Below are 55,580 nucleotides of genomic sequence, written 5' to 3' on the forward strand. Positions count from 1 at the left end.
GACGCCTTCCCCACCGCCGCCGCCATCGCCGCCGTCCTCATCGACAACGCCATCCCCGCCACAGCCGGCGACGACCAGCGACGGGAGAAAGTGTCAAGCTAACTTGACACTCCGCGGCCGGGCTGGACGCGCTGCCGGTCGCACGGCTGCACCCGCTGGTACGCGACACCAGCCGCCCGGCACCTGGCCCGGACCTGCCGGCATTTACGGAACTGGCCGCCCGCCTGCTGAAGGCCGCGGCAGAAGCAGCCGGGGAGACCGGCGACTCCCGAGGATCCGCCGACGTGGTCGGCCTGGCAGCTGCTGGCGCTCGACACCCAGACCGACGCGCTCAAGGCGGCCGTGATCATGGGCCACCGTCATGCGGATGCTCCGCGACCACAATGACAAGGCACCGGAAGCTTCTGATTACGGATAGCTACTTTGCCCCGGCCGTGGCTTCAGGAGTTCGAGGCCGACGCGCACGCAGTTCGTGAGCAATGAGGTCCGGATCGGGTATCAGTGCTTGTGTTCCAGCGCCGCCAGCCGTTCGGCGACTTTGTCGCCGATGGTGACGAGCATCGCCATCTCTGTCGCGGTGAGATGATCGATGAGCACGTCGCGGACGTCGGCCACGTGCTGCGGAGCCGCGATCTTGATCAGGTCGCTGCCCTGGGGAGTGATGGCGACTACCGCCCCCCGTTGGTCGGCGAGGCACCGCTCGCGGGACACCAGGCCGCGATTTTGCATCCGGCCCAGGTGCTGCGACAGGCGGCTCTTCTCCCAGCGCAACAGCCGGCCGAGTTCGAGCGACCTCAGCCGCCCTTCGGGCGCCTCAGAGAGATGGGCCAGGACCTGGTAGTCAGCGCCGGACAGCCCGCACCGGTTGCGCAGCTGCCGCTCGATGAACTCCGACAGCCCGTCCTGCATCTTCATCAAGCTGCGCCAGGCCTGCTGTTCTCGCTCGTCCAACCAGCGCGGCTCGGTCATGCACGTCACTTTACCGTCTGGTTGACATGGTAACCAAGTGCCACGTACATTCTGGTTAACACGTTAACCAAATGGAGGGGTGTCGACGACACAGCCGTTGACAACGACGGGTGGGACTGGCGTCCTATCCAGCTCCAGAAAGCAGGCACTCCAATGAGCAGCGTCAGCATTATCGGCCTGGGGAACATGGCCAGCGCCCTGGCCGGCCGGGCGCTCGCCGGCGGCAACGCCGTCGAGATCATCGGCCGCGACCCGGCCAAAGCCAAGGAGCTGGCCGCCGCGCTCGGCGGCGCCACTGCCGGGACGGCCGGCGCCGCCCCGGCCGGCGACATCGTTATCCTCGCCGTGCCGTACGCCGGTGCGGCGGCGGTGGTCAGCGAGTACGGGGACGCACTACACGGCAAAATCATCATCGACATCACCAACCCCGTCTCCCCCGATTCCCAGGGCCTTGTCACCCCAGACGGCAGTTCCGGCGCGCAGGAGATCGCCAAGGTCGCCCCCGCCGGCGCGCACGTCGTGAAGGCGTTCAACACCGTCTTCGGTCACATGCTGGCGCAGGGCAACCCGCTGGACGTGCTCATCGCCGGCGACGACGCCCAGGCCAAGGCGACTGTGTCGGCGTTCATCAAGAGCCTCGGGCTGCGGCCGATGGACACCGGCCCCCTGGGAATGGCGCGCTGGCTGGAGGGAACGGGCCTGGTGATGATCGGCCTGGGCCGCTATGGCGCGGGGAGCTTCAACTTCACCCTCGGCGTCAACACTTCTGCCTGAGCGCGCCCGCACCACCACTTCTCTCGCCACATCAATCACAAGGACCAGTAGCATGCGCGTTTTCGTCACTGGCGGGACCGGCCATTCCGGTTCGTACATCATCCCCGAGCTCATCGCCGCCGGGCACGAGGTCACCGGCCTGGCCCGGTCGGACACTGCCGCGGCGGCGCTGTCCGCGCTCGGCGCGAAGGTGCGTCGCGGCGACCTCCAAGATCTCGACGGGCTCAAGGAGGCGGCCGCGGACTCCGACGGCGTCATCCACGTCGCGCACCGGCAAGACCTGCTTCCGTCGGGCGGGATCCACGCCGTGGCCGCCGCCGAGCTCCCGATCATGCTCGCCTACGGCGAGGCACTGGCGGGAACCGGAAAGCCGCTGGTCGCGGCGGGGAGCATCGGCTCGCCCGGGCAGGGATTCCTGGGCCGGACGGCCACCGAGGAGGACCCGGCCCTTCCCAGTGGCGATGAGCACAAAGGCACCCTGCGGGCTCGTAACGTCGTGGAAACCACCGTAATCGGCCTCGCCGAGCAGGGCGTGCGGTCTTCGGTCGTGCGGATCGCCAACATCGCGCACAGCACGACCGATCGCGCCGGATTCCTCCCGACACTGATCGCGCTCGCGAAGGAGAAGGGCTTCATCGGCTACCCCGGAGACGGCGCGAACCTCTGGAACGCCGTGCACATCCGCGATGTCGCCTCCTTGTTCCGCCTGGCGCTGGAAAAGGGCCCGGCCGGCAAATACTGGCACGCGGTCGACGACGGGGGCATCCCGTTCCGCGAGATCGCCGAGGCCATCGGCAGCCGTCTGGGCCTGCCCGCCGTGAGCGTTCCCGTGGACGAACTGGTGCTGCCGGGATACTTCGGGTTCCTCGCGAACATCGTCACGCAGAGCTACCCGGCGTCCAACCTCGTCACCCGCCGGACCCTCGGCTGGGAACCCGCTCAGCCCCGCCTGCTTGCCGATCTGGACAACGGCCACTACTTCCCCGCCAGCTGACGGCAAGGACCCGAGTCTCAACGAGTCCGGCACATGACAAGGAGGGCGGCTCCTCCGGAGGGACGCCGAGAATATGACGACCGTGGGATTCATCGGACGCGGACACATCGGCAGCACCATCGCGCGGCCGCGGCCGGTGACATCGTCGCGGTCACGGTGCCGGTCAAGGCGTTCCCCAGCTTGCCCGCCGCGCCACTGGCCGGGAAGACGGTCATCGACACCTGCAACTACGGCCCCGAACATGGTCGGCGTGCCCATCGACCGCTGTTGGGGTTCAGGCATCGGATCGAGGGGCTGACGGCGCAGAAGGACGGTGGGCGCGGAAGAACTCGATGATGTCGTGGGCCAGCAGGCCGGGTTCTTCGTGGGCGGCGAAGTGTCCACCGCGGGGCATGTGCGTGTAGCGCGTGATGTTGTAGGTGCGCTCGGCCCAGCTCCGCGGGGGCCGGCTCAGGTCGGCGGGGAACAGGGCGACCGCTGTGGGCACGCTCACCCGCTCCACGCGCCTGGTCAGGCCGTGGGCGTACTCGTAGTAGGGCCTGAACGAGGTGGAGATCGTGCCCGTGAACCAGTAGAGGGACGTCTGCGTGAGGATGAAGTCGTCGCTGAAGCGCGAGGACAGGTCGCCTCCACAGTCGGACCAGGCACGGTACTTCTCGACGATCCAGGCGAGCAGCCCGGCGGGCGAGTCGGCCAGGCCAGGGGCCAGGGTGAAGGGACGGGTGCTCTGCTGGTGCTGGTAGCCGCCTTCCTCCGCCTGCCAGGCCGCCACGGAGGCGAGGTGGTCCTGCTCCTGCGGGGCGAGGCCGTCCGGGTCGTAGCCGGCCGGGGGTGCCACGGCCAGCAGGTGGATGCCGGCCAGTGCCTCAGGGTGGGCCTCGGCGAGCCGTGAGGTGACGCCGGCGCCCAGGTCTCCGCCGTGTGCCGCGTACCGCTCGAAGCCGAGTTCGTCGCGCATCAGCCGGTGCCAGAGGTCGTGCGTCTGCTCCGCGCCGGTGAGTGCGGGCCGCTGGGGCGAGAAGGCGAATCCGGGCAGTGAGGGGACGATCACGGTGAAGGCGTCCTCTGCTGCCCCGCCGTACCGGGAGGGGGTGGCCAGCCGGTTGGCGAGGTGGACGAGTTCGAGGAAGGAGCTGGGCCAGCCGTGCGTGAGGATGATCGGCAACGCGTCCGGGTGCTCGCCATCGAAGCGGAGATAGTGCACCGGCGTTCCGTCGAGGTCCGCGAAATGTGACGGGAGGGCGTTGATGGCGGCCTCGTGGGCTCGCCAGTCGTAGCCGGAGGCCCAGTAGGTGACGAGGCGGCGGAGCTCCACGGCGTCGGTACCGGCCTCCCAGCCGTTCACCGGCCAGGGCCGGGGCCATCGCGTAGACGTCAACCGAGCGCGGAGCTCGTTCAGTTCCGCGTCACCGACCGCGATCACGGGTGTGTTACTCGGCATGAGTTCTCCTTGCTGTGCTGCGTGCCGGCCTACGTGGTCCGCACCTCAGCCGCGGTCTCGCGCTGCCGCGGATCACCTGCGGCAACCGCGTTCACGTGGCCCGTCTGGTGAGCGACAGAAGCGGGCGTCTTTCGCCGGCGCCGGCCCATGGCCATCCTCAGGCGCCTTTCGGGCGCGGCCAGGCGCGTACGTGGGGGCGTTCCCCCTGGGGCCCGAACAGGATGAGCAATTCGACCGGTGGGCCCGGCGTTGCCCGGGCAGTGCGGGACATGCGTGTCGAACTCGGCCACCTCACCAGGCGCGAGGACCAGCTCCTGGTCGCCGAGCACGAACCGTAGCGTGCCGTTGAGCACGTACAGCCACTCGTAGCCTTCGTGGCGCTGTGGATGGGGCTCGGCGGGGCCTGTCGCCCTGGGGATGATCAGCTTGTACGCCTGGGGGCCGCGATGGCGGCGCATCCGCCGAAGCCTCGGCCCCAGGGCCGTCAGCGCGGCGTCGAGATCGTCGTCCACAGTGGCCACCCTTGCCGGCTCGGCAACGAGGAGTACAAGCGCCGGACACGGCGCCGATGTCCGGCTTGGACGTCAACCGTCTACACGTGCGCTGGCATTCCCGCGGGGCGGTCTCTTGCTGAGCCGGCAATTTTCTGTGTGCCCGAGTCCGGAGGTGCCGCAGACTCCCTGCCGTGCGGCGCCGGCCAGGCGCCGAACACATGTCAGAGTCGGCCGCAGTCAAAAAGGACGCTCACGGTGAGCACCCAATTGCATCCGCCCAGGTCATGGCTCTGTGAGGGCTTCGCGTAGCGTACGCGAGCTCCGGTCACCCGGGAGACGGAAGCGCGTACGGCAGGATGATCCGCCTGCTCCTTCGCCTGGCCTATCTGACCGTCACGAACGCGTTCGCCGACGCTGCGGTTGCTCCCCGTGGGCGATCGGGACAAGGACGTGGAGATTCTCGTCCTGCGTCACCAGATCGCCGTCCTTGAACGCCAACTCGGCGCTGACAAATACTCACATGCCGCTTGACCTGCATGGATGGAATTATCGGCAGGCGCAGAGCTGACGGGTTCGGGGAGTGCGAGCACGTACGTGAGCTGACGCGCCTGTGCGATGTCGGTGCTCCGACATGTGCCTAGGACGGCGAGTCCGCCGCTGTCAATGGGAAGTCTTCGACTGCCTGCCAGACCGTGCCGTCGTACGCCACCAGTTGGACCGCCTCCACCCGCGCCGTGACCGGCAGCCCTCGCTCGATCGCCGTCCCCGCCTCGTCGAGGGCGGCGCCGTCGCTCTCGTACCCGATCGAGAGGTGCGGCGTTACCGTTTCGTACTTGCCCCCGTATGGTCGGGCCTCGGGCCAGCGTGCGGTCACCGCGTGTGTGAGCCGGACGAACGGCTCACTTGGCACCGGCTCCAGATACAGCAACCCGGACAGCCGCGCGCACCTGGCGAACTCCACCTCGAAAGGCGCATGCCCGGCGAAGAGCCCGGCCAGCGCCGCCCGGTCGACGGCGTCGAGCGGGAGGAAGGGATACATCACCGTCACGTGCGCCGGTACCCCGTACGCCGCGGACGGGTCGAGCACGGTCCGCCAACGGCCCACGACCGGCTCGGCCTCCGGGACCGGCACCACCAGCGCCGTGAGCCCGGCCGGATAACGGTCCATCCCCTGAGCGCGACTCATACGAGCTTGGCGAAGCGGGTGGCCACCTCGCGCCAGATCGGTGTCGACACCGGCTCGTCCGCCACCGCCTGCGCGTAGACCTCGTCCGGGTCGAAGCCGTCGACCCGCCACTCGCGGATGCGCGCCGGCAGCACCTCCGGATGGAACTGCACCCCCCACGCCTGCTCCCCGACCCGGAACGCCTGGTACGGGCAGGCCGTGGTCTGCGCCAGCCAGACCGCCCCCGGCGGCAAAGCGGTGACCGCGTCGACGTGGTGCTCGATGGCGGGCACCACCTCGGGCAAGCTGTGGAAGAGCGTGTCGTCGGCGGCTTCGGGCCGCAGCGTCAGGGGGAGGCTGCCGTTCTCCGGCGCGCCCGCGTCGGGGGTCACCTCGCCGCCGGCGACCTCGGCCAGCATCTGACCGCCCAGGCAGACGCCGAACAGTGGCACGCCCTCCTCCAGCGCCTGCGCGAACAGGGTCCTGGCCGTGGCCAGCCACGGCGCACGGTCGTCGTCGCTCGGCAGGAAGCCGCCGCCCAGCATGATCATGGCGTCGTGCGACAGTCTGGCAGGGAGTGGGGCGCCGTCGTAGGCGGGTACGACGTCCAGCCTCAGCCCGGCCTCCTCCAGCCAGTCGCCGAGGCGGCCCGGACCGCCGCTCCTGCTGTTCTGCACGATCAGCACGTCACGCATCGACACCCTCCAGCGTCGCTATCTCGGTCGTCTGGTACGTCACGCGTCGCTTCCGCTTGTCCGCGTGCTCACATCAGGCCCGCCGACTGCGCGGTGTGCCGCAGCAGGAGGGCGGTCGTCACCGGGCCGACGCCGCCCGGGACCGGTGTCAGCGCCCCGGCCCGGTCCACGACCGCGGCGGAGTCCACGTCGCCGGCCAGCCCGCCGTCCTCGGTCGGGTTGGTGCCGACGTCGATGACGACCGCGCCCGGCGCCACGTGCTCCGTACCGATCAGCCCGGCCCGGCCCACGGCCGCGACCAGCACCTCGGCCGTGGACGTGACGGCCGGCAGGTCGCGGGTGCGCGAGTGGCAGACGGTCACCGTCGCGTTCCGGTCGAGCAGCAGGTGCGCCAGAGGCTTGCCGACCACCGTCGAACGGCCGACGACCACGGCCCGGCGGCCCGCCAGCTCGACTCCGTAGTGGTCGAGGAGGGCCAGCACGGCGGCCGCCGTGGCCGGGGCGAACGCGGGCAGCCCGGCCGCCAGGCGACCCAGGGACAGCGGGTTCGCGCCGTCCACGTCCTTGGCCGGGTCGATGGCGGCGGCCAGCTCCTGCGCCGACGCGCCCGGGGGGAGCGGAGTCTGCAGCATGACGCCGTGCACGTCCGGGTCGGCGCTGAGTCGTTCGAGCGTCTCGCGGATACCGGTGGCCGTGGCTTCGGGGCCGAGGTCGGCGAGCTCGAAGGCGATGCCCACGCCTGCGGCGGCCTTGGCGATCGAGCGTACATACCACAGGCTCGCCTCGTCGGCGGTCGCGACCACGACGGCCAGTTTCGGCTGCGGACCGGCCGCCACCCGCGCCGCCGTCTCCGCCCTGATGGCGGCGGCCAGTTCCTTACCCGTCAGCGTCTGCGTCTTCACACGTAGATCCTCTCGTACAGCTCGCCGACCACGTGACCATCCCCCGGCACAGCACGGCTCGCCGACCCGGTCACGTGGTGGTGAGGCCCTCGCGGACCCTGGCCGTCACCCACTCCGCTCTGGCGACCGTGGCGTCCACGTCGGCCAGCCGGGCCCGGAACCGGTGGAGGGCCTGCTCGTCCTTGATGCCGCCCAAGTTGACCTCGACGTTCACCCGTGCGGTCGTGAGCGCGGCGCGGGCCGCCTCGGCCGCCGCCGCCACGTCCGTCACCACGTTGGGGTTGCCGATCGGCAGGAGCTGCTCGCAGAGGTCGACCAGTCGCGTGGCCGTCTCGACGACCCTGGCGGGCGGCTCGGCCGCGCCGACGAGGGCCGCGGCGATCGCCGCGCTGCGCTCCGGGCCCTTCGGCAGCCGGTAGGCGTCCGTCACGGCGGTGAAGGCCGCCGCATCCTCCTCCAGCAGGCGCAGCGCCCGCGCGCGCATCGTGTCGGTCTCGGCGATCATCGCGACGATGGTATCGGCGTGGCCGGTGTATTTCTCCCCGGTGGTGTAGCGGGCGACCATGCCGAGCAGCGCGGCGGCCTGCGCCGCGTGCAGGGCCGCCGTGGCGCCCCCTCCCGGCGCGGGCACGTGTGCGGCGAGCTGGGCGAGGAAGTCACTGATCCTGGAGTCGCGCATGGCGGCATTCTGCCAGGCCACGACCCCGTACCGCTCACCCGCGGTGGATCGGCCGCGTCGCGTCCTCCGGTCCCCGGTACGGCGGGATCACGCCGTACGCGGGCCCAGCAGGAAGGGGGCGCGGCGTCGACCGCCAGCGCGAGGGGAAGGCCGAGCCCACCAGCAGCAGCACGCCGATCATCAGCAGTACCCCGGAGTAGGTCAGGGTCAGGAACCCGTTCCAGAGGACCGCGGAGAAAATCCGCTCGGGCATCAGGTGGAGGCCGACGGTGTCCAGAATCGGCAGGAGCCCGAACGCGGTGAACTCCAGCCCGCCCACCAGCGAGGCGACGGGCGACAGCCGCGAGGCGAGCAGCGGCGCGAGCAGGATCCCCGAGACGACGATCGCGCCGAGCCCGGCCCAGGAGATGACGAACTGCTGGTAGTTGAGGCTGAACTCACCGACGCCGTAGAACAGTCCGAGGGCGATCAGCGGAGGGAGGAGCAGTCCCGCGACCACCCCGAGCACATGACGGGCACCATTTGGCATGATCAACCCCGTTTGTCGGTTTTGCGGGACAACCTACCGCGTGGACTCCCTGACGACGAGATCCGGTTGGAACATGATCTGCTGGTGCGCGTGCGTCCCCGGGTTGTCGCACTCGTCGAGCAGCAGCTCGGTGGCCACCCGGCCGAGCTGGTACGTGGGCTGCCGGACCGAGGTCAGCGACACCGTGGAGGCCGAGGCGAAGTCGATGTCGTCGTAGCCGATCAGCGACACGTCCTGAGGCACCCGTACACCCGCCTGGAGCAGGCCGCGCAGCATGCCGAGCGCGAGCAGGTCGTTGGCGCAGAACAGCGCGTCCGGAAGCGTCCCCTCGGCGATCAGGTTCTCGGCCGCCTGCTGACCCGCCTTCGCCGTCATCGCGGGCATCGTGACCTCGAGCAGCTCGCGCGGGTCGCGGCCGGCCGCGGCCATCGCCTGCTCGGCGCCGCGCTTGCGGTCCTGGCACTGCCGGATCACGGGGGGCCCGGTGACGTAGCCGAGGCTGCCCGCGCCGCCCTCCAGCAGGTGGGCGACGGCCATCGAGCCGCCGGTCACGTCGTTCACGGCGACGGCGCACTGGTCGGAGCGCTCGGCCGGATGGTCGACGAGCACCACGCAGATGCCGCGGCCCCGCAGCAGGTCGAGCCGGCCCGGGTCCTCGTCCGACGGCGTGATGAGCACCCCGCGCACCCGCTGCTCGGCGAACACCAGCAGGTTGCGCTCCTCCTTCATCCGGCTGCCCGAGGAGTTGCCGAGGATGACGGCGTAGCCGCGCTCGCTCGCCACGTCCTCCACCCCGGCGGCCACGTCGGTGAAGAACGGGTTGCCGATGTCGATCACGGACAGGCCGACCGTACGGCTGTGGCCGGCCCGCAGCGTGGAGGCGGAGCCGTGCCTGACGAAGCCGAGCTCCCTGATGGTCGACTCGACCCGGATCCGGGTGGAGTCGGCCACCTTCTCCGGACGGTTGAGCACGTTGGACACCGTGCCGGGCGACACGCCCGCGCGGGCCGCGACGTCCTTGATGCTCACCGTGGTCACGAGCCCTCCTCCGACCGTCTCATGAGATGACCTCGGCAAGCTCGGTCATGGGTGCCCCCGTGGCTCGTAGGTGCGCAGGCTCTCGCTTCGTCGTACCAGAGCCCGCATGTCGGCCAGGTCGCCGACCAGGCCGCGCGCCCGCGCCTGGACCAGCGCGTTCCCCAGGGCGGCCGCCTCGACGGGCCCCGCGACCACCGGCAGGCCGGTGGCGTCGGCGGTGAGCTGGCACAGCAACGCGTTGCGCGATCCGCCGCCCACCAGGTGGACGACCTCGACCGGCCGCCCGCTCAGCCGGACGGCGTCGGCGACGGCCCGCTGGTAGGCGAGGGCGAGGCTCTGCAGGATGCATCGTACGGCCTGCGCCCGATCCTCCGGAGCCGCCTGCCCGGTACGCGCGCAGTAGTCAGCGATCCGGGCGGGCATGTCGCCCGGCGGCAGGAACGACGGATCATCCGGATCGATGACCGCCTCGGTCCTGGCCTCGGCGGCGGCGGCGAGCAACGGCTCCAGCGCGGGGTCGCCCCACACGCGCAGGCATTCCTGCAAAATCCACAGGCCCATGACGTTGCGCAGGTAGCGGGTGGTGCCGTCGATGCCGGCCTCGTTGGTGAAGTTGGCCAGGCGGCTCTCTTCGGTGAGCACCGGGCCGGGCAGCTCGACGCCGACCAGGGACCAGGTGCCGCAGGAGATGTAGGCGAAGCGGTCGCCGGTGGCGGGCACGCCGACCACGGCCGAGGCGGTGTCGTGCGAGCCCACCCGGGCCAGGGAAGTGGTGTAGCCGATCTCGACGGCCACGTCGGGCCGCAGCTCCGCGACGCCGCCATCCGAAATTTCGGGAAATATCCGGCTTGGGAGGCCGAGGCGGTCGATCAGGTCCCAGGCCCAGTCCCGCTTGGTGACGTCGTACAGGCCGGTCGTCGAGGCGTTGGTGCGCTCGGCGCCGCGTTCGCCGGTCAGCCAGTAGCCCAGGAGGTCGGGGATCAGCAGCATCGTCTCGGCCCGGTCCAGCCGGTCGCAGGCCAGCTGGTTGATCGTGTTGAACCGGAGGAACTGCAGCCCGGTCACCTCGTACGGGTCGATCCGCTCGGTCACCTTCTCGGTGCGCCCGTCGCGGTAGTGCACCGGGTTGCCGATCAGCGCTCCGTCACGGTCGAGCAGGCCGTAGTCGATGGCCCACGCGTCGATGCCGACCGACTCGGCGGGCCCGGCCCTGCGCAGCCCGTCGAGCACCCCCTGGTAGAGGGAGAGGATGTCCCAGTGCAGCGTCCCGGCCACGCGTACGGGCCGGTTGGCGAACCGGTGTTCCTCTACGAGCCGCACGCTGTCGGCCGAGACGTCGGCACTCATGACCCGCCCGCTGGAGGCGCCAAGGTCCACTGCAGTGAATCGCACCCCCCGATTAAAACGTAACAATCACAAAGACGCCAGAAGACGCGTGAAGGCATTGACGACTGCTGGTCCAGCGCCTAGATTCCGGGTTCGTCGCGATTAAAACGTTTGTTGTCCGGAGGATGCATGAGTGGTGCCCCCACCCTCGCGCTCGCGAACGTCAGCAAGTCGTTCGGAGCCGTCAGAGCGCTGCGCGACGTCTCACTCGAACTGTTCGCCGGCGAAGCGCACGCGCTCGCGGGCGAGAACGGCGCGGGCAAGTCCACCCTGGTCAAGACGCTCGCGGGCGTCCACCGGCCCGACACCGGCCAGGTCCTGCTGAACGGCGAGCCGGTCGTCTTCGCCGGACCGGCCGACGCCCAGCAGGCCGGCGTGGCGGTCATCTACCAGGAGCCCACGCTCTTCCCCGACCTGTCCGTGGCCGAGAACATCTTCATGGGCCGCCAACCCCGCCGCACCCTGGGCCGCATCGACCGCAAGGCGATGCACGGCCAGGCGCGGCGGCTGTTCGAGCGGCTCGGCGTCGCCCTCGACCCCGAGCAGCCCTCGCGCGGCCTGTCCATCGCCGACCAGCAGCTCATCGAGATCGCCAAGGCCCTGTCCCGCGAGGCCCGCGTCCTGGTGATGGACGAGCCGACCGCCGCGCTGTCCGGCAACGAGGTGGCGCGGCTGTTCTCGGTGGTCGAGGCGCTGCGCGAGCACGGCTGCGCGATCCTGTTCATCTCGCACCGGCTGGAGGAGATCTTCTCGCTCTGCCAGCGGGTCACGACGCTGCGCGACGGCGCGTGGATCGCCAGCGAGCCGGTCGCCGGGCTCACCCACGACGACCTGGTCCGGCGCATGGTGGGCCGCGAACTCGGCACGCTCTACCCCAAGGAGGCGGCCGCCCTCGGCGAGGTCGCCCTCCAGGTGGACCGGCTGACCCGCGAAGGCGTCTTCACCGACGTCTCCTTCCAGGTACGGCGGGGCGAGATCGTCGCGCTGGCCGGCCTGGTGGGCGCCGGGCGCAGCGAGGTGGCCAGGGCGGTGTTCGGGGTGGACCGCTGGGACGCGGGCTCCGTCTCGGTGGACGGCCGGGCGCTGCCCACTGGGAGTCCCACGGCGGCGATGGGCGCGGGCCTGGCCCTGGTGCCGGAGGACCGCCGCCAGCAGGGGCTGGTCATGGAGCTGTCGATCGAACGCAACATCGGCCTGACCGGGCTGGGCTCGCTGCGCAGGGGAGTGACGATCTCCCGTACGGCCGAGCGCGACCGGGCCAAGGACTGGGCGGTGCGGCTGCGACTGAAGTTCGCCCGGCTGAGCGACGGGGTGGGCGTGCTGTCCGGCGGCAACCAGCAGAAGGTCGTGCTGGCCAAGTGGCTGGCCACCAAGCCGTCCGTACTGATCGTGGACGAGCCGACCCGCGGCATCGACGTCGGCACCAAGGCGGAGGTGCACCGGCTGCTGTCGGAGCTGGCCGGGCAGGGCATCGCGGTGCTCATGATCTCCTCCGACCTGCCGGAGGTGCTGGGCATGGCCGACCGCGTGCTGGTCATGCACGAGGGGCGGCTGACCGCCGAGCTCTCCCGCGCCGACGCGACAGAAGAGAGCGTGATGAGCGCAGCCACCGGGAGGGCCGCATGACTGGGGGAGCGGCATGACGACCGCCACCGCGCCACCCGAGCAGACGGCGCCCGCGCGCAGCGCCCGCGGCCTGGTCGACCTGGTGTTCCGCGCCCGCGAGCTGAGCCTGGTCATCGCGCTGGCCGCGCTCGTCGGCGTCACGGCCAGCGTCAACGGCAACTTCCTGTCCGGGCAGGGCATCGAGGACATTCTGCTCAACACCGCCACCCTCGCGCTGCTGGCCGTCGGCCAGTCCATGGTGGTGATCACCCGCAACCTCGACCTGTCCGTCGGCTCGGTGGTGGGGCTGGTCGCCTTCGTTACCGGCGACCTACTGGCGAGCGGCTGGGGCATCCTGCCCGCCGTGCTGCTCGGGGTGGCGATCGGCGCGGCCTGCGGGCTGATCAACGGCCTGCTGGTCAGCTTCTGCCGGGTCCCCGCCCTGGTGGTGACGCTCGGCACCCTCTACGTGATCCAGGGGGTCGACCACTACATCGCCCACGGACGCCAGATCAACGCGGTCAACCTGCCGCCGGGGCTGCTGTCGCTGGGCAACGGCTCGGTGCTCGGGGTGCCGTACCTGCCGCTCATCACGCTGGTGATCATGGTGGTGATCGGCTACTACCTGCGGTCCTACCCGAGCGGCCGGGAGTTCTACGCGATCGGCTCCAGCCCGGAGGCCGCCCGGCTCGCCGGCGTGCCCGTCAGGCGGCGGATCCTGCTCGCCTACCTGGTCAGCGGCTGCCTCGCGGGGCTGGCGGGGGTGCTCTGGCTGGCCAGGTTCGGCACGGTCATCGCCGACTCCGCGCACGGCTGGGAGCTGCTCGTGGTCAGCGCGGTGGTGGTCGGCGGCGTCGCGATCACCGGCGGCGTCGGCAGCGTGTACGGCGCGGCGCTCGGCGCGCTCCTGCTCACCACGATCGGCAGCGCGCTGGTCGTGCTCCGGGTCAACCCGTTCTGGCAGCAGGCCATCACCGGCGCGCTGCTCCTGCTGGCGATCAGTGTCGACCGGGTGCTCGCCCTCAGACTGGCCCGCCTGCTCAGGAACAGGAGCCGTCATGGCTAAGGTCTTGCGCTGGGACGTGCTGGTCGGCGCCCTGCTGATCGCCGTGTTCGCGGCCGGCTCGCTCACCTCGCCCGGCTTCGCGAGCGTCGACAACCTGTCGTTCGCGCTCGGCGACCTGGGCGAGATCGCGCTCATCGCGCTGGCCATGACCATGCTGGTGGTGGCCGCCGAGGTGGACCTGTCGGTCGCCTCCGTGCTCGGGCTCTCCAGCGCGCTGGTCGGCTCGCTCTGGGACGGCGGCATGGCCATCGAGGCGATCATCCCGATCGCCGTACTGACCGGGGCCGTGTGCGGGCTGGTCAACGGCCTGCTGGTGACCCGGCTCGGGCTGCCCTCGCTGGCCGTCACGATCGGCACGCTCGCCCTCTACCGCGGCCTCGCCTACGTCGTGCTCGGTGACCGGGCGGTCGCCCAGTTCCCGCCGGACTACACCGCGCTCGCCGTCAACGACGTGCCCGGGACGCCCATCCCTTATCCGATAGCGGTGTTCGTCCTGCTCGCCGCCATCGTGGGCGTGGTCCTGCACGCCACCGGCTTCGGCCGGGCCCTGTACGCGATCGGCGCGCAGGAGCAGGCCGCGTTCTTCGCCGGAATCCGGGTCAAGCGCATCAAACTGCTGCTCTTCGTGATCTCCGGCACGGTCGCCGCCTTCGCCGGTGTCGTCTTCACGCTCCGGTACGGCTCCGCCCGCGCCGACAACGGCGTGGGCATCGAACTCGCCGTCATCGCCGCCGTTCTCCTGGGCGGCGTCGACTTCGACGGCGGCAAGGGCACGCTCGGCGGCGTCATCGCCGGCGTGCTGCTCATCGGGTTGCTGCGCAATCTGCTCATGCTCGGCGACGTCTCGACCGAGATCCAGTCGATCGTCACTGGACTGCTCCTCATCGTCTCGGTGCTCACCCCCCGTCTCGTCTCGCTCGTCAGGCCAGCTCTGAAAGGATCCCCATGACCCCGATGCGCCTGACCGCTGTGACCGCGCTGCTCGCTCTCGGCGTGGCGGCATGCAGCGGTACGACCAAGTCGAACGTGACCTCGGCGCCCGCGCCGGCGCCCGCCTCCTCATCCGCCGCCGCCAAGGCCGACCCGAACGCCCCGATCAAGCAGGGGCTGAAGCTCGCCTTCCTGCCCAAGGCGATCAACAACCCCTACGAGACGATCGTCGACAACGCGGGCATCGAGGCGGCCAAGGAGTATCAGGGCGAGGCCAAGGAGGTCGGTCCGTCCGACGCGTCCGCCTCGTCGCAGATCTCCTACATCAACACGCTCACCCAGCAGGGCCACGACGCGATCCTCATCGCCGCCAACGACGCCAACGCCGTCTGCGGGCCGCTCCAACAGGCCCGCGCCAAGGGCATCAAGATCGTCGCGTACGACTCGGACGCCGCCCCGGAGTGCCGCGACCTGTTCATCAACCAGGCCAGCTCGGAGGAGGTCGGCCGCAGCCAGGTCAAGCTGCTCGCCGGGATGATCGGCAACAAGGGCGACATCGCCATCCTGTCGGCCACCGCGAACGCCACCAACCAGAACACCTGGATCACGTTCATGAAGGACGAGCTCGGCAAGCCCGAGTACAAGGACGTGAAGCTGGTCAAGGTGGCCTACGGCGACGACGACGACCAGAAGTCGTTCACCCAGACGCAGGGCCTGCTGCAGGCCTACCCGAACCTGAAGGGGATCATCTCCCCGACCACGGTCGGCATCTCGGCGGCGGCCCGGTACATCTCCGGCTCCAAGTACAAGGGCAAGGTCGTGCTCACGGGGCTCGGGACGCCGAACCAGATGCGGCAGTTCGTCAAGGACAAGACAGTGGAGAAGTTCGCGCTGTGGAACCCGAAGGACCTCGGCTACCTGGCCTCCTATGCCGCCGCGGCGCTGGTGTCGGGGCAGATCACGGGAGCCGAGGGGGAGACGTTCAAGGCGGGCAAGCTGGGCGAGCGCACGATCGGCAAGCAGGGTGAGGTCATCCTGGGCCCGCCGTTCACCTTCGACGCGGCGAACATCGACCAGTTCGACTACTGACGGTTTTGATTCCCAGCAGGCCCGGCGCCGTTCTGGGCGCCGGGCCCCCCGGCGCCGCGAGGGTCCGTGCGGGGTGGATATGAGAGGAGGTTGGTTATGGAGCGGGTGTGTTTTGTGTTGAAGGTCCGGCCCGAGCGGCTCGACGAATACGCCGAGCGGCACCAGGCCGTCTGGCCCGAGATGCTCGAAGCGCTGACGAAGGCCGGGTGGCGTAACTACTCGTTGTTCCTGAGCGACGACGGACTGCTGGTGGGCTACCTGGAGACCGACGACTTCAAGGCGGCTCAGCAGGCGATGGCCGAGACCGGTGTCAACGCGCGCTGGCAGGCGGAGATGGCTCCCTTCTTCGAGGCCGGACGGCCCGACGAGGGGCTGCTCACGCTGGCCGAAGTTTTCCACCTGGCTTGAAATCTTGCTCGAAATCTGGGGAAAGAAATGATCAAGGATCAGCTGCGGCAGCAGCGCATTGAGACGCCGTCCTGGGCGTACGGCAACTCCGGTACGAGGTTCAAGGTGTTCGCCCAGCAGGGCGTGCCGCGCGACCCCTACGAGAAGCTGGCCGACGCGGCGCAGGTGCACCGCTACACCGGCGTCGCGCCGACCGTGGCGCTGCACATCCCGTGGGACAAGGTCGACGACTACGCCGACCTCGCGCGGCACGCGACCGAGCAGGGGGTGACCATCGGGGCCATCAACTCCAACGTCTTCCAGGACGACGACTACAAACTCGGCAGCGTCACCCACCCCGATCCAGAGGTGCGGCGCAAGGCGCTGCGGCACCTGCTCGACTGCGTCGACATCATGGACGCCACCGGGTCCGACACGCTCAAGCTGTGGTTCTCCGACGGCACCAACTACCCGGGCCAGGACGACATCAGGGCCCGCCAGGACCGGCTCGCCGAAGCACTCGCCGCGGTCTACGAGCGGCTCGGCGAGGAGCAGCGGTTCCTGCTGGAGTACAAGCTGTTCGAGCCCGCCTTCTACATGACCGACCTGCCCGACTGGGGCACCGCCTACGCGCACTGCCTCAAGCTCGGCGACAAGGCGCAGGTCGTGGTCGACACCGGGCACCACGCGCCCGGCACCAACATCGAGTTCATCGTGGCGTTCCTGCTGCGTGAGGGCAAGCTCGGCGGCTTCGACTTCAACTCGCGCTTCTACGCCGACGACGACCTGATGGTGGGGGCGGCCGACCCGTTCCAGCTGTTCCGCATCATGTTCGAAGTCATCGGCGGCGGCGGTTACACCAACGAGACCGCCTTCATGCTCGACCAGTGCCACAACATCGAGCCCAAGATTCCCGGCCAGATCCGCTCGGTGATGAACGTCCAGGAGGCCACCGCCAAGGCGCTGCTCGTCGACCGCGACGCGCTGGCGGCCGCCCAGCGGGAAGGTGACGTACTGGGCGCCAACGCCGTGCTCATGGACGCCTACAACACCGATGTCCGCCCGCTGCTCGGTGAGCTGCGGGAGGAGATGGGGCTCGCGCCCGACCCGATGGCCGCCTACGCCAAGTCCGGATACTTCGAGAAGATCGCCGCCGACCGTGTCGGTGGTAACCAAGCAGGCTGGGGGGCCTGATGTCGAACGCCAAGAACGAACTGCTCGAAAGAGCGCACACGCTCGGCTCCGATCCGCGCAACACCAACTTCGCCGGCGGCAACGCCTCCGCCAAGGGCACCGCGAACGACCCGGTCACGGGCCAGGACGTGGAGCTGCTCTGGGTGAAGGGCTCCGGCGGCGACCTGGGCACGCTCACCGCCGGCGGCCTGGCCGTCCTGCGCCTGGACCGGTTCAGGGCGCTGAGCGGCGTCTACCCGGGTGAGGAGCGCGAGGACGAGATGGTGGCGGCGTTCGACTTCTGCCTGCACGGCAAGGGCGGCGCCGCACCGTCGATCGACACCGCCATGCACGCCCTGGTCGACTCCGCCCACGTCGACCACCTCCACCCCGACTCCGGCATCGCGATCGCCACCGCCGCCGACGGCCCCGAGCTGACCGCGCGGGTCTTCGGTGAGCGGGTCGTCTGGGTGCCGTGGCGGCGGCCCGGCTTCCAGCTCGGTCTCGACATCTCCGCGATCAAGGCCGCCAACCCGCAGGCCATCGGCTGCATCCTGGGCGGCCACGGCATCACCGCCTGGGGCGAGACGAGCGCCGAGTGCCAGGCGAACTCCCTGGAGATCATCCGTACCGCCGAGCAGTACATCGCCGACCACGGCCGCCCGGACCCGTTCGGCCCCGTCGTCCACGAACCCCTGCCGGAGGAGGCCAGGCACCGGCGCGCGGCCGAGCTCTTCCCCGCGATCCGCGGCCTGGCGAGCACCGACGCCCGCCAGGTCGGTCACTACACCGACTCGCCCGAGGTGCTCGACTTCCTGGCCCGCGCCGAGCACCCCAGGCTCGCCGCGCTCGGCACCTCCTGCCCCGACCACTTCCTGCGCACCAAGGTCGCCCCCCTCGTCGTGGACCTGCCGCCGGACGCGCCGATCGCGGACGTCCTGACCCGGCTGGGCGAGCTGCACACCCAGTACCGCGCGGACTACGCCGCCTACTACCAGCGCAACGCGGCCCCCGACTCGCCCCCGATGCGCGGCGCCGACCCGGCGATCGTGCTGGTGCCCGGGGTCGGCATGTTCAGCTTCGGCAAGGACAAGCAGACCGCCCGGGTCGCCGGGGAGTTCTACGTCAACGCGATCAACGTGATGCGCGGCGCCGAGGCGCTGTCCAGCTATCAGCCGATCGAGGAGTCGGAGAAGTTCCGCATCGAGTACTGGGAGCTGGAGGAGGCCAAGCTGCGCCGCCTGCCCAAGCCCAAGGCGCTGGCCGGGCGCGTGGCGTTCGTGACCGGCGGCGGCTCCGGCATCGGCGCCGCCACCGCCAGGCGGCTGGCGGCCGAGGGCGCGTGCGTGGTGGTCGCCGACCGCGACCTGGGCGCCGCGGACAAGGTGGCCGCCGAACTCGGCGGCGCCGCCTACCGGCCGCAGGACGTCGCGATCGCCGTGGGCGTGGACGTGACGTCCGAGGAGCAGATCGCCGAGGCGGTACGCCAGGCGGTCCTCGCCTTCGGCGGCGTCGACCTGGTGGTCAACAACGCGGGCCTGTCCTTGTCGCGCTCGCTGCTGGAGACCACGCTCGACGACTGGAACCTGCAGCACGACGTGATGGCCCGCGGCTCGTTCCTGGTCTCCAGGGAGGCCGCGCGAGTCCTGCTGAGCCAGGCCATGGGCGGCGACATCGTCTACATCTCCTCCAAGAACGCCGTCTTCGCCGGTCCGAACAACGTCGCCTACGGCGCGGCCAAGGCCGACCAGGCCCACCAGGTACGCCTCCTCGCGGCCGAGCTGGGCCCGCACGGCATCCGGGTCAACGGCGTCAACCCCGACGGCGTCGTACGCGGCTCGGGGATCTTCGCCTCCGGCTGGGGCGCCAACCGGGCGGCCGTCTACGGGGTGGAGGAGGAGCGCCTGGGCGAGTTCTACGCCCAGCGCACGCTGCTCAAGCAGGAGGTGCTGCCGGAGCACGTGGCCGCGGCGGTGTTCGCGCTCACGGGCGGGGAACTGTCGCTGACGACCGGGCTGCACATCCCCGTCGACGCGGGAGTGGCCGCCGCCTTCCTGCGCTGACGCTGATTCGTACGCCGAGAGACGCGCCTCCTCTGCTCTGGAGGCGCGTTCTTGCCGAAGCCCCAACCTGTAACGGCGGGATACCGCACCCGCGACCGGAAGAGGAGACCAAGAAGACATGACGCTCGAACGGATCCCCGCGCGGCCCACCAAGGTCGGACTCGTGGCGGGCGGGCTCGGCGCGTACTGGCCGCAGTTCCCCGACCTGCTGCCCCAACTGGAGCGCTCGTCCGCGCGCGTCTCCGAGCGCATGGGCACACTCGGCTGCGAAGTGGTCGACGTCGGCTTCATCTCCGACGCCCAGCAGGGCGCGGCCGCGGCGGAACGGCTGCGCGAGGCGGGCTGCGACCTGATCGTCGGCTTCCTCACCACCTACATGACCGCCACCATGCTGCTGCCGATCGCCCAGCGCAGCGGCGCACCGGTGCTGCTGATCAACCTGCAGCCGTCGGAGTCGATGGACCACGAGACCTTCGACACCGGGCAGTGGCTGGCCTACTGCGGCGCGTGCCCGCTGCCGGAGATGGCCAACACGTTCACCAGGGCCGGGATCCCGTTCCGTTCGGTCTCCGGCTACCTGGAGGACGAGCGGGCCTGGGCGCGGATCGAGCGGTGGGTGAAGGCGGCGGGCGTACGGGCCACGCTGCGCGACGGGCGGCACGGGCTGATGGGCCACCTCTACCCGGGCATGCTCGACGTCGCCACCGACCTGACGCTGGTGCCGGTCAATCTGGGCGGCCACGTGGAGGTGCTGGAGTTCGACGACCTGCGGGTACGCGTCGAGAAGGTCACCGACACCCAGGTCAAGGAGCGGATGGAGCTCGCGCGGGAGGTGTTCGAGCTGGCCGACACGGTCGTGCCCGAGGACTTCGAGTGGGCAGCCCGCGTATCGGCCGGGCTGGACCAGCTGGTGGCCGACTTCGAGCTGGACAGCCTCGCCTACTACCACCGCGGGCTCGACGGCGAGATCCACGAACGGCTCGGCGCGGGCATGATCCTCGGCTCGTCCCTGCTCACCGCGCGGGGCGTCCCGGCGGCGGGGGAGTACGAGCTGCGGACCTCCCTGGCCATGCTGATCATGGATCGGCTGGGCGGCGGCGGCTCGTTCACCGAGCTGCAGGCGCTCGACTTCCTGCGCGGACATGTCGAGATGGGCCACGACGGGCCCGCCCACCTGGCCATCAGCTCGCGCAAGCCGCTGCTGCGCGGTCTGGGCGTCTTCCATGGCAAGCGCGGGTGGGGGGTGTCGGTCGAGTTCGACGTGGCGCACGGGCCGGTGACGGCGTTCGGGCTGCTTCAGCGGCGTGACGGGCGGTTCGGCTTCGCCGTGTCGGAGGGCGAGACCGTGGACGGCCCGCACCTCAAGATCGGCAACACCACGTCGCGCGTCGACTTCGGCCGCGATCCGGGGGAGTGGACGGACGACTGGAGCGCGACCGGCATCTCCCATCACTGGTCCCTCGGCACCGGCCACCGCGCCGCCGAACTGCGCGCCCTGGCCGACCTCATGGGAGTAGAAGTAGTCGAAGTCTGATATTTCGCATTATTTCCTCAGAAATAGCTGTGAACCGGCTCCTTGGGCCTTTGCCGGGCTGGGGCGCAGGGGCATCGTGGGCCGCATGAGATCAGCGATCCTCACGACCGCGCTCTGCGCCCTTTTCGTCACCTTGCCCGGCGCGCCCGCGTCGGCGGCCACGCCGCCCGGCACGATGGCGCAGACGGCCACACAGTCCGACACGATGACGCTGCCTGACACTGTGACGCTGCCTGCCACGATCGCGCTCCCCAACGGCTTCCGGCCGGAGGGGATAGCGATCGGCAGCCGGCCGGTGGCCTACCTCGGCTCCCTGGCGAACGGCGACATCTACCGCGCCGACCTGCGCACCGGCCAGGGCGCCGTCGTCAGCAAGGGCCCCGGCACCCCTTCGGTCGGGCTCAAGCTCGACTCGCGGAACCGTCTGTTCGTCTCCGGTGGCGCCGCTGGGAACGCCCGGGTGATCGACGCCCGTACCGGAGCGGTGCTCAAGTCGTACACGCTCGCCACCGGGGCGTCGTTCGTCAACGACGTCGTGCTCACGCGGGACGCGGCCTGGTTCACCGACTCCACCAACCCCGTCCTGTACAAGGTGCCGCTCGGCCGCCACGGCGCGCTGCCCGACCAGGCGGTATCGGTGCCGCTCACGGGCGCCATCCAGTACACGACCGGCAACAACGCCAACGGCATAGCCCCGACCCCCGACCACAAGGGCCTGCTCATCGTCCAGTCCAACGTCGGCAAGCTCTTCAAGGCCGACCCCGCCACCGGCGTCACCACGGAGGTGAACCTGGGCGGTGAATCCCTGGTCAACGGCGACGGCCTGCTGCTGGACGGCCGGACACTGTACGTGGTGCAGAACCGGCTCAACACGGTCACCGTCATCCGCCTGACCGCCGACGGCTCCTCCGGCCAGGTCGTGAACCGGCTGACGGACCCCCGCTTCGACGTCCCCAGCACCGTGGCATCGTTCGGCAACCGGCTCTACCTGCCCAACGCCCGCTTCACCACGACTCCCGCCCCCGACACGACGTACTCGGTGAACGCGATCACGGCGCCACCCCGCCACTGACCTGCCCGGACCCGGCCAAGGCCGGCGGGCTCCCGATGGCAGCGATCTTCGGATGGCCGCACAGCCTGGTCGTGCGCGCTATGGGCGCACGGCCAGGCTCCTGGCCGGCGATGAGGCTCCAGCCGCCCTTGGTGAGCGCTGGATGATCTCAGTGAGACGGTTGAAGCTTCCGACTCGATCCTCGTGTGCCGGGTAAAGATATTGGTCAATTTCCTATACGTCCTGGTCGAGACGCTCGATATGCTTCGGCGAACTCGCCCGTCGACTGGCGCTTAACCCGCCCCGTCCGTGTTTGCGCTAATTTTAGGGAAATGATCTAGGGGTTGGAGGCCGTTCATGACGGAGCAAGGCGCAGACGGACCTAGCGGCATCGACGTCACCAGGCCGAGCGTCGCCCGGATGTACGACTACTACCTGGGGGGCAAGGACAACTTCGAGATCGACCGGGAAGCCGTACGCCGAGTCGAGAAGGCTATGCCGGAGGTCGGCCAGCTGGCCTTGGAAAACCGGGCGTTCCTGCGCCGTGCCGTACGTCACATGGCAAGGCAGGGTGTTCGGCAGTTCATCGACATCGGTTCCGGCCTGCCCACGGTCGGCAACACGCACGAGATCGCCCAGGAGATCATCCCCGACGCCCGCGTCGTCTACGTCGACAACGACCCCGTCGTGCTGCAACACGGCCGCGCCCTGCTCGCGACCGACCAGAACACCACCGTGGCCGCCGCCGACATGCGGCGCCCCATCGAGGTCCTCGAACACCCGCATACCGTCAAGCTCCTCGACTTCAGCCAGCCGGTCGGCGTCCTGATGATCGCTATGGTGCACTTCCTGACCATGGATGAGCGGGAGGCGGTCATGACCCAGCTGCGCGACTCCCTGCCGTCCGGCAGCTACCTCACGCTGACCCACGTCACCCGCGACGGTCACCTGGCGGATGCGGTGGCCGCGATCGAGGCTGTTTACGCGGACACGCCGACGCCGATCTACTTCCGTGAGCACGCGGAGGTCGCACGCTTCTTCGAGGGATTCGAGCTGGTGCCTCCCGGCCTGGTCACCATCGACACCTGGCACCCCGACCCGGACGACCAGGCCCCCGAGGCCACGCGATGGCTCTACGGGGGCGTCGGCCGCAAGCCGTAACCCGTGATCGCGGCATCAGCGGATCCGCCCGCTGGGAGACCCCGCATTGGCCCGACGGCTCCTGGCTTCCCGAGCCCCTGCTGAACACGGGCGGCGACATCGTGGTGAACGTCGGCGCCCCCCAGCACCTCGTGGGGGGCCGGATCTGACGACATCCCCACCGCCGACATCCCCATCCCGAACCTGCCCGCCGCCTGCTGGCCGTCCGGCTCCTCCCGCGCGCAGAAACTCCAGTACGACGTGGACGGCGTAGCCACCACCGACGCCAAGTCCCAGGGCGTCTCGTTCACCAGCCCCGCGGCGCCGAACGTCAAGATCTTCGCGCTCACGACCCGCGCGTGACCAGGTCGGCGTGGCATGCCTGCCACACCGGGCAGGCACGCCACGCCGCACCTTCGTCGGCATCGGCCATTCCAACGCTGACTTTGCCGGGCCAAGCGGCCGGGCGCCGCCCACAAGCTCGTACGACAGAGCAACATCGTCTGCCTGAGACGGCCTCTGGCAGTGGGTCTATCCGCACTGCGTCGGATGGGATCGCTTCGCCAAAATAGGCGAGCGTAGCCGGTGACCTGGGCTGATTTCTCGTTTCAGAGACACCGCACTTGCCTGCTCTATAACGTCCGTGTTATGAATTGGGGAGAGGTGGAGTTGGAACCTGAGGTGGACAAGTGGTTCGACTCGCTCAGCCAGGAGGATCAGGAAACGGCGGTCTTCTATGTCGATTTGCTGGCGTGGTGTGGAGTGCTGCTCGACGAGCCGTACACCAGGCAACTGCATGGCAAGCTTAGGGAGCTTCGGTTCCATCTCTCTCAAGAGGCTGTGCGCATCACGTACTGGATCGCATCAGGCAGACGGATCATCTTGCTGACAGTGTTCCGTAAGCAGCGGATGCGCGAGACGGCCGAGGTCAAACGAGCTGTGCGAGCTCTGAATCGGTGCATCGCCGAGGCTCACGCGGCGGATGAGGATGAGTGACATGAGCGAGCGCAAGGCATGGACCGACAAGCGCGCCGAAATCATGAGCCGTCCGGGCGCCGGAGCCGCTTACGAAGCCGCTCGGATCCGCTTCGAGCTGGGTGAGGCCGTACGGCTGCGCCGGGAGGAGCTTGGCTTGACCCAGTCGGAGCTGGCCGAGCGAGCGGGTCTCCAGCAGCCGGCGGTGGCCCGGTTCGAAGCCGGCGGCACCATGCCGACCATCCCTATGCTGGAACGCTTCGCCGAAGCCCTCGGCCTACGTCTCACCGTCCAGTTCCAGCCCCTTCGTGAAGCGAGCTGAACTTTCTCGAACGTGTTCCCCTCTCGGGCTCCGAACAGCTCGGCCAGCGTTGCTGCCCCCGATCACCAACCGCGGCCGCCGGCCTAGCGCCGGTCGAGGCCGTCGAGCATGAGGGGGAGGAAGCGCTTCGGGATGACGTCCGGGTGGCAGGCGAACACATTGAGCAGCTCCATGAGGTCGTCGGTGCCGACATCTGACCGCATCGCGCCGTCCGCCTGCGCCAGCAGTACCAGCTCGTCGAGTCGACGCACCAGCGCCTGCCTCGCCTGCGGCGCGGAGGCCCCGGCCAGCGCGACCGCGATGGCGCCGCGGCCCTTCTCCACGCTGTAGACGACGAAGGCGCGAATGGCCGACCACGCGTCAGGCTCGGCTGTCACGGCGTGGTCGAGGGCGTCCATGAGCTCGTGAACATACTGCTCCGCCAGGGCGGCGAGCAGCATGCCTCGGTCAGGGAAGCGGCGATAGAGCGTACCGACGCCGACCCCGGCCCGGCGGGCGATCAGCTCCATCGGCGCGTCCGCGCCGCGCTCGGCCACAGCGTCACGTGCCGCCTCCAGGATCCTGTCCCGGTTGCGGCGGGCATCGGCGCGCATTGAACTCCCGTTGAAGTGGACGACCGGCTTCCGCTTAGTATACAACCGGAAGCTGAGATTCCACTTAGGAGGTAGCGATGATCGTGGTGACAGGTGCGACGGGCACGATCGGGCGCGCGCTGGTCGAGGAACTCGGCGGTGCGGTGCGAGCCGTGGTACGGCGCGCGGAACAGGGCGAGGAGTTGGGATGCGACTACGTGGTCGGCGTCCTGGAGCGGCCGGAGAGCATCCCGATCGAGCCGGGTGACAGGCTCTTTCTCAACAGCGCGCTGTGGCCGGGTTTCGTGGCAGCGCACAAGGCGGTCATCGATCACGCGGCGGCCGCGGGTGTGGCGCAGGTGGTGACCGTGTCCGTGCGCGGCGTGACGTCGGGCAGCCTGCTCGGGTTCGGCCTGCACGGGCAGGTCGACGCGCATCTGAAGGCGTCGGGCGTGCCGTGGTCGATCCTGGCGCCGGTCGGCTTCATGCAGAATCTCGCGGGCGATGTGGATGAGGAGGGGCAGATCTTCGGCTCGTACGGCAGGGGCAGGGTCGGCTATATCGACGCGCGGGACATCGCGGCGGTGGCGGCCGCGTTGCTCACGCGTCCCGTCGGCGCCGACGCCACGTACGAGCTCACCGGCCCGGTGGCGCCTACGCATGACGAGATCGCCGCCGAGCTCACCCGAGCACTCGGCCGGACCGTACGTTACGTGGACCAGCCGGTGGAGGAAGCCGCCGTTCGCCTGGAGAAGCGCGGCATGCCCGCCCAAGCGGCCCGTGACCTGGCCGAACTCATGGCTCAGATCGGGGATGGTCGCTGGGCGAGCACGACCACGACCGTGGCCGACATCCTGGGTCGCCAGCCGCGCTCGCTGCGGGAGTTCCTCGGGTAGACGCGTGCGGCGGCGAACTCCGCGCTGGGCTCATACGGCCGCTGGCCCCGCTCTTCCTCGGGGCGCACCCGCTCGGTGCCCTCGATGAGCCCCTCATACTGAGCGAGGTGGTCGGGGCAGTCGGCGAGCGGAACGGCGTGATCAGAATTGGACGTTGGTCATCGTGTACCACGTCGGAGCGAAAGCCAGCAGGGCCAGCACGCCCAGGACCGCCAATGACTTGAGTACGCGTGAGGCGGTGATGGTCGCGGGTGCGATGGGCCTCAGCTTCCACCGTCCGACCGCGATGTACGCCGCGACGCCGCCCAGCAGGAGATTCGCGGGTACCAATTCGTATTCGCCGCGCGTGATGTGAAAGCCGGCCGCGAGGATCATTGTCAGCGTCAGGCCGGCGGCGGCGAGCGGCGTCAGCTTCGGTTTGACTCCCGTCATCGCCGGCAGGATCAGGCCGACGCCGCCAAGTACCTCACAGACCCCGATGAAGACGATCAGGGGCTGCGGCACGGCGGCGTACCACGCCACGGCCCGGGGCGCCGCCGCATACAGAGCTCCGTCGTACAACAGCACTTTGCCGAAACCGCTGCCGGCGAAGAAGAAGCCGAACAACGCTTGAAGTGACCAAAGCGCGCCGTTGAGCGTGAACCTCGTTCCGCGCCCCTTGGGCTGCTGCTCAATGTCCTTGACGCCGTCGCTTACGTGCTGGTCCATGTCCTGTCACTGCCTTTCTTGTCGGGTTGGTGCTGGTTGTTCCTTCGTCGGTACGTGGTGACGGGACTCATCCGACCACCGCGGCAAGGTCGCGTGCGGCGTCCGTGGGACACGGTGGGACACGCGAGACGCGGTCCAGCTGCGAAAACAAGAATTTGTGCCGTGGCCGCGGGCTGGGACGGCTGCCGTGGCGCGAGTGTCGGGGCATGGCTGGGCGGGCGCTCGATGCGCTTGGCGGCATCAGGGGATTGAGCGAGACCGCGAGTGGCACATGGTTGTCACCCGCAAGGTGATGTCACGTTCCGTGTTGGATATCTAGAGTTCTACACATGACGGATGGTCCGCGGATGACCCTGCAGACGATGCTCGTGCTGGAAGAGATGCTGTCCGACCCGACCAAGCGCCGCTACGGGCTGGAACTGTGCGAGAAGACCGCTCAGCCCAGCGGCACCATCTACCCGATCCTGGCCAGGCTGGAGCGTGAATTCGGGTGGATCGAGCGCCGCAAGGAGTCTGCGGCCGAGCACCTGGCCCAGGGACGCCGCGCCCGCTACTACTACACGCTGACCGAGAAGGGCGCACTTCGAGCTCGGGCCGCTCTCGAGCGAGCCGAGCGCTCTCGCGGACCTGCTGCGAACCTCCGGCCGGCGACGTCATGACCGGCTTACTGGAGCCGCTGCTGGCTCGGCTGCCCGCCGAATCGACGGCTGTGGAGCGTGGCAGGATCCAGCGTGCTTACGGGTTCGCCGCCCGTTGCCATGCGGGCCAGGTGCGCAAGAGTGGTGACCCGTACATCACCCACCCCGTCGCTGTGGCGGAGATCGCGATCGACGCCGGCCTGGACTGTGCCACTGTCTGCGCTGCCCTGCTCCACGATGTGATCGAGGACACCGGATGTGACGCCGCACAGCTCCGCGCGGAGTTCGGCGACGAGATCACCACGCTGGTCCAGAGCATGACCGAGCTCGACGACAGGCACGACCAGGCGGCCATCGACGCCGCAGACTACCGCGCCCTTGCCCTGAAGGTGCTCGATCGGCTGCACAACATGCGCACCATCCAGCACCTCGACCAGGAGAAACAGCGGCTGAAGAGCGAGCAGACGCTTGACATCATCGCACCGCTCGCCGGGCACCTCGGCCTGCGGGCCATCGCGGACGAACTCGAATCGATCGCACGCGGACGCCTGACCCACCTATCCGCGGACACCGGCGCGACGTACCGGCTGCTCGTCCTCGGCGCGCTGCTTCTCCCGGCGGCGGTCAGAGCGAGCTATGTGGACGAATGGCTCGGCGAGCTCGACGTGCCGCAGGACCGGCGGGCCCGCACCCGCTTCGCGCTCAGGCTGGCTCTCAGCATGCCCGCTCTGGCTCTGACCCTGCGCCGCCCAGTACGGCACATGCCAGCCGACTATCTGCTGTCCGTTCTCCGCTGGATCTTACGGACAGACCTGCGCACCTGGACCCCACTGACCGTGCTGCTCGGCTGGATGATCGTGGAAACCGCACGCAACAGCCTCAGCGACGCCGTGATCCTCCTGATCACGGTGCCCCCCACCCTCCACGCCGGCGTCACACGCCTACGCACGAAGCTGGGTCTTGATCAACCGGACGAGCCCACCTAAGGGCGCTGTAACGGTCAGCCCGAGTCTTCGGCCGCACGCGTGCTCAGCGCGGGCGGACTCAGCGGTCGCACATCGTGGCGACGAAGGCGTCGATCAGGTGCTGCCGCTTGTCTGGCACGCCCGTGACGTAGACGGTGGCGGCGCGCCCGGCCCGGTCCCGGCCGCTGAACACCGCGGCCCCCGGCATGTCGCCGGCGGCGAAGTAGGCGTAGCCGCAGCCCGACTTCATCCGGGTCACCCCGTAGCCATAGCGGGCGCCTTCGGGCCAGCCTTCCTGCTCGACCGGCACCGTCCTGGCCATCATCTTGCCCAGCGGGGCCTTGCTCCAGAACCGGTTGAGGTCCTGCGGGGTGGAGACCAGACCGCCGCTGGGCCCGAACTCGTACGTCGGCAGCCGGTCGGTCAGATCCACCTCGCCGCCCTGCGGGCGGCCCGGGTGCACCCCGTAGGTGTGGGCGTGCGGGCCGCGGATGTCGTAGTCGCCCTTGGCCGGCCAGTACGTGTCCCGCATCCCGTACGGCGTGAGGATCAGGTCCCGGCTCACCTGGCGGAAGTCCTTGCCGGTCACCGCGGTCACGATCATGCCGAGGACCAGATATCCGGTATGGAGGAGATTGGTCGCTCCTTTGTCCGCGGTCAGTGGCGGGATTGGCCCGCGGAGCAGGTGGCGGCGATCTGGGCATTCCTGCACGCGTGGTGGATGTACAGCCTCACCACATCCGAGATCGCCGTGCCCGCGTACGAGGTGTTCGTGGTGTGCGCCGAGGCGTCTGGCACGCTCGACCCGTGGCTGGCAACTTGGGAGGCGGTCGCCCATCCCCTTGCCGACCAGCGCCTGGCGGAAGCGGTGGCCCACTGGGAGCCTGACCTGCTGGCAGACCGGCTCCCTTGGGATGCCTGGGACGAGGAGGAGGACAAGCGCGCCACACTGTTCGCCTGGCTGGTCCGCCACGCGCCCGCGCGCCTGCGCGCCCGTGGCGCTTCCGAGAAACTGGTCCACCTGGCGAGCGCGCCGAAATCATGAGCCGTCCGGGTGCCGGGGCCGCTACGACCACTGACCTGACCGGGCTTTCAGTTGGGGCCGTCTCAGTTGAGGCCGTCGAGGTGCCACCAGGTGCCTGAGGGCCAGGTGCGGCCGTTCCAGGCGTGGCGTTCGGTCGGGCGTGGATCGGGTTCGACCCGGCTCTGGCCGGTGTCGAAGATCATGGTCTGGCGGTGTTCGGTGTCGTAGGGTGCCCAGCCGGGTGTGTCGCCGCGGGCGAAGTGCCCCCAGGTGTCGTGCAGTTCCGCCGACAGCGCTCGGTCGGCGGGCTCGGTGAGTGGGATCGACTGCCAGATCATCGGTCCGTCCGCGCCGTGCCCGCCGCGCAGCAGCCTGCCCAGGGGTGTCGTGGCGGGTACCCCGGGAAAGGGGCCGTCGTAGCGGGATCGCCACACCGGCGCGTGTCGCGCCTGCGCTTCGGCCAGCCGGGTTGTGGGGATGCCGTACCGTTCGTCACCCAGGACGGCCAGGCCGAGCGCGGTGTCGTCGAGCTCGGGTCGGCTCTCGCGGTAGGCGGCCAGCATCGTGTCCGCCTCGGCCGCGCCGAACAGTTCGGCCAGTACCCTCGGCGCCTGTGCGGCCGTACTGCCGTCCATCATTTGGAAGGTGCCGCCCTCGTTCCCGCAGGTCTGTGCGAGCAGCGGGACACCGGCGGCGGAACCTGCGGCGATGGCGTCGATGGGCCTGCCGGACAGCACGGTCCCGTCGATGGCGGGCCGCCAGATCCACAGTGCCTTCGCGCCGGTGGCGATGGCGTCCTGGGCCGCGAGCATCTCGGCGGCGGGCACCTCGCGCACTCGGTCGGCGCTCACGCCGAGCTCTCGCAGGAACCGTACGGTCACGGCCTTGGCCTGCGCCGGGGTGGCGACGTGGTCGCCGCCGCCGCTGCTGGACGCGGCCCGGTGGATCAGCCCTCGGGTGAGCGGGCTGGCCAGCAGGTTGGCCACGCTCTTGGCGCCGGCGGACAGCCCGTACAGGGTGACCCGCTTCGGATCTCCGCCGAATGCCGCGATGTTCTCCTGCACCCAGCGCAATGCCTGAATTTGGTCGAGCAGTCCAGAGACGCCTGAGGAGTCGCCGATGTCGAGGAAGCCCAGGCTGCCCAGCCGGTAGTTGAAGCTGACCACGACGAGATCATGGGTGCGTGCGAAAAGGCTGCCGTCGGCGTACATGTCGATGCCGCTGCCGGTGAGATAGCCACCTCCGTGCACCCACACCAGCACCGGCCGCAACCGCCCGTCCGGGGAAGGCGCCGCCACGTTCGCATACAGGCAGTCCTCGTCCATGACCGGCGCCGGCAGGCCGGGCAGGACGGACTGCATGGCCGCGTTCCCCGGCGCGGTGGCTTCCCGCACTCCCTGCCAGGGCACCGCCGGCTGCGGCGGGCGCAACCGGAGCTCGCCCACAGGGGGAGCGGCATAGGGGATCCCTTGCCAGAGGAGCACATCACCAAGATCGACGCCACGGACCGCACCAGCGCGAGTTGCAACAAGGGTCACGCCGACCTTCATAGCAGTCGACGAAGGACCGTCAGAGGGCGGCCTCCCTGCCGGGCTCGACCGCCCGAGTACGACAGCGAGTGATCACCCTCGGGCTTTGGCCGCGCGCCGCCATCCCGTCGCGGTCATGATCAGCAAGAGAGCCGCAAGAGTCACCCAATAGGCCGTGTGCCGCAGGCTCGACGATGGGTTGGTGAGCGCGGACGCCAAGCCCGGCAGGATGTAGATCGCCGCCGCCAACGCCCAGCGCGGGCTGCGCGCGACGGTGGTGGCCCACACCCCTGCCAAGAGCAGGACGCCTTCCGTAACCCCTCTGACCAACTGCCAGGTCTCGCCATACTCGCCGAAATAGGGCGCGTAGGTGAGGATGATGGCGGCTGCCGGGATCGCCGACCACCACCACGGCCGCGTGCGCAGGTCCCGCGATCGGCGGGCCGCGAGGACCACGGCCCCGACCGCGAGCAGGCCGTAGGGCGTCAGCGAAACCCAGTTGTGGTACGCCGGGCCCAAGAACGGCGCCCAACCCGTCGCCTCGGTCCCGAACACCATGGCCCGGCCGGTCGAGAGCGCGAGGGCCAAGGCCAAAGGCAGTGCCGCCAGTGCCCAGCCGCGCAGCAGCGCGACCACCAGCGCCGCCGAAGTATTCGGCACGGTGACCGGACGGGAAGGCCCGCAGGAACAGCCGGTACCAGCTTTCGGTGAACGCCTCGCTCATGCCTGTGCCGTCCCCATCGCCGGGGTGATCCGTCCGGTGACGACCCGGGCGGCCTGCTCCATCCGCGCCGCCTCCCGTATGACGGCCGAACGTCCGTCCTCGGTCAGCCGGTAGTAGCGGCGCGGACGGCCCTGGACGGTCTCCTCGCGGTCCACGGCGATCAGCCCGTCGCCCGCCAACCGGTCGAGCGCGCCGTAAAGGGTGCCGACGGCGAGCCGTACCCGCCCGCCGGACTGCTCCTCGGCCCGCTTGATGATCCCGTAGCCGTGCGAAGGCCCGTCGAGCAGGGCGGCCAGCACGAAGTACGTGGGCTCGCTCATCACTGGTGATCGCTTAACCATACGCGCGACGATATATCGTCCGGCGAAGTATGTGAAGGGGTGGCGGATCACCTTCGGCTCACCGTCTTGTCGGCTAACCTTTGTCGCTGCCCTCGTTGGCGCCACGGACGAATCTGCGCTGGAATATCACGAAGATCACCGCCACCGGGATCGTCGCCAGCAGCGCCGCCCCCAGCTTGAGCGGGTACTGCGTGCCGCCCCCCAATGACCCGCTGACCAGATCGGCCAGCCCTCGGGGCAGCGTGAACAGGGCCGGGTTCTGGACGGCCACCAGCGTGTGCGGGAACTCGTTCCACGTGCCCTGGAACGAGATGATCGTCAGCGTGATCAGCGCCGGCCGGGCCATCGGCAGCACCACTGACCAGAACGTGCGGAACGCGCCCGCCCCGTCGATCCGGGCCGCCTCCTCCACCCCCGCCGGGATCGAGTCGAAGAACTGCTTCATGATGAACACCCCCGCCGCGTCCACGAGGACCGGCAGGATCAACGCCAGATAGCTGTCATACATCCCTAACTGGTTGAGGACCAGAAATTTCGGGATAAAGAGGACGACACCCGGCACGGCCATCACCGCGATGACCGCCCCGAACAGGGCCGACCGCCCGCGAAAGCGCAGCCTGGACAGCGCGTACCCGGCCAGCGAGTCGAGGAACACGCGCCCGACCGTCACCACGATCGTCACCAGCAGCGAGTTGCCCAGCCACACCGGCAGGTCGGTACCGCTGAACACCTGCTCGAACCCCGCCAGCGTCCCCGGGTGCGGGATGGGCGAGAGCGGTGAGGCGGCCGCTTCCGGCTCGGTCTTGAACGAGTTCGCGATCTGGATGACGAACGGGTAGATGAACACGAGCGCGAAGAAGATCAGGATCGAGTAGCCGGTGAAGGTGCTCGCGAGCCTGCGCATCCCACCCCCTGCCGTCCTGTCGCGCGTCGGGAGCGTCACGAGCTCCTCCTCTCCCGCATCACGCGCCGCTGGAACAGCGTCAGCAGCACGATGATGAGGAACAGCACGAACGAGATCGCCGTCCCCGCCCCATAGTCGAAGTCCCGGAAGGCCGTCCGGTACGACAGGAACGCCGGGGTCAGCGTGGTCTTGGCCGGAGCCCCCTGACTCATGACGTAGATCTGGTCGAACACCTGCCAGCTCCCGATCATCCCGAGCGTCAGCACCAGGAACATCGTCGGCCTGAGCAGCGGCAGCGTCACGTACCGGAAGCGCTGCCACCGCCCCGCCCCGTCGAGCACGGCCGCCTCCTCCAGCGTCACCGGGATGTCCTGCAACGCCGCCAGGAACATCAGCATGAACGTGCCCGACGTCGTCCACACGACCAGCGCGATGATCGCGCACATCGCCACGCTCGGCCCGGACAGCCACTCCCACCACGACAGGCCGAACGGCCCCGCCCCGGCCAGCACCGCCGGCGGCGTGTCCATGCCGAGCAGCAGGTGGATGACCCCTCTGGCGTCGGAGAACCACTGCGGCCCCTGGATGCCGAAGAAGCCGAGCAACTGCGTGAGCGCCCCGGAATTGCTGAAGATGAACAGGAACACCACGCTGATCGCCACCGAACTGGTGACCGAAGGGAAGTAGAACGCGCTCCTGAAGAACGACTTGCCCTTGAGTAGCCGGCTGTTCACGATCAAGGCCAGACCCAGCGCCAGCGCCGTCTGCAGGGGTACGACGATCGCCACGTAGTAGGCGTTGTTCCTGACGCTGATCATGAAGTTCTCGCGGGCCAGGTCGTCGCGGGCGAACAGCCGGCCGTAGTTCTCCAGCCCGACGAACGGCACGCCGCTCTTGAACGGGCTGCCCTGGCCGTTCCACGAGGTGAGGCTGACCCACATCGCCATCAGGATCGGCAGCAGCAGGAACACCCCGAGGATCGCCACGACCGGCGCGACGAACAGCCACCCCGTCGCGTCGTCCCTGGCCCGGCTGCGGCGCATCAGTCGCCCAGCGCGGACTGCGTGTTCTTCCGCAACCTGGCCAGCAGCGCCTTCGGGTCCTGCGAGGTGAGCTGCTGGAGCCCGGCGTCGAAGTCGGCCAGGACGCTGTCCATCTTGGCGGCGTTCACCGGGCCCTGGGCGTAGGCGGCGCCGTCCACGAACGCCGTGTCCGTGGGGAACTCCTTGACGTAGGCGTCCTTGGCCGACTGCCGCGACGGCATGACCCCGAACGCCTTGGCGAACGCGAGCTGCTGGTCGGCCTTGGTCATCGCCTCGACGAAGGCGATCGCGGCCGTCTTGTTGGCGCTCTTGGCCGCGATGCCCCAGCAGTTCGTGAACGACAGCGTGCCCTGCTTGGCCCCGGCGGGCAGCGGGTGGGCCGTGTACTGGATGTCGGGGTAGTCGGCCTTCAGCGCGCCCTTGATCCAGTTGCCCTCGATCGTCATCGCGGCCTTGCCCTTGCCGAACGCCTCACCGGCCCACGACGCGCCGAGCTGCTTGGGGTACTGGGCCAGCTTGTCCTTGAGCAGGGTCTTGACGTACTCCAGGGCCTTGAGGTTCTCCGGGCTGTCGCCGGTGGCCTGCTTGCCGTCGGCGCTGGTGATCCAGCCGCCCGCCTGCACCATGAACGCGCCGATCCGGTCGCGGGTGTCGCCGATCGCCAGCGGGGTGACGCCCTTGGCCTTGAGCTTGCCGGCCGCCTCGGTGAGCTGTTCCCACGTGGTCGGTACGTCGGACGCCGCCAGGCCCGCCTTCTTCCACAGGCCGTCGTTGACGATCAGCGCCAGGGTGGAGAAGTCCTTCGGCGCGCAGTAGAACGTGCCGTCCCGGGTGAAGGTGGTGCGCAGGCTCGGGTAGAAGTCGTCCGGGTTCGAGATCTTGTCCCCGTACGGCTCCAGCGCGCCGACACTGGCGTAGTCGGCGAACCGCGAGGCGTCCACGTAGAAGACGTCGGGCGGGGTGCCGCCCGCGAACGCCTGGCCGAGCTGCTGGTGGATGTCCTGCGCCGGGGTGACCGTGGCCTGGTTGCCGCTCGCCTTCGCCCACGCGTCCGCGGCCTGCTTGACCGCCGTCGTCTCCGGGTCGCCGGAGGAGGCGATGAGGATCCGCAGCGAGGCGGGGCCGCTGCTCTGCGGCGCGGCCGCCGGCTTGTCCTCGAAGCCGCTGCCGCACGCGGTCGCGGCCAGCGCCAGTACGGAGAGCGCCGCCAGGGGGAGGTGTTTCATCGTGTTTCCTTTCACGCTGTCCGCCGGATGACCAGGGAGGGTTGAAGCAGTACGTGATCCGGCTTGTCCGGGCTGTCGTCTTCTAGGAGCCGGGTCAGCACGCGGACACAGCGCACGGCGGCCTCTGACAGCGGCTGGCTCAGGCTGGTCAGGCCGATCGCGGCCGCCACGGGCGTGTCGTCGAACCCGATCACGGGCACCGGCCCGGCCTGCATGGCGCCCAGGGCGACGGAGTCGCTCACGCACACCAGGGCCGTGGCGCCGGCCGCGATCAGCTCCCGCGCCGCGACCTCACCCTCGGCCGCCGACCCATCGGTCCGCCGCTCCAGGACGCCCGCCGCCTCGCCGTCTTCGGCGTCATTCGTGCGCGCTTCGGCGTCTTTCGTGCGCGGCGTCAGGCTCGCGGCTTCGAGTGCCCGGACCCAGCCGCTCCTGCGGTCGTCGCCGACGCCGGAGCCCTCCGGCCAGCCGATGAAGCCGATCCGCCGGTGACCCGCGTCGAGCAGGTGCCGGGTGGCGGCGGCCGTACCGGCCGCGCCGTCCACGTCCACCCACGGATGGTCGCCGCCCTCCGGCATGCCCCATGGCCGCCCGAACGTGACGAACGCCAGCCCCCGCTCGGCCAGCCACGAGGTGCGCACATCGCCGTAATGGGTGCCGGTCAGGACGAACGCATCCGGCTCGTACGCCCCGAGCAGGTCGTCGAACGTGGCGATCTCCGACCGATCGTCGTCGGCCGAGTAGAGGATCACCCGATACCCCGCCTTGGCCGCAGACTCGGTCAGGCCGTGCAGGAACCGGTCGAACACGTTCATGCCATCCTGGGTTTGCTCGATCCGTACGGCCAGGAGCCGCGACCGGCCCGTCCGCATGCGGCGCGCCGCCTGGTTCACCCGGTAGCCGAGCTCCTCGACCGCCTGCCGTACGCGCTCACGCGTCTCCTCGCGGACGAGGTCGGGGGAGTTCAGGACGTTCGAGACGGTCTGCCGGGAGACGTTGGCACGCCGCGCGACGTCGGCAATCGTCACCTTTTCGGGCATCATGTCGCTTTCTAATGGTTTGAACGTTCAAACGGAGGTATGGCAGGATTGGATCGTTCAAGTAAACGGAGTGTTACGCACTATCTCCCTTGGACGATTCGCCTGTCAAGATTTTGGGGGCCGCTCGTGCTCGACCAAGCCACGCACCGCCTGCAACCGCTGCTGCACGACCTCGTCAGCACCGTCCTGGCACCGACGACCGCGCTGAGCGGCACCGACGGGCAGATCAGGGCGGCCGGGGTGCAGGGCCTCTTCCACGCGGACGCGCGGGCGTTGTCGCAGGTGAAGCTGGCCGTGGACGGCAGGGAACCGGAGGCGGTGGGGCACGCGGCGCAGGCCGCCGGCCGTACCAGGTTCGTGTCGCTGCTCCGCTGGCTGGGCGACCCGATCGCGGACCCCACGGTCCGCCTCGACCGCACCCGCGAGGTCGCCCCCGGACGGATGGCGGAGCTCATCGAGATCGCCTCCACCGCCACCCGCCCGGTGACGGCTACTGTCACCCTCGACCTGAGCTGCGACTTCGCCCCGATCGAGCTGGTGAAGGCCGGCGGCAGCGCCCCTCCGGCCGCCGTCACCCCCGCCTCGTCCACCGAGGGCGCCTGCCTGGAGTGGCGGTCCGGCCGCATCCGCGTACGGGCGACCGCCGAGAACGCCACGGCCGAGCCGCAGCCCGTACGGGCGATCGGCGAGAGCGCCACGGCCGAGCCGCGCCCCGTACGGGCGATCGGCGAGAACGCCGCGGCTGAGCCGCTGCCCGAGGGGCGGTTTCGGTGGGAGGTCGCGCTGGCGCCCGGCGAGCGTGTCACGCTGCGGTGGGCCGTCATGATCGACGACCCCGAGGCGGTGGTGACCGCGCCGACCAAGCCGCTGGAGTGGAGCGTCCCCGAGGTGACGGCCGACGACACCCGGCTCGTACGGCTGGCGGCGCGCTCGCTCGAAGACCTGCGCTCCCTCAGGCTGGCCGAGACCGGTGAGCCGGGGGACACGTTCCTGGGGGCGGGGGTGCCGTGGTTCCTGACGCTGTTCGGGCGGGACAGCCTCTGGGCCGCCAGGATGCTCCTGCCGCTGGGCACCGACCTGGCGGCAAGCACGCTGCGCGTACTGGCCAGACGGCAGGGCACCCACGTCGACCCGGCCACCGGTGAGGCGCCCGGCAAGATCATGCACGAGCTGCGCCGCCACGAGCACGGCGGCGGCAGCCTGCGACTGCCCGCCGCCTACTACGGCACCATCGACGCCACCCCGCTCTGGATCAGCCTGCTGTACGACGCCTGGCACTGGGGCATGCCCGCCGCCCAGATCGAGCCCCTGCTCCCCGCCCTGGAGGCGGCGCTCGGCTGGCTCGGCGACCACGCGGACCCGGACGGGGACGGCTTCCTGGAGTACATCGACTCCACCGGCCACGGCCTGGCCAACCAGGGGTGGAAGGACTCCGGCGACGCGGTCCGCTTCCGCGACGGCCGCCAGGCGGAGCCGCCCATCGCGCTGGCGGAGGTCCAGGGGTACGCCTGCGCCGCCGCCCACCAGGGGGCCGCGCTGCTCACGGCGTTCGGCCGGGAGGGGGCTGAGCGGTGGCTGGACTACGCGGGCGCGATGGCCGACCGCTTCCGCGCCCGCTTCTGGGTCACTCACCCCGCGCCGGACACCGAGCGGGGGAGTGGTCATCTCGCGTCTGTCACTGGCGGGGGGAGCGGTTACCCCGCGCCGGACACTGACCGGGCGAGCGGTCATCCCGCGCCGGTGGCGGGCTGGGAGAGCGGCTATCCCGCGCTGGCCCTCGACCGCGACAAACGGCCCGTCGACTCGCTGACCAGCAACATCGGCCACCTCCTCGGCACGGGAGTGTTGTCGCCGGGGGAGGAGGCGAGGGTGGCGGAGCTGCTGGGCACCCCGGCGATGTCCGGCGCCTTCGGGCTGCGGACGATGTCGGCGGACGACGGCGCGTTCAGCCCACTGTCCTACCACTGTGGGTCCGTCTGGTCACACGACACCGCCATCGTCATCGCCGGACTCGCCAGGACCGGTCATGGGCGGCTGGCGGCGGAGCTGGCGCGGGGCCTGCTGACGGCGGCGGAGGGCTTCGACTACCGCCTGCCCGAGCTCCACGCGGGCGACGACCGGGACACGGTCGGCCGCCCGGTGGCCTACCCGGCCGCCTGCCGGCCCCAGGCGTGGTCGGCCGCCGCCGCCGTGACGCTGCTGCACGCGGCGGTGGGCCTGTATCCGGACGTACCGGGCGGCAAGGTCGTGGTGCGTCCCCTGGCGGGAGCCCCGCTCGGCGCGGTCACCGTACGCGGCCTGCGGGTGGCGGGCGCCGACGTCACCGTGTCGATCGACCGGTCGGGCGGAGTCCAGGTGACGGGCCTCCCACCCGGTCTGTCGGTCGAAGCGGCCGAGCCCGGCTTGCCGGTCCTCAGAGGTGGGCCGGGAGGATGGAGAGCTCGGTGAGGTGGGCTTCCGGTGGGGCGGTGAGGGCCGTCAGGACCAGGGAGGCGACCGCGGCCGGGGGCAGGTACCGGTCGGGGTCGTACGGTGAGCCGAAGCCGGTCCGGACCTTGCGCAACAGGTCGGTGGCCGTGGCGCCCGGGTAGATCGTGGTGACCCGGATGCCATGGGGGTGTTCCTCGTCCCGTACGGCCTCGCCCAGCTCGCGCAGCGCCGCCTTGCTGGCCGCGTAGGCGGGCCAGCCCTTGGGGCTCAGGCCGGGCGCGGCGTTGATGAGGACCACCCGGCCGCGGCTCCCGCGCAGGGCGGGCAGGATGAGTCGCAGCAGCTCGGCGGCCGAGGCGACGTTGACGTTGAAGGTGTCGCGCCACAGCTCCACCGTGCTGTCCGCCGTCGCCGTCACCTCGGCGATGGCCGCGCAGTGGACGAACCCGTCCAACTCCCCGATGGGCGGCAGCGCGGCGGCCAGCGTCTCCGGCCGGGCCAGGTCCGCCACGACGGCGATGACACTGCCGGGGGCGAAACCGGCGGGGGTGACATCGGTGTGCGTGACGGTTGTGGGCCTGGCTTCGTCGGGCGTGCCATCGGTGGGTGTGACCGCAGCAGGGGCGCTACCGGCAGCGGCGACGGCGGCGGACGGTAGGGCCGGGGTCATCATCTCCGGCCACGGGAGATTCGCCGCGACCGGGGTGATCTCGCCCAGCTCCGCGATCCCATCCGTGGCACCAGGCCCGGCCGACCGCTCCACGACGCCGAGTTCGACCGAGGTGGTGATCCCGCCGGACGTGGTGAGCCCGCCTGAGGTGGCGAGCTCGCTCAGGCGGGCCGGGTCGCGGACCAGGGCCAGGACCCGGTAACCCGCCTCCAGCAGCGTCGTGGCGATGGCCGAGCCGATGCCGCCCGTCGCCCCTGTCAATAAGATCGTCCCAGCACGGGTCATGATCAGAGCGTGGCAGAGGCGCGGGCCCTACGTCTATCAGCTCTTGATCGTGTAGCTGTCGCCGTACACCTTCCAGGTCAGCGGCGGGTTCAGGTCGAGGTTGCCGTTCTTGAGGAAGACCCGCTGCTCGGTGTCGACGCGGGTGGTGTCCTCGTGCGCCTCCTCGGCCTTCATCGCGGCCTTGCGGGCGTCCAGGAACGCGTTGAGGTACGTCGTCTCGTTGCCGCCCTGCGCCGGGGTCTTGGCCTTGGACATCGCGGTCTTCCTGATGCCGCCGAAGCTGAGCTTGTCGCTGCCGGGGCCGTGCATGACGATCGCGTCGTAGTAGATGAACTGGCCCAGCGCCCGCAGTCCGTCCGTCTTGGCCTGGCTGACCGACGGGTTGAAGTAGACGCGGTCGCGCTCGTCGTTCTGCGCCGTCTGGAAGGCGGTGTCCTTGGCGGCGCTCTTCCAGTCCTTGGTGAAGTTCGGGTCGAGGCCCGCGTGTGAGTCGCTGCCGTTGACCTTGCGGAGGGCGGGGAGGTATTTGGCCAGGACATTGCCCGGCTTGCGGTTGGTGTAGAGCTCGACGAGCGCCAGCATGTCGCTGGTGCCGGAGCAGAACCCGATGATCCCGGCCGTGTAGCCGCGGCCGTCGTCGATGTCCTCGATGTAGCCGTACTGGGACTTCCAGTCGAGCGTGGAGTTCTCGGCACTGGACACCAGCTGCATGGCGATGTCCTTCTTGTGCGGATCGGTGAGGTCGACCGCTGCCTGGCTGGTGCCCGTGAGCACGAGAGTGGTGGCTAAGGTGACCAGTGAGACGAGAGTGGTTCGGAGCACGTGATCTCCTGCTCTTCGTTAGGAAAGCTTCCTAACGAACCATACTCGCAGGAGTCAACCTTCGGGGCTTTTGTTGTGAAATTGGGCCCCTTATCGGCGTAGTGCGGCTAGTTGCTGCTCGAACGGTACGACGTCCGCCTCCGGCGCGGGTGCCGGCGTACGGCTGCGCAGCAGGTCGGCCAGTTCGCTCGCGGCGCGCTCGATCCGCTCCGCCAGGCCGTCCGCGTAGTCGTCACCCCCGCCGCCCCAGTCCTCCGACGCCGCGTAGACGGCGGTCGGCATCACCATGGCCCTCAGGTACGCGAACAGCGGCCGCAGCGCGTGCTCCAATACCAGCGAGTGCCGTGGCGTACCGCCGGTCGCCGCGATGAGCGTCGGCTTGCCCACCAGCGAGGTGGGGTCCATGACGTCGAAGAACGACTTGAACAGGCCGCTGTAGGAGGCGCTGAAGACGGGCGTGACCGCGATCAGGCCGTCGGCCTCCGTCACCGCCTCGATCGCCTCGCGCAGCTTGGCGCCGGGGAAGCCGGTGACGAAGTTGTTCGCGATGTCGACGGCGAGATCACGCAACTCGATCACCCGCACAGTCGTCCCGGTCGGCGACTCGCCGAGCCGCTCCACACCCGCCTCGGCGGCCTCGCTCGGCCGGTCGCCGAGCCGCCCGACGGTCGCCTCGGTCGGCCGGTCGGCGAGTCGCCGCACGGTCGCCTCGGTGAGGCGGTCGGCGAGCAGGCGGGTGGACGATGGCTGGGTCAGACCCGCCGTGACGACGACGAGCTTCATGAACACTCCTCCGATCTTCTCCAGGTCGAGCTCAGTCGAGCAGTCAGGCGGTCAGACGGTCGCGGGTGGTGTGGACGGGACCGTCGGGCACCTCGGCCGGCCGGTTCACCGCGAACTCCCGGCGCAGCACCGGCACGACCTCCTCCCCGAGGATGTCCAGCTGCTCCAGGACCGTCTTCAGCGGCAACCCCGCGTGGTCCATCAGGAACAACTGCCGCTGGTAGTCGCCGAACGACTCCCGGAACGTCAGCGTCCTGTCGATGACCTGCTGCGGGCTGCCCACCGTGAGCGGCGTCTCCTCGGTGAACTCCTCCAGTGACGGGCCGTGCCCGTACACGGGGGCGTTGTCGAAGTACGGGCGGAACTCGCGCACCGCGTCCTGCGAGTTCTTCCGCATGAACACCTGCCCGCCGAGCCCCACGATGGCCTGCTCGGGCGTGCCGTGCCCGTAATGGGCGTACCGCTGGCGGTAGAGGGTGATCAGCCGGATGAAGTGCTCCTTCGGCCAGAAGATGTTGTTGGCGAAGAACCCGTCGCCGTAGTAGGCGGCCTGCTCGGCGATCTCCGGGCTGCGGATCGAGCCGTGCCACACGAAGGGCGGCACCCCGTTCAGCGGCCGTGGCGTGGCCGTGAAGCCCTGCAGCGGCGTGCGGAAACGGCCCTCCCAGTCGACGACGTCCTCGCGCCAGAGCCGGTGGAGCAGGGCGTAGTTCTCGACGGCCAGCGGGAGGCCCTGCCTGATGTCCTGCCCGAACCATGGGTAGACGGGCCCGGTGTTGCCCCGGCCCAGCATCAGGTCGACCCGGCCGTCGGCCAGGTGCTGCAGCATCGCGAAGTCCTCGGCGATCTTGACCGGGTCGTTGGTCGTGATCAGCGTCGTGGCCGTGGACAGCGTGAGCCGCTCGGTCTTGGCCGCGATGTAGCCCAGCATGGTGGTGGGGGAGGACGGCACGAACGGCGGGTTGTGATGCTCGCCGGTCGCGAACACGTCCAGCCCGACCTCCTCGGCCTTGACCGCGATGGCCACCATCGCCTTGATGCGCTCATGCTCCGTCGGCGTCCTGCCGGTGGTGGGGTCCATGGTCACGTCGCCCACACTGAAGATCCCGAACTGCATATCGCTCATCACCTCGTACTATTGAAAGTTCAACAACCACCCAAGCAGCGTGTGGTCCGAGGTTATTCCGCGCGGGTCAGCCTTGGAGGGCGTTGATCTCCGGTGGCCCGAGCACCCGCTGGGGCGCGCCGCGGTCCGCCACGGTGATCATGGCTTGGCCGATCCGCTCGGTCGTGGTCACCGCCGTGGGCAAGAGCAGCCGCAGCATCGGGTAGAAGGGCGCCGTCACCACGTACGCCAGCCGATACCAGGTCGTCCGCGAGGTGACGCCGTGCATGGGCTGGATGTAGCCGGGCCGGAACATGTACGCCTCCAAGGGCAGGGCCAGCAGCGCGTTCTCGGTCTGGCCCTTGACCCGGGCCCACATCGCCCGGCCGTGCTCGTCGGTGCCCGCCCCGGACACGTAGACGAACGTCGAGCCGGGGTTGAGCCTGGCCAGCGTCTGGCCGGCGGCCAGCGTGCAGTCGTAGGTGACGCGCCGGTAGTCCTTCTCGCTCATGCCCGCAGAGGAGACGCCGAGGCAGAAGAAGCACGCGTCGTAGCCGGACAGCTCGGCCTCGATCGGCGTGAGGTCGAGCAGATCGGCGTGCACGAGCTCGCGCAGCTTGTCATGGGTACGCCCGGTGGGGGTGCGGCCGACCGTGAGCACGGCCACCACCCGCTCATCGGCCAGGCATTCCCGGAGTACGCCCTGCCCCACCATGCCGGTGGCACCGAAGATGACGACTTTCATGCCAGTTCCCTATCCAGATCGGCGGCGGTCAGACGGCGGTCAAGTGGCAGTCAGGCGCTGTGCCCATCCCGTGACCTGGTATTTCCGCAATTAACCTGGCTCGTGGCGGCGGAGCTGGCTAGCGTGGCAGGATTGTCGATGCGTCAGACTGCCACAGTTTCCGACCTAGGAGCGTATATGCCGAATGCTCGGAATATTGACGACCTGACCGAAATTCCAGGTTGGGAGACTCGTCAGTCCGGGCCGACGGCGCTGCGGATATTGGTGGGCAGGCAACTACGCCGGCTGCGTGAGTCGCGAGAGATCACGCGTGAAGCCGCGGGATACGCCATCCGGAGTTCGCATTCCAAAATCAGCCGCCTGGAATGCGGGCGGACCGGTTTCAAGCTGCGCGACGTGGCCGACCTGCTCACCCTCTACGGCGTGGTCGAGGAGACCGAGCGCGAGGCCGTGTTCTCGCTGACCAAGCAGGCCAACGCGCCCGGCTGGTGGCACGAATACCGCGAGGTGGTGCCCGACTGGTTCGAGGACTATCTCGGGCTGGAGCAGGACGCGGCGATGATCCGTACCTACGAGGTCCAGTACGTCCCCGGCCTGCTCCAGACCGAGGACTACGCCCGTGCGGTGATCACCTGCGGCCACCGGGGCCGGCCGCCCGAGGAGATCGAGCGCCGGCTCGCGCTCCGGACGCGCCGTCGGCGGATCCTCTCGCGGCCCATGGCGCCCAAGCTCTGGGTGGTGCTGGACGAGGCGGCCCTGCGCCGCCGGGTCGGAGACGGCGCCACGATGCGCGGGCAGCTCGAGCACCTCAAGGAGATGGCGAAGCTCCCGCACGTCACCATCCAGGTGCTTCCGTTCAGCTACTGCGGTCACCTCGGCGGGGTCGGCCCCATCACCATGCTGCGCTTCGCCCAGGCCGAGCTCGACGACGTGGTCTACCTCGAGCAGATCGCCAGCGCGCAATATCTCACCAAAGCATCAGACGTGCACCCGTACCAGCACCTGATGGACGAGCTGGGCATCCACGCACAGCCGTTGACCGCGACCCCGGCGATCATCGACGAGATCGCCGCCTCCCTGTAGGGCTATGGCTTGCGGGCCACGGCGCCGAAGGCGTCCACCTCGTCGGGCACGCCGAACACCGAGGACTCCACCCGCCACCGGGAGACGGAGACGACGCCCGGATCCACCAGCTCCAGGCCGTCGAAGAACCGGGCGATCTCGTCCGGGGTGCGCAGGCGGTAGGAGTACGACTGCTCCTCGTTATGGAGCCGTCCAGCCTCCGCGGCCGCGTCGGGTTTGATGGTGTTCGTACCGTCTTCGAACACCAGGTAGCTGCCCGACGGCAGGGCGTCCAGCAGCTGCCGCGTCAGCGCGTGCGCCTGGTCGTCGTCGAAGATCGTGCCCATCACGCCGAGGAGCATGAGCGCGGTCGGCCGGCTGAAGTCCAGCGTCTTGGCCGCGAACTCCAGGATGGCGCCCGGATCGCGTACATCGGCCTCGATGTAGTCGCAGGCGCCCCGAGGGCCGCTGGCCAGGAGCGCCTGGGCGTGCACCAGCACCAGGGGATCGTTGTCGACATAGACGACGCGGCAGGCCGGGTCCACCCGCTGGGCGACCTCATGGGTGTTGTCGACCGTCGGCAGCCCGGTGCCGATATCCAGGAACTGCCGGATGCCGGCATCCTCCGCCAGATAGCGGACGGCGCGGCCCAGGAATGCGCGGGCGTGGCGGGCGATGTCCTCCATTCCCGGATAGATCTGCCGGAGTTGCTCGGCGTGCTCGCGATCTACCGGGTAGTTGTCCTTTCCGCCCAGCCAATAGTTCCACACCCGGGCCTGGTGCGGCTTGCTGGCGTCGATCTTGGAGGGGAGAGCGGGATCGTTGTCAAAGGATTCATCCGACACGACGTCGTCTCCTCTTTTGTCGCTTATATGTCTCTAAGCTGAGTGTCCTGGCGCCTCGTCGCGCTGTCACGCCTTAAAGCGGGATCTCCTAACCTTCCAGATAAAGATGCCGCTTAAGACGGATGTCAAGTTTGCGCTTTCTGCCCAGACCCCTGTGCAGATGAACTGATCTTGACCGATTGCCGGGGGTCGGCGCAACTCTCACACGCCGCGGGGCACCCGGTCAGGTGCCGCCGGGCCTGCGGGCCAGACGGCGATGGACGCCCTCATCGCCGGCACCCGGACCGCGGCCGAGGCGCTCGGCATCTCCGACGAGGTGTGCACGTTGGAGACGGGCAAGCTCGCCGATCTCGTGGTCACCGACGCCGACCCGCTGCGGGACATCCACGCGCTGGCCGATCCCGCGCACATCGAGATCGTGATGAAGGCGGGCGTCGTCATGAAGGAGCTCGGGACGGCCACTCCCACTGCCCAGGCCACCTGTCAGGAGGTCACTGGCGCGTGAGGGGGTGGCGCAGCCTGGATCTGTCGTTCACGATGAGGGCTCGGATTCACCATGACGGGGAAGGGTCACATCGTATGCGTTTACCTGTTCACCTGGTGCTGGGCGCCCTGGTAGCCGCCGCTCTGCCGGCGCTCCAGCCCGTGGCGGCGTCGGCCCAAGCGGCGGTGCGGTTCTACGCCGACTCCGGCGACTCATGCTTTCACGGGATCACCGAAGGGACGCTGGACTGGCCGGCGGGGCCCGTGATCCGGCCGACCGTCAAGGTCGACGGGTACCTGTCCGATGACGCCGCCCTCTCGCCCTGCGCCCGGGACGGCATGTACTCCAGCGCCGTCTTCCACGCCTACAACGGCACCACCCTCGTCGACTCGGAAACCTACAAGGCGGACGACGCCCAGGTCCCGCTCTCCTTCTCGCTGTCGGATCCGGCCGGGGTCGCCGCCATCGATCGCGTGGTCGTACAGGTGTGCCGGTTCAGCGGCTCGCCGATCGGGGTCAGTTACTGCGGCAAGGCCGCGGAATACAAGATGCCCTGAGTCTCCGGCCCGATGTCGCGAACGGATGCGCGTCGTGCCGCCGCGCACATCGAGATGGTGATGAAGGTCGTCATGAAGGGCCTCGGGACGGCTGGCGAACTATCCCGCTGAGCACGTCGTCCAAGGTGACCACGCCGAGCACCTGCCCCCTGTCGCCGGTCACGGCGGCGAGCTGGGCGCGGCGCTGACGCATGGTCGCCAGGACGTCCGCGAGCGTCGCCGTGCCGGCGATCAGCGGCAGGGCGCGGATCGGCAGCGGCTGACGGGATCCGTGCCCGTTGAGCGCGTCCAGGACGTGCAGGTAGCCCCGCAACTCGGCGGGGCTGTCCCCGTGCACGGGGAAGCGGGAGTGCCCGTGGCGGCCCGAGTATTCCTGCAGCCCGAGGCTGTCGATCGTGGCGGGGACGCTCACCACCTCGCCGATGGGCACCATGACCGTGACGACCGGCCGGGCGTGCAGCGCGAGTGTGGCGATCATCCGGTCCCGCTCGTCCTGCCGGAGCAGTTTGTGCCGGCGGGACTCCTCGATCAGCACCGGCAGCTCGGCCGAGGTGTAGACGGTGTGGATCTCGTCGGCCGGCGGGATCCGCAGCAGCCGGAGCGCCGCGCCCGCCATGGCCTGGATCAACGTGAGCAGCGGGCCGATCGCCCGGGCGAGGACGAACAACGCGGGCACCAGCCACAGCGCCGCCGTGTCCGGGCCGGACAGCGCGAGGTTCTTCGGCACCATCTCCCCGATGATCACGTGCGCCGACACCACCAGGAGCAGCGCCAGCGTGAAGGCGACCGGATGCACCATCTCCTCGGGCAGCCCCACGGCCGCGAACAGCGGCTCCACGGCCCGCGACACCACCGGTTCGCCGAACGCGCCGAGCATCAGCGAGGCCAGCGTCACGCCCAGCTGGGCCGCGGCGAGCATCGTGGGCACCGTGTTCATGGCGGCGAGCACCGCCTGCGCCCGGCGTGAACCCGCCCGCGCCAGCGGCTCGATCTGGGTGTGACGCGCCGAGATGAGGGCGAACTCGGCCCCCACGAAGAACCCGTTGACGGCCAGGAGCAGCACGAGGGCCAAGCCGTCGGCGATGGTCATGGCAGCTCCCGCCTCGGCGCGGTGAGGGTGACCTGCTCGATCCGCCGGCTACGCATGGCCTCCACCCGGAGCGTCCACCCGGCCACCTCCACCTCGTCGCCCGGATCGGGGATGCGGCCGAGCCGGGCCAGCACCAGCCCCGCGAGCGTCTCGTAGGGCCCCTCGGGCATGCGGAAGCCGGTACGTTCCTCGACCTCGTCCGCCCTCAGCACGGCCGGCACGCTCACCGAGGCGCCCGGCGCGAGCAGGGCGGCCGCGGGCTCGGCCGACTCCTCCTCCGGCAGGTCGTACTCGTCGGCGATGTCGCCGATCAGCTCCTCCACCAGGTCCTCCGCGGTGACGACGCCCGCGAAGCCGCCGTACTCGTCGATCACCACGGCCATCTCGACGCCCGCCGAGCGGAGCCGTTCCTGGACCACCTCCAGGCTCACCGACTCGGGCACCTGGACCGCCGGCCTGACGATCGTGGCCACCGGCGTCCGTTCCCGCTCCTTCTCCGGCACGGCGCACGCGCGCGGCACGCTCGCCACGCCGAGGATGTCGTCCAGTTCCGTACCGCACACGGGGATGCGCAGATGCCGGGTGCGGCGGGCCAGCCTGAGGAACTCGGCGACGCTGGTGGATCCGCCAATGGTCACGCAGTCCGTACGGGGGGTCATCGCCTCCGCCGCGATCTTGCCGCCGAAGCGCAGGGCTCGCTGGAGCATGGCGGCGGTGCTCGGCTGGAGCGCCCCCGCCTCCGCCGACAGCCGGACGAGCAGGCTCAGCTCCTCGGGGGAGCGGGCCGAGGCGAGCTCCTCCTGCGGCTCGGCCCCCACCCAGCGGACGATGCCGTTGGCCACCGCGTTGCACAGCTTGATCAGCGGCCCGAACGCGGCGGAGAACACGCGCTGCGGCGGCGTCGCTACCCTGGCCACGGCCATCGGCCTCGACAGGGCGGCGTTCTTGGGCACCAGCTCGCCCAGGACCATCTGCGCCACCGTCGAGATGACGATCGCCAGGACGACGGCGATGCCGGGAGCGGCGGGGACGCCGCCCAGAAGCGGCTCCAGCAGGCCGGCGATGGCGGGCTCGGACACGACGCCGAGCAGCAGCGACGTGACGGTGATGCCCAGCTGCGCCCCGGACAGGTGGAACGACAGCCGCCGCACCGCGGCCTCGATCCCCTGCGCGCCCCGGTCGCCGGACTCCGCCAGCTGGTGGACCCGTACGCGCTCGACGGTCACCAGGGAGAACTCCGCCGCGACGAAGATCCCGTTGGCCACGATCAAGGCCAGCGCCCCGAGCAGGAAGACCACATTCAGGATCACGGGGCGAAAGCTAGCACCGGCGAAGGACCGGCGGAAGCCAACGCGGCGGGAGGGCCGGCACCTGCGGAAGACGACGCGGTGAGAGGACCGGCACCGGTCGCGGGCCGGGGTGTCGCGGGCCGCGGAGGGCGACGCGGCGAGAGGACCGGCACCCGCGGGCGTCGTGGACGGGCGCCGTCCGGCGGGTGGCAAGCTTGGGGCGTGCGTGTGATGCTGCTGGGCCCGTTCGAGATGTGGGCCGACGACGGCCGGCCGATCGAGATCCCGGGCACGAGGTTGCGCGCGCTGGTGGCCAGGCTCGCGCTGGCGGCCGGTCGGGTCGTGCCGGTCGAGGTGCTCATCGCGGCCATCTGGGGCGATGAGCCGCCGACGGGCAGCGCCAACGCCCTGCAGGCACTGGTCTCCCGCACCCGCCGGTTGGCCGGCGCCGCGACGATCGAGTCGCTGCCGCCCGGCTACCGGCTGGCGATCGAGCCCGACGCGGTCGACGTCACGCGCTTCGAGAGGCTGGCGAGCGCCGGCGACCTCGCGGCGCTGCGTGCGGCCGAAAGCCTGTGGCGCGGGCCCGCGCTCGCGGATCTCGCCGACCTGCCGTTCGCCGCCCACGAGGCGGTACGCCTGAGCGAGCTGCGCCTGTCGGCCGCCGAAGAACGACTGGAGCTCGAACTCGCCGAAGGCACCGACGTTCTCGCCGAGCTGCGCCCCCTGGCCGCCGCCCACCCGTTGCGCGAGCGCCTGCAGGGCCTGCTGATGCGCGCGCTCTACGCGTCCGGTCGGCAGGCGGACGCGCTGGACGCCTATGAGCGGACCCGGCGCACGCTGGCCGACGAGCTGGGTGTCGACCCGTCGGTGGAGCTGGCCGAGGTCCACTTGGGCCTCCTCCGGCACGACCCTCGGCACCAGCCCCGGCGCCGGACCCGGCGTAGCAATCTGCGCGCTCAGGTGACCAGCTTCGTCGGCCGGGAGGAGGAGCTGGCGCAGCTGGCCAAGGCGCTGGAAGCCGGCCGTCTGGTCACCGTCGTCGGCCCGGGAGGCGCGGGCAAGACACGGCTGGCCACCGAGGTCGCCCAGCGCTCCGCCGAACTCGCCCCCGACGGCGTCTGGCTGGTCGAACTGGCGGCGGTGACCGAGCCGCTCGACGTCGCCCACGCGGTGCTCACGGCGATCGGCGCCAGAGACTCCGGCTGGTTCGAGCCCGCGCCCGCCAACGACACCCCGGCTCGCGACACCCCGGCTCGCGACACCCCGGCTCGCGGCACCCTGGCCCGCGGCACCCTGGCCCGCGACACCCCGGCCCGCGACACCCCGGCCCGCGACACCCCGGCCCGCGACGTCACAGCTCGCGACGTCACGGACCGGCTGGCCGAGGCGCTGGACCGGCTGTCCGAGGAGCTGGACGGGCGGCGGGTGCTGCTCGTCCTGGACAACTGCGAGCACGTCGTGGCGGCCGTCGCGCACCTGGCCGACCGGCTGCTCGGTGCCTGCCCCGACCTGCGCGTCCTGGCGACGAGCCGGGAGTCGATGGCCATCGGCGGGGAGAGCCTCTATCCCATCCCGCCCCTGGAGTGGCCGGCGGCCGCGGTCCGCGATCCGCGGTCCTACCCGGCCGTGCGGCTCTTCGTCGAGCGCGCGGCCCTGGTCCGCCCCGGCTTCGTGCTGAACGAGGACAACACCGGCACGGTCGTCGAGATCTGCGGACGGCTCGACGGGATGCCGCTGGCCATCGAGCTGGCCGCCGCGCGGATGCGCGCGTTGAGCGTCGAGCAGATCGCCGCCAAGCTGGACGACCGGTTCCGCCTGCTCAGCAGCGGTAGCCGCACGGCCCTGCCCCGGCATCAGACCTTGCAGGCGGTCGTCGACTGGAGCTGGGACCTGCTGTCCGGCCGCGAACGCGAGCTCGCGATGCTCCTGGCCGCCTTCCCCGGCGGCGCCACGCTGGACGCGCTCGAAGCGGTGAGCGGGCCGGACGCCGCCCCCGGCGCGCTCGAAGCGGTCGGCGGGCCGGATGTCGCCGACGTGCTGGACGTCCTCACCGCCCTGGTGGACAAGTCCCTGGTCGAGCCGTACGGCGAGCGCTACCGCATGCAGGAGACCGTCCGTTCGTACGGGATGGCGCGGCTGACCGAGGCCGGGCAGGACCGGGCCGTCCGCGACCGGCACGCCCGCCACTTCCTCCGGTTCGCCGAGACCGCCGACCCCGAGCTGCGCAAGGCGGACCAGCTCCGCTGGCTGGCGCGGCTGCGGGCCGAGGACGACAACCTCCTGGCCGCGCTGCGGCTCGCGGCCGAGGTGGGGGACGCGGAGCTGGGCGTACGGCTCCTCGCGGCCGTCTGGTGGTTCTGGTACCTGGAAGGCAGGTCCCTTGAAGGCATGCACTGGGCGCGCGGCGTCCTCGACCTGCCCGGCGAGGTGCCCGAAGCCCAGCGCCCGGTGCGGCTGGTGCTGGAGGCGTTCGCCCACCACGGGCTCGGCGCGGTCGAGGCGGCCCAGCAGGCGATGAACACCGGCCTGGAGCTGCGCGACCGGCTGGGCGACGAGGCGTCCGGGTGGGTTCTGCTGCTCTTCGCGCCCGTCTGGCTGGGCGACCCGGCGGGCGCCGCGCGTTCGGCCGATCGGCTGCTGCCGCGGCTCACCGGCTGGGAGCGCGCGACGACGCTGATGATGCGCTCGATCGTGGCGGAGTACGAGGGCGAGGTCGCCCGAGCCTTCGCCCTCCTGAAAGAGGCCCGTGCGGGGCTGGAGGTCCTCGGCGAACGCTGGGCCCTGTCTTCGGCGTTACGCGTACTGGCCGAGCACCACGCCCGCCGGGGCGACCTGAGCGCCTCGATCGACGCGCGGCTGGAGGCGCTCCGCCTGGCCGGGGAGCTCGGCATCCTCGAAGATCAGGCGGCCATCCTGGCCGGCCTGGCGATCATCCGCGCGCGGCTGGGGGAGATCGACCGGGCACAGAGCGACATGCGAGCGGCCTGGGACTTCGCGGAGCAGCTGCGCAAGCAGGAAGGCATCGAGTACATCCGGCTGGCGCGGGCCGAGGTCCTGCTCAGAAGCGGCGAGCGGGCGGCCGCCCGGCGCGAGCTCGACGCGGTGGAGGCCATGGCCCTCCACCCTCCGGTCCGGGCGTCGGCCGGCTGCTACCGGGCCATGGCCGCCCTGCTCGACGGCGACGCCGACGGCGCCCGGCCGCTGCTGGACACCGCGATCGAGCTGGCCGCCGACGCGGTGGACATGCCGACCCTGGCCGGCGCGGCACACCTGCGCGCCGCGCTCGCCCTGGCCGACGGCGACCCCACGCGCGCCGCTCACCTGCTCGGCCTGGCCACCGCGCTGCGGGGAACGACGGACCTGAGCGGCTTCGACAACCTCCTGCGACCCACCGAACGCGCCCGCGCCCTACTCGGCGAGGCGCTCTTCGCCACGGCCTACGACCGCGGTGCCGCACTCACACGTGACGCCGCGATCCAGGCCGTACGCGGCCACTAGCGCGATGTCCACGACCGTTCACCTCCCAGGGCGGCGCGGCCGCTGATCCGGGAGAAGCCGCGGTCGCCGCGATTGGTTGAGGTGTCATATATTCATTACAACCAGCGGAAAGTCGGGAGGATCAAGTGACGGCAGAGCCGGGGCCGCGCCGCTACGACTCCTTGCGCCGGGCGACGCAGGCGCGGGAGACGCGGGCCGAGATCGCCGGGGCCGCCCGCCGGCTCTTCGTCTCCCAAGGGTGGGCGGCGACGACCGTCCGCGACGTGGCGCGCGAGGCGGGAGTCTCGGTGCCGACGGTCTACGCGGCGTACGGGAACAAGGCCGGGCTGACCCAGGCCCTGGCGGACGCGGCCGACCTGTCGGCCGACGTATCCCAGCAGCTCGCGGAGCTTGAAGCCGCGGCATCCGACCCCCGGCGGCAGCTGGCGGCGATGGCCGCCTACGACCGGCGGCTGTTCGAGCGCGCGGGCGACGTCATCGCGCTGGTGCGCGAGGCCGGCCGCACCGAGCCCGAGCTGGCGGCCCTCTACCGTGACGCCCGCCGGCGGGGCGACGAGACCCGGGTCCAGGTGTTCTCCTCCTGGCCGGCCGGTGTGCTGCGGCACGGGCTGGACGTGCCGTCGGCCGTCGACGTCTATGCGGCCATGTGCACCATCGACGTCTACACCACGCTCACCACCGAACGCGGCTGGCCGCCCGATCGGATCCAGCGGTGGTGGAGCGAAGCCTTGGCCCGCGAGCTCCTGGCCTGAAGCGCCGGCTCGCGGAAGTCAGGAAAGACGACCGTCAGTAGCGATCGCCACGGGCTACGGGATGCGGCGGGCCGCGGCGGCCGTCCAGGTGCGCAGGTAGGACTCGGCGCCCGCGGCCATGTCCCGCACGATGTCCGGGCCTGCGATGATCCGCATGTCCTCGATCCAGTCGGGCACCAGGCCGTAGTTGGCGACGCCGTCCGTGTTGACGTCCCAGACCCGGTCGCCGGTACGCAGCCGGTCCAGGGACACGCTCCCGTCGAAGGACGTGAAGGGGTACGTGACCGGGTTCGCGGCGTTGCCGGCCCGGGGCGCGGGCAGCCGGCCCAGGCCGTTGGCGTCCAGGCCGTACCCGTAGCCGGGGATCTGATGGGCCTGCCTGAGCGGCTGGGTACGGCGCCACTCGGCGACGAAGTCCCGCGCGTCGTGCCCGTACTGCGTGATCATCCCGCCAAGGGCGTAGATCCGGTCGAAGTAGCTCGGGTCGGCCCAGCTGTGGGAGGAGATCACGCCCGGGTAGCCGGCCGCCTCAAGGATGGCGAGCGTACTGCCGGCGGCCTTCGCGCTCATGTGGTCGAGCTCCACCAGCATGCCCCGCCGGATCATCCCCTTGACCATGTACTCGCCCAGGGCGGTCAGCCCTCTGGTGTTGCAGTGCGGCGCCGGGGGATAGATCGGCAGCGAGACACCCGGTGGCAGCAGCCCGGCCAGCTGGTCGGGCAGGACTCCGCCGGGATCGATCGGATTGTCGTGCGCGGGCCCGGTGCAGGTGCGCGCCTGCCAGAAGGAGCCGGTGCTGAGCAGGTTGCCCAGGTTGACGATGGCGCCCTGGGTGCCGGAGTCGAAGCGTACGCCGCACAGGGCGTTGTCGTACTTGTGGCAGACGAACATGCTCCGTACGCCGAGCGCGTACATCTCCTCCAGCCCCCGGTCGATCTGCCCCTGGGTGCACTGCGGGATGCCGAGGATCTGGCGGCAGCCGAACGGCTCGGAGGTCTCGATCCCCAGAACGACGGCGAGCTTGCCCGCCTCGACCGTCCGCCTGGCCTCGGCCGGGTCGAGCACGATCCTGAACCAGCCCCGTCCGGGCCCGCCGTACTGGGCGTCGATGTAGTCCTGCAGCTCACGGGCCCGCTGCGCCTCCAGCCTGATCGTGGTCATCTCGTCGCAGGAGTTCTTCCTCAGCGGGTAGATCGCGCACAGCTGACGGTTGGCCACCAGGTCGTTGACCATGATCCGGAGTCCGCCGCGCCAGGCCCGCTCCACCCACGTGTAGTACGCCTGCTGGTGGGTCAGCGAGTCGTGCGCCGGCCAGTCGCGGAACGTGGGCCAGCCCACCGGGTCGTGGGTGCCGGTCGCTGAGCCGGTCCGGGTGAAGTTCTCGAACCAGGCCAGCTCGCCATGGGGATAGTGATCGGGGCAGTCCGCCAGGGCGCGGGAGATGCCGCCGGGGTCGAACGGCTTCCCGCACAGCAGCATGCCGCCGAACGCCTCGTAGGAGAACAGGTGGCTGTGCGCGTCGACGAACCCGCGCACATCGGAGGCCACCGCCGATCTGCTTTCCGCCGCGACCGCCGCTGACCTGCCCCCCGGTGGGGCCAGTAAGGCGGTCAGAAGAAGGAGGACGACGGCGATGGATCGGTGACGCATCACGGACACCTCACATGGCTGGGGGGCCTGACGCCAGCATCCGTCGACCGCGCGACTCCGACAAGGCCCAAACATGAGCGCATCTCATCACCGTCTCGATGCACTATGTCCGGTCTTTGCAGGTACGGCGTAGCTTGCTGTCGTTGGGCATAATCAAAGAGCTATTCGCTACGTGGAGGAGACGCCGCATGAGTGACGAGGCCCGGTGGATCGCAGGAATCGACTCCAGCACACCGAACCTCGCCCGGATGCACGATTACTTCATCGGGGGCAAGGACAACTTCGCCGTGGACCGGGAGGCGGCTGAGGCCGTGCTGGCCACCGCGCCGGAGGTCCGCGTCATGGCGCAGGAGCACCAGGCGTTCCAGGGGCGGGTGATCCGGTTTCTCGTGGAGCAGGGCATCACCCAGTTCATCAACCTGGGCTCGGGGCTCCCGAGCGAACCCAACACCCACGAGCTGGCCCGATCCCTCGCCCCCGAGGCTCGCATGGCCTACGTGGACAACGACCCGGTGGTGCTCGCGCACGCCCGCGCGATCCTGGCCCGGGGGGCCGGGACCGGCGTCGTCAAGGGCGACATCCTGCATCCCGCCGAGTTGCTGGCCGACCCCGACCTGCGGGCGGTCATCGACCTCGACCGGCCGGTGGCGGTGTTGCTGTTCGGCGTCCTGCAGTACATCCCGGACGGCCGCGAGCCCTACCGTCGCGTGGCCGAGTTGCGTGAGGCGTTGCCGACCGGCAGCCACGTCGTCATCACGCACGTCGTCTTCGACTCCCGCCCGGAGGTGGCGGAGCCGATCGTCGCCCTCTATCGGAGAATGCTGGGCCACGCCGAAGGCGGCGCCCGTACGCGCGAGACGGTGCTGCCCTTCTTCGACGGGCTGGAGCTGGTCGAACCCGGGCTGGTGTACGTCCGAGAGTGGCGGCCCGACAGCCCTTTTCTGACCGAGAGACCGGACAAGGCGTGGGTGATGGTCGGCGTCGGTCGCAAGGCCGGCCCCCCGGCAGGGGGCGCCCACCTCTAGCGATGGCACCGGCCGTCTGCCGTGCCGACGTCCGGCGCGCTACCGGTGCGCCGGACGGGACCGTAGTCGGCCGGCAACCGGCACCTGTGGGCGACACCGTCCCGGCCACCCTGACGACCAGGTCGAGCCGGGCTCCAGTGGCGTTCTCACAGGCGAACGTCGCAGCGCCTGCCGTGTGATGACAACGGCCATGATCAACCCATGGCAACAAGAAACCCCAGCTTCCGGCGGGTGCCGTGAGCTGGGGCTATGGCTCCTGCGTGCGCAGATCTGCCATGGAGCATGGTGGACGATACTGGGATTGAACCAGTGACCCCTTCCGTGTCAGGGAAGTGGGGCACGAGGCTTGGCCAGGCAAAATGCGTAATTCTGTAGGTCGTCGGCTCGGGTTGCTTCCCGGAGGTGCGGTTCCGGCAAGGTTGTTGCCGGTTTCCATCGCCGGTTAATCGCCAGCCGGTTGTGATGTCGAACGGT

General features: G+C 70.1%; 53 protein-coding genes and 1 pseudogene. 25 read left to right on the forward strand and 29 right to left on the reverse strand.

What is annotated here, in order from left to right:
- Positions 1–498: 498 nt before the first annotated feature.
- Positions 499–969: a MarR family winged helix-turn-helix transcriptional regulator gene (locus AB0H88_RS49445; RefSeq protein WP_357656748.1), complete on the reverse strand. Its 471-nt coding sequence runs from the start codon at positions 967–969 to the stop codon at positions 499–501.
- A gap of 153 nt (positions 970–1,122) precedes the next feature.
- Between AB0H88_RS49445 and AB0H88_RS49450 the strand changes: the two genes are divergently transcribed.
- Complete coding sequence (locus AB0H88_RS49450; RefSeq protein WP_357656750.1) at positions 1,123–1,743, forward strand: NAD(P)-binding domain-containing protein; 621 nt, start codon at positions 1,123–1,125, stop codon at positions 1,741–1,743.
- A 52-nt stretch (positions 1,744–1,795) separates the two neighbouring features.
- Positions 1,796–2,737 carry an SDR family oxidoreductase gene (locus tag AB0H88_RS49455; RefSeq protein WP_357656752.1) on the forward strand — a complete coding sequence of 314 codons (942 nt, stop codon included), beginning with the start codon at positions 1,796–1,798 and terminating at the stop codon, positions 2,735–2,737.
- Between the two features lie 274 nt (positions 2,738–3,011).
- On the opposite strand, the gene AB0H88_RS49460 is transcribed toward AB0H88_RS49455, so the two are convergent.
- From AB0H88_RS49460 to AB0H88_RS49500, 9 genes and pseudogenes are all read right to left on the reverse strand, one after another.
- The gene (locus tag AB0H88_RS49460; RefSeq protein ID WP_357656753.1) at positions 3,012–4,178 is read right to left on the reverse strand and encodes an epoxide hydrolase family protein; all 1,167 of its coding nucleotides are present in this window, start codon (positions 4,176–4,178) and stop codon (positions 3,012–3,014) included.
- Between the two features lie 157 nt (positions 4,179–4,335).
- Positions 4,336–4,621 (reverse strand): annotated as a pseudogene (locus AB0H88_RS49465) (cupin domain-containing protein); the annotation flags it as partial.
- A gap of 688 nt (positions 4,622–5,309) precedes the next feature.
- The gene (locus AB0H88_RS49470; RefSeq protein ID WP_357656755.1) at positions 5,310–5,840 is read right to left on the reverse strand and encodes a 2'-5' RNA ligase family protein; all 531 of its coding nucleotides are present in this window, start codon (positions 5,838–5,840) and stop codon (positions 5,310–5,312) included.
- A gap of 14 nt (positions 5,841–5,854) precedes the next feature.
- Positions 5,855–6,532, reverse strand: a complete 678-nt coding sequence (locus AB0H88_RS49475; RefSeq protein ID WP_357656757.1) for a type 1 glutamine amidotransferase — start codon at positions 6,530–6,532, stop codon at positions 5,855–5,857.
- 68 nt (positions 6,533–6,600) lie between these two features.
- A complete protein-coding gene (locus tag AB0H88_RS49480; protein ID WP_357656759.1) occupies positions 6,601–7,434 on the reverse strand; it encodes a bifunctional 5,10-methylenetetrahydrofolate dehydrogenase/5,10-methenyltetrahydrofolate cyclohydrolase in 834 nt (277 codons plus the stop codon).
- A 70-nt stretch (positions 7,435–7,504) separates the two neighbouring features.
- Positions 7,505–8,113 carry a cyclodeaminase/cyclohydrolase family protein gene (locus AB0H88_RS49485; protein WP_357656761.1) on the reverse strand — a complete coding sequence of 203 codons (609 nt, stop codon included), beginning with the start codon at positions 8,111–8,113 and terminating at the stop codon, positions 7,505–7,507.
- Between the two features lie 34 nt (positions 8,114–8,147).
- Positions 8,148–8,642, reverse strand: a complete 495-nt coding sequence (locus tag AB0H88_RS49490; protein ID WP_357656763.1) for a hypothetical protein — start codon at positions 8,640–8,642, stop codon at positions 8,148–8,150.
- 33 nt (positions 8,643–8,675) lie between these two features.
- Positions 8,676–9,680 (reverse strand): LacI family DNA-binding transcriptional regulator, encoded by a 1,005-nt coding sequence (locus tag AB0H88_RS49495; RefSeq protein ID WP_357656765.1) that lies wholly within the window; start codon positions 9,678–9,680, stop codon positions 8,676–8,678.
- Between the two features lie 45 nt (positions 9,681–9,725).
- Positions 9,726–11,072 carry a rhamnulokinase family protein gene (locus AB0H88_RS49500; RefSeq protein WP_357656767.1) on the reverse strand — a complete coding sequence of 449 codons (1,347 nt, stop codon included), beginning with the start codon at positions 11,070–11,072 and terminating at the stop codon, positions 9,726–9,728.
- A gap of 123 nt (positions 11,073–11,195) precedes the next feature.
- On the opposite strand from AB0H88_RS49500, the gene AB0H88_RS49505 reads away from it, so the two are divergent.
- From AB0H88_RS49505 to AB0H88_RS49560, 12 genes are all read left to right on the forward strand, one after another.
- Complete coding sequence (locus AB0H88_RS49505; RefSeq protein ID WP_357656769.1) at positions 11,196–12,692, forward strand: sugar ABC transporter ATP-binding protein; 1,497 nt, start codon at positions 11,196–11,198, stop codon at positions 12,690–12,692.
- 13 nt (positions 12,693–12,705) lie between these two features.
- Entirely contained in the window at positions 12,706–13,737 is a 1,032-nt protein-coding gene (locus tag AB0H88_RS49510; protein ID WP_357656771.1) for an ABC transporter permease, read from the forward strand.
- On the forward strand, positions 13,730–14,686 hold the full coding sequence (locus AB0H88_RS49515) for an ABC transporter permease (RefSeq protein WP_357656773.1): 957 nt from the start codon (positions 13,730–13,732) through the stop codon (positions 14,684–14,686). Before AB0H88_RS49510 ends, AB0H88_RS49515 begins: the two co-directional genes overlap by 8 nt.
- Positions 14,683–15,756 carry a rhamnose ABC transporter substrate-binding protein gene (gene rhaS, locus AB0H88_RS49520; protein WP_357656774.1) on the forward strand — a complete coding sequence of 358 codons (1,074 nt, stop codon included), beginning with the start codon at positions 14,683–14,685 and terminating at the stop codon, positions 15,754–15,756. Before AB0H88_RS49515 ends, rhaS begins: the two co-directional genes overlap by 4 nt.
- Before the next feature lie 96 nt (positions 15,757–15,852).
- Entirely contained in the window at positions 15,853–16,164 is a 312-nt protein-coding gene (locus AB0H88_RS49525) for an L-rhamnose mutarotase (RefSeq protein WP_225297987.1), read from the forward strand.
- A 27-nt stretch (positions 16,165–16,191) separates the two neighbouring features.
- Complete coding sequence (rhaI, locus tag AB0H88_RS49530; protein ID WP_357656776.1) at positions 16,192–17,337, forward strand: L-rhamnose isomerase; 1,146 nt, start codon at positions 16,192–16,194, stop codon at positions 17,335–17,337.
- Positions 17,337–19,379 (forward strand): bifunctional aldolase/short-chain dehydrogenase, encoded by a 2,043-nt coding sequence (locus AB0H88_RS49535; protein ID WP_357656778.1) that lies wholly within the window; start codon positions 17,337–17,339, stop codon positions 19,377–19,379. The genes rhaI and AB0H88_RS49535 overlap by 1 nt, the downstream gene beginning before the upstream one ends.
- Positions 19,380–19,497: 118 nt before the next feature.
- The gene (locus AB0H88_RS49540; RefSeq protein WP_225297993.1) at positions 19,498–20,913 is read left to right on the forward strand and encodes an L-fucose/L-arabinose isomerase family protein; all 1,416 of its coding nucleotides are present in this window, start codon (positions 19,498–19,500) and stop codon (positions 20,911–20,913) included.
- 85 nt (positions 20,914–20,998) lie between these two features.
- Positions 20,999–21,985 carry a superoxide dismutase gene (locus tag AB0H88_RS49545; protein ID WP_357656781.1) on the forward strand — a complete coding sequence of 329 codons (987 nt, stop codon included), beginning with the start codon at positions 20,999–21,001 and terminating at the stop codon, positions 21,983–21,985.
- Positions 21,986–22,321: 336 nt separating this feature from the next.
- The gene (locus AB0H88_RS49550) at positions 22,322–23,125 is read left to right on the forward strand and encodes an SAM-dependent methyltransferase (RefSeq protein ID WP_357656783.1); all 804 of its coding nucleotides are present in this window, start codon (positions 22,322–22,324) and stop codon (positions 23,123–23,125) included.
- Positions 23,126–23,752: 627 nt separating this feature from the next.
- Entirely contained in the window at positions 23,753–24,100 is a 348-nt protein-coding gene (locus AB0H88_RS49555; RefSeq protein ID WP_357656785.1) for a type II toxin-antitoxin system RelE/ParE family toxin, read from the forward strand.
- 1 nt (position 24,101) lies between these two features.
- On the forward strand, positions 24,102–24,401 hold the full coding sequence (locus AB0H88_RS49560) for a helix-turn-helix transcriptional regulator (protein WP_357656787.1): 300 nt from the start codon (positions 24,102–24,104) through the stop codon (positions 24,399–24,401).
- 83 nt (positions 24,402–24,484) lie between these two features.
- On the opposite strand, the gene AB0H88_RS49565 is transcribed toward AB0H88_RS49560, so the two are convergent.
- Entirely contained in the window at positions 24,485–24,994 is a 510-nt protein-coding gene (locus tag AB0H88_RS49565) for a helix-turn-helix domain-containing protein (RefSeq protein WP_357656789.1), read from the reverse strand.
- 77 nt (positions 24,995–25,071) lie between these two features.
- On the opposite strand from AB0H88_RS49565, the gene AB0H88_RS49570 reads away from it, so the two are divergent.
- The gene (locus tag AB0H88_RS49570; protein ID WP_357656790.1) at positions 25,072–25,869 is read left to right on the forward strand and encodes an NAD(P)H-binding protein; all 798 of its coding nucleotides are present in this window, start codon (positions 25,072–25,074) and stop codon (positions 25,867–25,869) included.
- 141 nt (positions 25,870–26,010) lie between these two features.
- Here the strand turns inward: AB0H88_RS49570 and AB0H88_RS49575 are convergent, their stop codons facing one another.
- Positions 26,011–26,577 carry a DoxX family protein gene (locus AB0H88_RS49575; protein WP_357656792.1) on the reverse strand — a complete coding sequence of 189 codons (567 nt, stop codon included), beginning with the start codon at positions 26,575–26,577 and terminating at the stop codon, positions 26,011–26,013.
- 329 nt (positions 26,578–26,906) lie between these two features.
- On the opposite strand from AB0H88_RS49575, the gene AB0H88_RS49580 reads away from it, so the two are divergent.
- The gene (locus tag AB0H88_RS49580; protein WP_357656794.1) at positions 26,907–27,236 is read left to right on the forward strand and encodes a helix-turn-helix transcriptional regulator; all 330 of its coding nucleotides are present in this window, start codon (positions 26,907–26,909) and stop codon (positions 27,234–27,236) included.
- Positions 27,233–28,201 carry an HD domain-containing protein gene (locus tag AB0H88_RS49585; RefSeq protein ID WP_357656796.1) on the forward strand — a complete coding sequence of 323 codons (969 nt, stop codon included), beginning with the start codon at positions 27,233–27,235 and terminating at the stop codon, positions 28,199–28,201. The genes AB0H88_RS49580 and AB0H88_RS49585 overlap by 4 nt, the downstream gene beginning before the upstream one ends.
- A gap of 58 nt (positions 28,202–28,259) precedes the next feature.
- On the opposite strand, the gene AB0H88_RS49590 is transcribed toward AB0H88_RS49585, so the two are convergent.
- Complete coding sequence (locus AB0H88_RS49590) at positions 28,260–28,784, reverse strand: serine hydrolase (protein WP_357656797.1); 525 nt, start codon at positions 28,782–28,784, stop codon at positions 28,260–28,262.
- A gap of 21 nt (positions 28,785–28,805) precedes the next feature.
- On the opposite strand from AB0H88_RS49590, the gene AB0H88_RS49595 reads away from it, so the two are divergent.
- Positions 28,806–29,225 carry a hypothetical protein gene (locus AB0H88_RS49595; protein ID WP_357656799.1) on the forward strand — a complete coding sequence of 140 codons (420 nt, stop codon included), beginning with the start codon at positions 28,806–28,808 and terminating at the stop codon, positions 29,223–29,225.
- Between the two features lie 62 nt (positions 29,226–29,287).
- Here the strand turns inward: AB0H88_RS49595 and AB0H88_RS49600 are convergent, their stop codons facing one another.
- From AB0H88_RS49600 to AB0H88_RS49630, 7 genes are all read right to left on the reverse strand, one after another.
- Positions 29,288–30,754, reverse strand: a complete 1,467-nt coding sequence (locus AB0H88_RS49600; protein WP_357656801.1) for a carboxylesterase family protein — start codon at positions 30,752–30,754, stop codon at positions 29,288–29,290.
- A 72-nt stretch (positions 30,755–30,826) separates the two neighbouring features.
- Positions 30,827–31,393, reverse strand: coding sequence for a hypothetical protein (locus AB0H88_RS49605; RefSeq protein ID WP_357656802.1), 567 nt, complete (start codon positions 31,391–31,393; stop codon positions 30,827–30,829).
- 60 nt (positions 31,394–31,453) lie between these two features.
- Positions 31,454–31,798 (reverse strand): PadR family transcriptional regulator, encoded by a 345-nt coding sequence (locus AB0H88_RS49610; RefSeq protein ID WP_357656804.1) that lies wholly within the window; start codon positions 31,796–31,798, stop codon positions 31,454–31,456.
- Positions 31,799–31,871: 73 nt separating this feature from the next.
- A complete protein-coding gene (locus tag AB0H88_RS49615) occupies positions 31,872–32,741 on the reverse strand; it encodes a carbohydrate ABC transporter permease (RefSeq protein WP_357656806.1) in 870 nt (289 codons plus the stop codon).
- A complete protein-coding gene (locus AB0H88_RS49620; RefSeq protein WP_357656808.1) occupies positions 32,738–33,745 on the reverse strand; it encodes a sugar ABC transporter permease in 1,008 nt (335 codons plus the stop codon). Before AB0H88_RS49620 ends, AB0H88_RS49615 begins: the two co-directional genes overlap by 4 nt.
- A complete protein-coding gene (locus tag AB0H88_RS49625) occupies positions 33,745–34,971 on the reverse strand; it encodes an extracellular solute-binding protein (RefSeq protein WP_357656810.1) in 1,227 nt (408 codons plus the stop codon). Before AB0H88_RS49625 ends, AB0H88_RS49620 begins: the two co-directional genes overlap by 1 nt.
- 11 nt (positions 34,972–34,982) lie before the next feature.
- A complete protein-coding gene (locus AB0H88_RS49630) occupies positions 34,983–35,999 on the reverse strand; it encodes a LacI family DNA-binding transcriptional regulator (protein ID WP_357656812.1) in 1,017 nt (338 codons plus the stop codon).
- A 138-nt stretch (positions 36,000–36,137) separates the two neighbouring features.
- Here AB0H88_RS49630 and AB0H88_RS49635 point away from each other — a divergent pair, with 138 nt between their 5' ends.
- Complete coding sequence (locus AB0H88_RS49635; RefSeq protein ID WP_357656813.1) at positions 36,138–38,459, forward strand: glycogen debranching N-terminal domain-containing protein; 2,322 nt, start codon at positions 36,138–36,140, stop codon at positions 38,457–38,459.
- On the opposite strand, the gene AB0H88_RS49640 is transcribed toward AB0H88_RS49635, so the two are convergent.
- The 5 genes from AB0H88_RS49640 to AB0H88_RS49660 all read right to left on the reverse strand — a co-directional run bounded on the left by AB0H88_RS49640 (position 38,425) and on the right by AB0H88_RS49660 (position 42,851).
- Entirely contained in the window at positions 38,425–39,396 is a 972-nt protein-coding gene (locus tag AB0H88_RS49640; RefSeq protein ID WP_357656815.1) for an SDR family NAD(P)-dependent oxidoreductase, read from the reverse strand. The genes AB0H88_RS49635 and AB0H88_RS49640 overlap by 35 nt on opposite strands.
- 36 nt (positions 39,397–39,432) lie before the next feature.
- A complete protein-coding gene (locus AB0H88_RS49645; RefSeq protein WP_357656817.1) occupies positions 39,433–40,218 on the reverse strand; it encodes a chitosanase in 786 nt (261 codons plus the stop codon).
- A gap of 90 nt (positions 40,219–40,308) precedes the next feature.
- On the reverse strand, positions 40,309–41,001 hold the full coding sequence (locus AB0H88_RS49650; RefSeq protein WP_357656819.1) for an FMN reductase: 693 nt from the start codon (positions 40,999–41,001) through the stop codon (positions 40,309–40,311).
- A gap of 43 nt (positions 41,002–41,044) precedes the next feature.
- A complete protein-coding gene (locus AB0H88_RS49655) occupies positions 41,045–42,118 on the reverse strand; it encodes an LLM class flavin-dependent oxidoreductase (RefSeq protein ID WP_357656880.1) in 1,074 nt (357 codons plus the stop codon).
- A gap of 76 nt (positions 42,119–42,194) precedes the next feature.
- A complete protein-coding gene (locus AB0H88_RS49660) occupies positions 42,195–42,851 on the reverse strand; it encodes an NAD(P)H-binding protein (RefSeq protein ID WP_357656820.1) in 657 nt (218 codons plus the stop codon).
- Between the two features lie 177 nt (positions 42,852–43,028).
- On the opposite strand from AB0H88_RS49660, the gene AB0H88_RS49665 reads away from it, so the two are divergent.
- Entirely contained in the window at positions 43,029–43,934 is a 906-nt protein-coding gene (locus AB0H88_RS49665) for a helix-turn-helix transcriptional regulator (RefSeq protein WP_357656822.1), read from the forward strand.
- Positions 43,935–43,936: 2 nt separating this feature from the next.
- On the opposite strand, the gene AB0H88_RS49670 is transcribed toward AB0H88_RS49665, so the two are convergent.
- On the reverse strand, positions 43,937–44,758 hold the full coding sequence (locus AB0H88_RS49670) for an SAM-dependent methyltransferase (RefSeq protein WP_357656824.1): 822 nt from the start codon (positions 44,756–44,758) through the stop codon (positions 43,937–43,939).
- Positions 44,759–45,014: 256 nt separating this feature from the next.
- Here AB0H88_RS49670 and AB0H88_RS49675 point away from each other — a divergent pair, with 256 nt between their 5' ends.
- Together AB0H88_RS49675 and AB0H88_RS49680 are read left to right on the forward strand one after the other, a co-directional pair.
- The gene (locus AB0H88_RS49675) at positions 45,015–45,263 is read left to right on the forward strand and encodes an amidohydrolase family protein (protein WP_357656826.1); all 249 of its coding nucleotides are present in this window, start codon (positions 45,015–45,017) and stop codon (positions 45,261–45,263) included.
- 74 nt (positions 45,264–45,337) lie between these two features.
- Positions 45,338–45,799 (forward strand): hypothetical protein, encoded by a 462-nt coding sequence (locus AB0H88_RS49680; RefSeq protein ID WP_357656828.1) that lies wholly within the window; start codon positions 45,338–45,340, stop codon positions 45,797–45,799.
- Between the two features lie 70 nt (positions 45,800–45,869).
- Here AB0H88_RS49680 and AB0H88_RS49685 read toward each other — a convergent pair whose 3' ends face one another.
- Positions 45,870–46,889, reverse strand: a complete 1,020-nt coding sequence (locus AB0H88_RS49685; RefSeq protein ID WP_357656830.1) for a hemolysin family protein — start codon at positions 46,887–46,889, stop codon at positions 45,870–45,872.
- On the reverse strand, positions 46,886–48,199 hold the full coding sequence (locus AB0H88_RS49690; protein ID WP_357656832.1) for a hemolysin family protein: 1,314 nt from the start codon (positions 48,197–48,199) through the stop codon (positions 46,886–46,888). Before AB0H88_RS49690 ends, AB0H88_RS49685 begins: the two co-directional genes overlap by 4 nt.
- Before the next feature lie 210 nt (positions 48,200–48,409).
- Here AB0H88_RS49690 and AB0H88_RS49695 point away from each other — a divergent pair, with 210 nt between their 5' ends.
- Both AB0H88_RS49695 and AB0H88_RS49700 read left to right on the forward strand, forming a co-directional pair.
- A complete protein-coding gene (locus AB0H88_RS49695; protein WP_357656881.1) occupies positions 48,410–51,679 on the forward strand; it encodes a BTAD domain-containing putative transcriptional regulator in 3,270 nt (1,089 codons plus the stop codon).
- A gap of 125 nt (positions 51,680–51,804) precedes the next feature.
- Positions 51,805–52,431 (forward strand): helix-turn-helix domain-containing protein, encoded by a 627-nt coding sequence (locus AB0H88_RS49700; protein WP_357656833.1) that lies wholly within the window; start codon positions 51,805–51,807, stop codon positions 52,429–52,431.
- Between the two features lie 54 nt (positions 52,432–52,485).
- On the opposite strand, the gene AB0H88_RS49705 is transcribed toward AB0H88_RS49700, so the two are convergent.
- Positions 52,486–53,979 (reverse strand): Coagulation factor 5/8 type domain-containing protein, encoded by a 1,494-nt coding sequence (locus AB0H88_RS49705; RefSeq protein WP_357656835.1) that lies wholly within the window; start codon positions 53,977–53,979, stop codon positions 52,486–52,488.
- Positions 53,980–54,269: 290 nt separating this feature from the next.
- Here AB0H88_RS49705 and AB0H88_RS49710 point away from each other — a divergent pair, with 290 nt between their 5' ends.
- The gene (locus tag AB0H88_RS49710; RefSeq protein ID WP_357656836.1) at positions 54,270–55,106 is read left to right on the forward strand and encodes an SAM-dependent methyltransferase; all 837 of its coding nucleotides are present in this window, start codon (positions 54,270–54,272) and stop codon (positions 55,104–55,106) included.
- Positions 55,107–55,580 lie beyond the last annotated feature (474 nt).

The sequence above is a fragment of the Nonomuraea sp. NPDC050680 genome, assembly GCF_040654555.1.
Lineage (GTDB): Bacteria > Actinomycetota > Actinomycetes > Streptosporangiales > Streptosporangiaceae > Nonomuraea.

What these genes read in the sequence shown, in the direction of transcription:
- AB0H88_RS49445 (WP_357656748.1), bottom strand. Translation starts at nt 969, where the DNA reads ATGACCGAGCCGCGCTGGTTGGACGAGCGAGAACAGCAGGCCTGGCGC.
- AB0H88_RS49450 (WP_357656750.1), top strand. Translation starts at nt 1,123, where the DNA reads ATGAGCAGCGTCAGCATTATCGGCCTGGGGAACATGGCCAGCGCCCTG.
- AB0H88_RS49455 (WP_357656752.1), top strand. Translation starts at nt 1,796, where the DNA reads ATGCGCGTTTTCGTCACTGGCGGGACCGGCCATTCCGGTTCGTACATC.
- AB0H88_RS49460 (WP_357656753.1), bottom strand. Translation starts at nt 4,178, where the DNA reads ATGCCGAGTAACACACCCGTGATCGCGGTCGGTGACGCGGAACTGAAC.
- AB0H88_RS49470 (WP_357656755.1), bottom strand. Translation starts at nt 5,840, where the DNA reads ATGGACCGTTATCCGGCCGGGCTCACGGCGCTGGTGGTGCCGGTCCCG.
- AB0H88_RS49475 (WP_357656757.1), bottom strand. Translation starts at nt 6,532, where the DNA reads ATGCGTGACGTGCTGATCGTGCAGAACAGCAGGAGCGGCGGTCCGGGC.
- AB0H88_RS49485 (WP_357656761.1), bottom strand. Translation starts at nt 8,113, where the DNA reads ATGCGCGACTCCAGGATCAGTGACTTCCTCGCCCAGCTCGCCGCACAC.
- AB0H88_RS49490 (WP_357656763.1), bottom strand. Translation starts at nt 8,642, where the DNA reads ATGCCAAATGGTGCCCGTCATGTGCTCGGGGTGGTCGCGGGACTGCTC.
- AB0H88_RS49505 (WP_357656769.1), top strand. Translation starts at nt 11,196, where the DNA reads ATGAGTGGTGCCCCCACCCTCGCGCTCGCGAACGTCAGCAAGTCGTTC.
- AB0H88_RS49510 (WP_357656771.1), top strand. Translation starts at nt 12,706, where the DNA reads ATGACGACCGCCACCGCGCCACCCGAGCAGACGGCGCCCGCGCGCAGC.
- AB0H88_RS49515 (WP_357656773.1), top strand. Translation starts at nt 13,730, where the DNA reads ATGGCTAAGGTCTTGCGCTGGGACGTGCTGGTCGGCGCCCTGCTGATC.
- rhaS (WP_357656774.1), top strand. Translation starts at nt 14,683, where the DNA reads ATGACCCCGATGCGCCTGACCGCTGTGACCGCGCTGCTCGCTCTCGGC.
- AB0H88_RS49525 (WP_225297987.1), top strand. Translation starts at nt 15,853, where the DNA reads ATGGAGCGGGTGTGTTTTGTGTTGAAGGTCCGGCCCGAGCGGCTCGAC.
- rhaI (WP_357656776.1), top strand. Translation starts at nt 16,192, where the DNA reads ATGATCAAGGATCAGCTGCGGCAGCAGCGCATTGAGACGCCGTCCTGG.
- AB0H88_RS49535 (WP_357656778.1), top strand. Translation starts at nt 17,337, where the DNA reads ATGTCGAACGCCAAGAACGAACTGCTCGAAAGAGCGCACACGCTCGGC.
- AB0H88_RS49540 (WP_225297993.1), top strand. Translation starts at nt 19,498, where the DNA reads ATGACGCTCGAACGGATCCCCGCGCGGCCCACCAAGGTCGGACTCGTG.
- AB0H88_RS49545 (WP_357656781.1), top strand. Translation starts at nt 20,999, where the DNA reads ATGAGATCAGCGATCCTCACGACCGCGCTCTGCGCCCTTTTCGTCACC.
- AB0H88_RS49550 (WP_357656783.1), top strand. Translation starts at nt 22,322, where the DNA reads ATGACGGAGCAAGGCGCAGACGGACCTAGCGGCATCGACGTCACCAGG.
- AB0H88_RS49555 (WP_357656785.1), top strand. Translation starts at nt 23,753, where the DNA reads ATGAATTGGGGAGAGGTGGAGTTGGAACCTGAGGTGGACAAGTGGTTC.
- AB0H88_RS49560 (WP_357656787.1), top strand. Translation starts at nt 24,102, where the DNA reads ATGAGCGAGCGCAAGGCATGGACCGACAAGCGCGCCGAAATCATGAGC.
- AB0H88_RS49565 (WP_357656789.1), bottom strand. Translation starts at nt 24,994, where the DNA reads ATGCGCGCCGATGCCCGCCGCAACCGGGACAGGATCCTGGAGGCGGCA.
- AB0H88_RS49570 (WP_357656790.1), top strand. Translation starts at nt 25,072, where the DNA reads ATGATCGTGGTGACAGGTGCGACGGGCACGATCGGGCGCGCGCTGGTC.
- AB0H88_RS49575 (WP_357656792.1), bottom strand. Translation starts at nt 26,577, where the DNA reads ATGGACCAGCACGTAAGCGACGGCGTCAAGGACATTGAGCAGCAGCCC.
- AB0H88_RS49580 (WP_357656794.1), top strand. Translation starts at nt 26,907, where the DNA reads ATGACGGATGGTCCGCGGATGACCCTGCAGACGATGCTCGTGCTGGAA.
- AB0H88_RS49585 (WP_357656796.1), top strand. Translation starts at nt 27,233, where the DNA reads ATGACCGGCTTACTGGAGCCGCTGCTGGCTCGGCTGCCCGCCGAATCG.
- AB0H88_RS49590 (WP_357656797.1), bottom strand. Translation starts at nt 28,784, where the DNA reads ATGATCGTGACCGCGGTGACCGGCAAGGACTTCCGCCAGGTGAGCCGG.
- AB0H88_RS49595 (WP_357656799.1), top strand. Translation starts at nt 28,806, where the DNA reads ATGGAGGAGATTGGTCGCTCCTTTGTCCGCGGTCAGTGGCGGGATTGG.
- AB0H88_RS49600 (WP_357656801.1), bottom strand. Translation starts at nt 30,754, where the DNA reads ATGAAGGTCGGCGTGACCCTTGTTGCAACTCGCGCTGGTGCGGTCCGT.
- AB0H88_RS49610 (WP_357656804.1), bottom strand. Translation starts at nt 31,798, where the DNA reads ATGGTTAAGCGATCACCAGTGATGAGCGAGCCCACGTACTTCGTGCTG.
- AB0H88_RS49620 (WP_357656808.1), bottom strand. Translation starts at nt 33,745, where the DNA reads ATGCGCCGCAGCCGGGCCAGGGACGACGCGACGGGGTGGCTGTTCGTC.
- AB0H88_RS49625 (WP_357656810.1), bottom strand. Translation starts at nt 34,971, where the DNA reads ATGAAACACCTCCCCCTGGCGGCGCTCTCCGTACTGGCGCTGGCCGCG.
- AB0H88_RS49640 (WP_357656815.1), bottom strand. Translation starts at nt 39,396, where the DNA reads ATGACCCGTGCTGGGACGATCTTATTGACAGGGGCGACGGGCGGCATC.
- AB0H88_RS49650 (WP_357656819.1), bottom strand. Translation starts at nt 41,001, where the DNA reads ATGAAGCTCGTCGTCGTCACGGCGGGTCTGACCCAGCCATCGTCCACC.
- AB0H88_RS49655 (WP_357656880.1), bottom strand. Translation starts at nt 42,118, where the DNA reads ATGCAGTTCGGGATCTTCAGTGTGGGCGACGTGACCATGGACCCCACC.
- AB0H88_RS49660 (WP_357656820.1), bottom strand. Translation starts at nt 42,851, where the DNA reads ATGAAAGTCGTCATCTTCGGTGCCACCGGCATGGTGGGGCAGGGCGTA.
- AB0H88_RS49665 (WP_357656822.1), top strand. Translation starts at nt 43,029, where the DNA reads ATGCCGAATGCTCGGAATATTGACGACCTGACCGAAATTCCAGGTTGG.
- AB0H88_RS49675 (WP_357656826.1), top strand. Translation starts at nt 45,015, where the DNA reads ATGGACGCCCTCATCGCCGGCACCCGGACCGCGGCCGAGGCGCTCGGC.
- AB0H88_RS49680 (WP_357656828.1), top strand. Translation starts at nt 45,338, where the DNA reads ATGCGTTTACCTGTTCACCTGGTGCTGGGCGCCCTGGTAGCCGCCGCT.
- AB0H88_RS49685 (WP_357656830.1), bottom strand. Translation starts at nt 46,889, where the DNA reads ATGACCATCGCCGACGGCTTGGCCCTCGTGCTGCTCCTGGCCGTCAAC.
- AB0H88_RS49695 (WP_357656881.1), top strand. Translation starts at nt 48,410, where the DNA reads ATGCTGCTGGGCCCGTTCGAGATGTGGGCCGACGACGGCCGGCCGATC.
- AB0H88_RS49710 (WP_357656836.1), top strand. Translation starts at nt 54,270, where the DNA reads ATGAGTGACGAGGCCCGGTGGATCGCAGGAATCGACTCCAGCACACCG.